Genomic DNA, 45,757 nt, shown 5'->3' with positions numbered 1-45,757 from the left:
TTGTCCGGATTTCAACGTATGGCATTGACACGCCTTGCATACCGCGCTATATTGATATCAATAAAATGAGATCAGCCACCGTCCGAGAAGGGCGGATTTTTTATTGGCTTTTTTCTCTACTTGAGCCATAGCTCTGCTGACACATTCACACTTCGGGAAGCCCCCCAGCATCCCCCGCTGCGCTTTTCTGCCCCGCCCTTGCACCTCTACGGCAAATGCGGCTAGCATAGCGGGCGGTAAGGTCACGCAGTCTGCTGAGGCCCGCCGGAAGGGAGGTGATGACGTGCATTCCGAAACTCTGGACAACGAACCGCCCAGTTTGAACTTGACGCCATCCCACCCCACCGGAGGACGCTCATGCTTCCAGCTGTGCCCAACAACGCGCCACACACGATTTTTGTCTCAACCCACCGTACTTTTACAACCTCTGACCTAAGCTTTGGCGGCAGCCTATGCTGACCTACTACCGCTCTATCGGCGGCAAGCTGACCACTGCCGAGGGCTACAGCGATGGCTGCTGGATCAACGCCACCACGCCCACCCCCGAAGAATTGGCCCGGATTAGCCGCGAAACTGGGCTGGAACTTGATTACCTGTCGTATCCGCTTGACCCGGATGAACGCTCCCGCTTTGAGCGTGAAGACGGCCAACTGCTGATGATCATGCAGACCAGTTACCGCCTACCCGATGAGAGCGATATTCCTTACGACACCGTCCCACTCGGCATTTTGCATACCGATCATTGCCTAGTGACGGTGTGTGCGCTGGAAAATCCGGTGGTCAAGGACGTGATTAGTGGGTTGGTGCGGCGCGTGAGTACAGCCAAGAAAAACCGCCTGACCTTGCAGTTGTTCTTGCGCAATGCCCAGCGGTTTCTGATTGACGTGCGCCAAATTAATAAGCGCGTAGACCTGATCGAAGACAAACTGGAAAACTCGCAGCAAAACCGCGAACTGCTGAACTTGCTGAAACTGGAAAAGAGCCTCGTGTACTTTATGACTGGCCTGAAAGCCAACGAAGCCATGATGGAGCGTGTGAAGCGTGACCGAATCTTTGAAATGTACGAGGAAGATTCAGATTTGCTCGACGACGTGCTGATCGAAAATTTGCAGGCCATTGAAATGGCGAGTATTGCCAGCAACATTTTGACCAGCATGGCCGGAGCCTTTGCCAGCGTCATTTCCAACAATGTGAATCAGGTGGTGAAGGTGCTGACCGTCACGACCATTCTGGTGGCGATTCCGACGCTGGTGACCAGTATTTTCGGCATGAACGTGCCGATTCCTTTTGCCCAGAATCCGTATGGCATGTGGATCGTGCTGGGAATGGCACTGGCGCTGGCCTCCACACTGGCATTTTTATTCCACAAGCTGAAGGTGTTTTAGACCGTCAGGAACACTGTGGCCCGTATGAAACTGCGGGCCACATTCCCTACAATCTTTATTGCGTTGCGCCGTATCCACCCGAACAGGCTGCGCCGCGCTCCGGGGCCGTCGCGCCCTGTTCATACTTGTCCAAAAAGGCTTTCAGTCGGCTGTCGTCGGCCTTGTCTACCTTCACTTGTGCGCCCCACGCGCTCGCCACCACCGGGGAAGGCAAGTTGGGGTAGGGGCTGAGCAGCGTGTACGGCCTGCCGTCGACCAGTTTTTTCAGTTGATCTACCGAGGCGGCGTCTAGGTCAGGGCGGTAGGTGATCCAGACCGCGCCGTGTTCCATGCTGTGCACGGCGTATTCGTTGTAGAGGGGCTGGGCATACACGCTACAGTTTTGCCAGACGGCGTTGTGTGCGCCACCTGCGGGCGGGTTTTCGGCGTAGACCAGCGAGCCGCTGCGGTGATCGCCTGCCGAATAAGTGAAAGTTTTCAGCCCCTCTATTTCCCCGCCTCCACCTCCGCAGGCGGCAAGAGTGAGGGCGAGGGCGGGCAGCAGCAAGGTTAGGCGCGTGCGGTTCATTGGGCTACAGCCTAGCGGGTTCAAAGCACAACGGTGTGAAGGAACAGTCTGAGCGGCTGCTCTTTAACGCTTTGGCCCGGATGTGCCACCCTGAAGCCATGCTGGCCGCCCTGACCCAACCGATTATTTTTGTAGACACCGAAACGGGGGGCCGTGACCCGTCCCGTCACCCGCTGCTGACGGTGGGCTTGGTCACACTGACCCCGGAAGGTGAGATTACGCGGCCCTTGCATTTGCGCGTGCAGCACGAACACTACGACGTAGAGCCGGAAGCGATGGCGGTCAACGGTATAGACCTGACCGCCCACCACGCCGCCGCGCAACCACCCGAAGCCGTCGCAGAGGCCATCCGCGAGTATGCCGCCGAAGTAGGCCGCGTGATCTTGGGCGGCCACAATCTGCAATTCGATATCCGTTTTCTGGCCCCCCTGCTGCCCGATTTAGGCCGGGTCTTTCGGCGCGGGCGGGTGGATACCAAGTTGGTAGCGCAGTTTTTGCTGCACTCCGGGCATTTGCCGCGCAAAGTGGGCACGCCGTTAGATCAATTGGTCAAGCATTTTGGCCTGACTTACGCCGCCCACGACGCACTAGAAGACGCGACGGTAACGGCGCGGGTGTATGTGGAGTTGCTGAAACTGGTGACGGGGAAGGCGGGGTAAAGGTCTAAAGGTCGAGGGTCTAAGGTGCTGGGGCGGTGGCGTCGCTGAACTGCCCCCTCACCCCGCTGCTCTCGCAGCGCCCCTCTCCCACAAGGGGCGAGGGCAAAAGACAAGGGCGAGAATCTCGGTTTAGCTCCCTCACCCTTGAGGGTGGAGGGTGGGGAGGGGGTGAATGAGCACTGCGATTGCCCTTTTGCCCTGCCATAGACCCTTAGACCGCACTCCCACCCCGCGCCACAACCGCCAAAACCTACTCGCCGCCCGCACTCCGCCGCGTGTCCCGCGCCTCTGCGGTGGGCAGTCCGGGTGGCCTTCCCGCCGGGAACCCAGCCCCCAACAGGTCTACCGTGTCGTGGTCTGGCACGATGTCTCCCTTCAGGCCAAGCCCTTCCAGCACGGGAACGAAGACTTCCATCACGCTCAATTCCCCGTGAACCAGCCACACGTGGGGCCTCCCCGCCGTACTCAGGAAGGCCAGCAGATCATCCTGATCGGCGTGGGCGCTGAAGCCGCCGATGGTATGCACTTTGGCCCGCACCGCCACGTCTTCACCCATAATTCGCACCGACTCAGCGCCTTCCACGATCCGCCCGCCAAGGCTGCTGGGCGACTGGTAACTGACGATCACAAGGCTGGTGCTGGGCTTCCAGAGATGGTGCTTGAGGTGATGCTGAATGCGCCCGCCCGTCATCATGCCGTTGCCCGCCAAGATGATGGCGGGGCCGTCGTAGCGGTTGATGCGCTGCGATTCGGCGGCGGTAGGAACGACGTGCAGAGTGCTGGGCCGGAAGGGGTCTTCGCCGTTTTGCAAGGCCTCACGCACCGGCGGAATCAGTTCGTCGCCGTACTCGAAGTATTCGTGGGTGGCCCGCGCCGCCATCGGAGAATCCAGAAACACCGGAATACGCGGCACTTCTCCGGCGTCCATCAGTTCCTTGAGGGTGTACAAAATGGTCTGCGCCCGCTCTATGGCAAAACTGGGAATCAGAATTTTGCCGCCCAGCCGCACACTTTCGCGCAGCGCGTCTCTAAATTCAACAAGTGTATCGGCCCAAATACGGTGCGTCCGGTTGGCGTAGGTGGTTTCTATGACCACCGCATCGGCAGCGGGCGGCGGCGTAAAGTCCAGTTGTAGCCCGCTCTCGCGGTTGCCCAAATCGCCGCTCATGATCAGGCGGGCCTGCGCCGATTCGATGAGCAGGTAAGCGCTGCCCAGAATGTGCCCAGCCCGTTGCGGCGTAATGCGGATATCGGCCACCTGCAACGTCTGCCCAAATTCCAGTTGTGGGCGCAGCAACGCCACCGTGCGGTGAACGTCTTCTTCCTCGTACAGAGGCGGCGGCACTTCGTCTTCCCGGCCCTGCCTGCGGGCGCGGCGCACGTCTTGGCGGTAGCCTTCTACCTGTAGCCGCGCCGAGTCCAGCAGCACCGTTTCGGCCAGTGCGGCGGTGGGCGCAGTGCAGTACACCGGCCCCCGGAACCCCTGTTTGACCAAGATGGGCAGGCGGCCCACATGATCAAGGTGCGCGTGCGTCAGGATCACGGCGGCTAGGTCGCGTGGGTCGAAGGGGAAAGGTTCGCGGTTGCGGGCTTCTAGGTCTTCTCCGCCCTGAAACAGCCCGCAGTCGATCAGCAGTTGCCGCGTGCTGCCGCCCACCGCGTCCAGCGTCAGCAAGTGCATGCTGCCCGTAACTGTGCAGGCCGCCCCTAGACTTTGCATTTTCATAGGGCAAGTCTAGCGGCCCAGTCTGACCGTGCGTTCCGTCACACTTCCAACGGGCCTTTATGCGCCCTTCAGGTTTGGGCGGGTGTGCGGGTGTACGGTCAGGGCATGACTCAACCAGAAGCAACCAAGTCAACTCTCGGTTTTACCCGAATTGCCGTCGGCATTGACTTCTCGCCGTCTTCCGGTCACGCGCTGGAGGTGGCCCGCGCCCGTTTTCCCGGCGCAACTCTCCGCCTGCTGCACGTTACCGACGCCCGCGTGACTGCCACACCTGACCTGATGGGCGGCATGACTCCGGCCATGCCCGATCCCAGCCTGCTGCAAACGCTGGAACACGCCGACATGGGCCGCCTGAACGAACTGGTGATGGACGGCGAAGAAGCGGAGTTGTTGGTTGGAGACCCAGTGACGGGCTTGCTGGACGCCGCGCAGCATTGGGGCGCTGAGTTGTTGGTGGTTGGCACGCACGCCAAAGGCTCGCTAGAACACTTCTTCTTGGGGAGTACGGCAGAAAAGCTGGTGGCGCGGAGTCCTATTCCGGTGTTGACGGTTCGGCTGGGGCAGTGAAGATGAGGGCGGTTTCTGGAGTTTGTCCCACGTTGGATTCCCCCACCCCCCAGCCCCCGCCCCCACAGGGGTCAGGGGAGCTAACGTTGCACTAGGCAGGATTGATCTTGTCGCGTTTCAAGTCGGCTGAATCCCTCTCTAGAAGCGGAATCGCCAGCTCATTCCAAAATGGAATTGGCCCGCGCGTTGCACGCACGACGTCCTCACACGCAGTTCGGCGGGGACGCTGTGGGTGGCGGTGTCGGGGTGTTTGCTCCCTCACCCTTGAGGGGGACTCGCAGAGCTGCGGAGCAGTAGGTTGGGGAGGGGGTGAGTGAGCGAAGCGATTGCCGTTCAAGGTGACTCCTGCGGCGGATTCACCGGCAAAGTCGGCCTCACTGGAACTCCGGGAGGCGTTGCTGCTGGCGTTCCTGTCCCCGGCTCCCCGTCCTGAAACTCGCCCGTAATGGTTCCGCCATCGGCTTTGCGGGCCACGACTTCATTGCGGTCTAGGTCGTACAAGATCACTCCGGCACGCAACGTATCGCCGTTCTGCACACTCTCGGCAGGTTGTTCCGGTGTTCCGATCAGACGGGCCACATTCGCCGCGTCGTCATATTCCACGCGGCCTGCTTTGCTCACGCGCCCGCCTTTGCTGGTCAGCACCACGTTGCCCACCAGTATGGTTTTTTCATCGTCTACATCGACTTCTATGCGTTGGCTGCTGCCGGTTAGGGGGCCGTCATCGTTGGCGCGGGAAAAGGCAATCGGGCCGTCAATCCGGGCTATGCCGTCCGATTCGTCGTACACCAGCTTTTGCCCGGTCAATTCCGTTTTGCCCTGCGTCACCCGCACCGTGCCTTGTTTAGGCTTGGGCGTGGCTTCTACAGCGCACCGGCTCAGGCGGTCTGTTTTGCCTTCGGGCGGATTGTCTAGGAACCGTGCAGTTCCGGCACTGGCTTCAATGCGTCCGTCGCCGCCTTCCTCGCCTTCGGGCACATCCTTTTGGGTCACGAGAGCCAGCGGCACCCGAATAACGTTTTTGTCGATGAAAATCTGGATGCCGCCCGTGCCCGTTTCACTAAAAACCAGCAACGTCGGTGCGTCTTCCGGCTCATCGTCTTGGCGCGAGCAGATGGTAAAAATGCCCGTTGCGTCGGTGGTTCCGGTTCGCACGATTCGGATGCGGCGTTCCTTGCCGTCGTCGCCCTTGCGGATCAGTTCCAGCGTGGCGTTTTCAGCTTCGGCCTCGGCAGGGGGCGCGGCGGGGTCGGGAGTCGGGTTGGGAACAGGGGCAGCGGCAGGTGGGGTTTCGGTAGTCGTGGGGGGCGCGGGCGTCGGCTCGGTGACCTGCGCCTCCACATTCACGCCCCATGTCAGGGCGGCCCCCAGCATCAGGGTCAGGCCTAAGCCCACTGCCGGAAACCGTTTCATGGGCATCAGCTTACGGCCTTACTCGCCGCGCAGCTTGAACTGTTCGGCGGGAATCTTGTAAGTGCTGTTCAGGCCACGCACGCGGGCCAAATCGGTGCGCTGCTCTAGGTAGCCGCTGGCCGGAGCCTTCACGGTCACTTTGCTCTTGCTGTCCACGCTCACGGCGTTGCCCACCACGTAAGCCACATTCTTCTTATCGTCGTAAAACACGGCGTCTCCGGTGGTGGTCAGCGTGCCCTGCACCAGTTTCACGCCGCCGCGCACGTATAGGGTCTTGGCTTTGGTCAGCACGCGCACTTCTTGGCCGGTCATGACCAACGCTTTTTGGGTGCCTTTGGCGGCGCGGGTCAGGCTGGGGCTGCCTGTCAGTTGGGCCAGTTCGCGGTCTTCGTCAAAGATCAGCTTGGCGGCTTTGCCCGTTTGCGTGCCGTTGCTGAGGCCCACATTGCCCGTACTCGTCGATACGTTGTTGTCTACGTCTAGGCTCATCTGGCCTGCCGTAATGCTCACCGTATCGCCGTCTTCCTTGTTGGCAGGCTGAAAAGTGGCGCTGGCATTGCCGCTCAGCACGCCCTGCCCGGTGGATTCGCTGTAGGCCAGTGCCGTGCCCTTGGCGCTCAGGCGGCCCCGCGTGACCTGCACCGTACCCGTAAAGTTGGCGGTGCGCTTGCCCTTGGCTTCAATCAGCGCGGTTCCGGCGGGCGCGGCCAGCACCGCTTGGCTGGCCTGAATTTGCAGGGTACTCACGGTGGCTTTTACAGGGTTGCCACTGAAGGTCAGCGGCCCATTACGAAGGTCGCCACGTGGCCCACCCTGAATGGTAATGATGCGCTTGTTCGTGTCGGCCTGAGCCGCTGCCAGCGTGACTCCCAGCAGGCCCATCAGCAGGATATTGCGGTTTAGTTTGGCGGTCTTGAGGGTGAATTTAGTCATGGTGTAGCTCCTTAAGTGGGTTAGGGGCAAGATGAAAGGCTGGAATTAGAGTGGAACCCGTTTTCCATCCCGGCAAGTTTCAGTCGGGTCTAAACTGGCCGAGTAAGTGGAATTGTCGTTGTCAGAGTCTTCAACCACAAATTGAAAGCTCATACGGATTTTTGCTACACGCCCCGTAACATCCGGAGAGTCGATGACTGCAAGCGGCGCAGTGAAGCCATAGCCCTGCTCAATCTTCACGGGCTGGGCATTCCCAGTCAGGTCTATGTCGGCGCACTCTGCCACCAGCGTGATGCGGGCCTTCTGGGTGGTCATGTTGTCTTGGCTGTCTATGGTTAGGCTGGGGGCGGTCAGGGTGGCGTCCAGCGTCTCGCGCCCGGTATAAATGCCCGCTTTGTTTTTCTCGCGCAGCAGTCGTTTCCCGTCCGACAGCCCGCTGAGGCGCGTTTCGCCCGCTACAGGATCACTACTCACGTTGGCGGCGCGGAACCGCCACACCGCGCCCTCATCCCGCGCCGGATACAGCGACAGAGCCACGCCAGACAACTTGGCCCCCGTTCCGGCCCCAGCTTGGTTCCCGCTGGGCAAGAACGCGAAGATCAGCGCGAACAAGACCAGCGCCGTCAGCGTCCACAACCCGGCTCTTAACACGCAGGCACTCTACCGTCAGACCCTCATGAGAGTGGTGGGGCCAGCCTGACTGAGGGTGAGACTTAGGGGGTACGGATTCAAGTTGGAAGGCGAACCCCCTCGTCGCTGACGCAACGCCCCCCCTTAGAGGGGAGGACAAAAGCTGTTGCGCTCCCCTCAAGGGGGGCTGGCTGCGAACTGGTACAGCTCCGCAGGAGAGCAGACTGGGGGGTTTACACGCGACGTTGAAAGATACCCCCCACAACCCACTACCCTGTGCCCATGATCGACACCCACTGCCACCTCGACTACCTCGACGATCCCGCCTCGGCACGCGGCGAACTGGGCCTGACCGGACTGGTTTGTATCGGTGCGAGTGTGCAGCACGCCCGCAACGCCGTACAGCTGGCCGAAACCCTGCCCGGCGTGTGGGCCACAGTGGGTATTCATCCCGGCGACAGCGCCGAAGACTCGCCCGAAGCGCGGGCTGAACTGGAAGCCTTGGCCCTGCATCCCCGTGTGGTGGGCATAGGCGAAAGCGGGCTGGACGACTACTGGGACGACACGCAGCGGCCCGCGCAGATGGCGGCGTTCGAGTGGCAACTGGACTTGGCGCGGCGTGTGGGCAAGCCGCTGGTGATTCATACCCGCGACAAGGCCGGGGCCGAATCTGCCCATCTGGGCGTGATGGACATGCTGAGCAACTGGCCTGACGTGCCCGTGATTCTGCACTGTTTCAGCGGGCATGCGGGGCTGTTGCACTTTGGGCTGGAACGTGGCCCACACACCTACTTTGGTTTTGCGGGCAATACCACCTACAAAACGGCCCGCGAGATTCAGGCCGCTGCCCAGAGCATTCCGCTGGGCCAACTGCTGCTGGAGACTGACGCGCCGTTTCTGGCCCCAGTCCCCAAGCGTGGCAAGCCCAATCGCCCCGGCTACGTGCGCCACACGCTGGAATTCATAGCCGCTCTGCGTGGCCTAAACCCCGATGAACTGGAGCGTCTGACTGACGCGAACGCCGAGCGGGTGTATGGGATGTATGCCACCCCCTCCGCCGGATAGACTCCGGGCATTCTCCACAGCAGTTTCAATTCAACTCCAGCTCGGCAGAGGGTGTTCAAGATTCAGAGCTTTAGAGCCTTTCCCACTGACTACTCACCACTCACCACTTACCGTCTCCAAAGGAGTCCCCCCATGTTCGACGAATTTCAAGTCCATGACCTGCTGGCCCCCGATGAACGCCTGATCCGCCAGAGTGTGCGGGCCTACTGCGACGCCGAACTGATGCCCCAAATTGCCGAGTGGTGGGACAGTGGCGACCTGCCGGTAAAGGAATTGATGCAGCAGTTTGGCGGCATGGGCCTGCTGGGGCCGACCACACCCGAACAGTACGGCGGCGCGGGCGTCAGCTACAGCGCTTACGGCGCGATGATGTACGAGCTGGAGCGAGTCGACAGCGGCCTGCGGAGTGCCGCCAGCGTGCAGGGCAGCCTCGTCATGTTCCCCATTTTCACCTACGGCAACGATGAACAGCGCCAGAAGTATTTGCCCGGCCTCGCCAGCGGCGAACTGATCGGCTGCTTTGGCCTCACCGAACCCGACGGCGGCAGCGACCCCGGCGCGATGCGAACCCGTGCGCGGCTAGACGGGGGCGAGTACGTGCTGAACGGCTCCAAAATGTGGATCACCAATTCTCCGGCGGCAGACATTGCGGTGGTGTGGGCCAAAGACGACGAGGGTGTAATTCGCGGCTTTATCGTGCCCACCGACGCGCCGGGATTTCATGCCCCCAAAATTACCCGCAAGATGAGCCTGCGGGCCAGCGTGACCGGCGAAATCGTGCTGGAAGACTGCCGTATTCCGGCGGCCAACCTGCTTCCCGGCAGCGGCGGCCTGAAATCGCCCCTGTCCTGCCTGACCTCGGCCCGCTTTGGGATTGCTTGGGGCGCACTGGGCGCACTGGAAGCCGTGCTGCAAACCGCGCTGGACTACACGGGCAGCCGCACTACCTTCGGCAAACCCATTGCCGGACGCCAACTGGTGCAAGACAAACTGGTGCGTATGGCAACGGATCACAGCACTGGACTGCTGCTGGCATGGCGCTTGGGCCAACTGAAAGACGCAGGCCGCATGAACTTTGCACAAGTCAGTATGGCGAAGCGGAACAATGTCCGGGTGGCCCTGAACGGCGCTCGCCTTGCCCGCGAATTGCTGGGCGGCAACGGCATCACCACCGAATATCCGGTGATTCGCCACATGCTGAACCTAGAAACAGTGGACACCTACGAGGGCACGCACGACATTCATACCCTGATCGTGGGGCGGCATCTGACTGGGGTGGGGGCGCTGGAGTAGGGAGGGGGTGTGGGATGTAGGTTGTGGGCGGTAGGAACAGCTTTTCCCACATCCCACCGCCCCATTCACCACCACCCCCGCCGCTTGAAGTAATAAGCCAGCAACCCGCCCACCACCGCGAAACTGGCCCACGCCATCGCGTAGCCGTATTTCCACGGCAGCTCTGGCATATGCTGAAAATTCATGCCCCACACGCCCGCCAAGAAGGTCAGGGGCAAAAAGATCACGCTCACGGCGGTCAGGGTTCTCATGACCTCGTTCATGCGCTGGCTCTGCAAGTTCAGGTGCAGGTCAAGCAGACCCGTCAGGTAGTCTCGTAGGCCGTCCAAGTGGCTGCTGGCGCGGGTAAAGCTGTCTTGGGCATCGCGGTAGCGCACCAGATCGGCGGCGCTGCCGTTGGCGTGGCGGCCCAGCAAGGCGGCGGCTTCGCGGGCATCGGTGGCGAGGCGGCGGGCGTGGCTGATCAAGTGCTTGAGATCGAACACGTCCGACACGGGATTCTGGCGCTGATGCTTGAAGACCCGTTCTTCCAGCGCCTCCACCCGCAGTTCGAGTGAGTCGGCCAGCGTAAAAAACGTGTCGGCGGTGTGGTCAAGCAGCTCATACATGATTTCCTGCGGCGTGTTGATGTGTTCGCGGCCAATCATGTCCCACACGGCAGTCAGGGCGTGCGTGCCGTTGGTACTCAGTGTCAGGATGGCCTGCGGATACATAAAAATGCTCAGGCGCTCGGTGAAGTCGTCGGGGTCTTGGGGCTTGGCGAGGCTACGAATGGTAATAAACGTGTGTTCGGGGTACTGCTCGGCGCGGCTCCAGTGGCCCTTTTCCAGCGTATCTTCCAGCGCCAGTTTGTTGATGGGGAAGGCGTCCCGCAGCAGGGCTAGTTCATCCGGCGTCACGTCCTGCACATCCAGCCAGAGATCCTGTGTTTCTCCGGCCCACTCGAAAGGGCTGCCGTCCAGCCGCTTGGCTTGAATCATGAACGTAGGGTAGTGGAGTGTGGATCGCGCAACGTGGGGAAGACTGTCGGGGAAAGATAACCTTTGGTTGTGGCCCTGTCTTTTCCCACGATCCACATTCCACGTTCTACGATCCCTTACCCTATCCACCAATGAACACATGGGCTTGGGTGGCACTTGGCGGCGCGGTGGGCGCGGTGACCCGCTACGGCGTGGCATTGGCCTTCGCGCCGTTGGCCGCCCGCGCAGGCTTTCCGCTGGGCATTCTGGTCATCAATGTGCTGGGATCGTTCTTGCTGGGCCTCACGGTGGCTCTCGTCGGGCGCGGCGTGTGGCCCGAAGTGGCGCGGCTGGCGTTCGGAACAGGGGTGCTGGGCGCGTTTACCACCTTTAGCACGTTCAGCGTGGATGTAGACGGCTTGTTGGAGCGCGGGGCAGGCGGGGCAGCGGTGGCCTATGCAGTGGCTAGCGTGGTATTGGGCGTGCTGGCGGCAGTGGCGGGGCGGGTGTTGGGGGGCAGGCTGTAGGTTGGGGGGTAGGGAATATTGAGGTGGAAGGTGAACCCCCCCGTTGCTTCGCAACGCCCCCCCTTAGAGGTGGGGACTAAAAGCTGTTGCGCTCCCCTCTGAGGGGGGCTGGCTGCGAAGCAGACTGGGGGGTTCACACATAACGTCAACCTTGACGGCGTCCCAAACTTTCTTCCTTGACCAAAGCCCAGCTTAATCGGCCCCCACGCCTTTCCCACGTTCCACGATCCACTCACCACTTCCTGCCGCTGTACTCTAGCGGCACACATCATGACCGGACGCAAACGCCGCACCAAAGCCGAATCTACCCGCCCGCCCGAGCAGTTTCTCGACTTGGCCGACGTGCTGACCTACGTGGGTCAGGTCATCGCGCGGGGCGTACCGGGGGCGATTTGGGTGCGGGCCGAAATTGCCAGCCTCACGGATCGCCGCCACCTGTACATAGACCTCGTGCAACTGGGCGAGGAGGGCGAGATTGCCAAATGCCGCGCCACCATCTGGGCACGCGAACGCTTTGCGCTGGAAGGCAAATTTCGCCGCGCCACCGGAGGAACTTTCACGGCGGGCCTGAAAGTGCTGCTGTTCTGCACCGCCGAATTTCACCCGCAGTACGGCTTTTCGCTGAATGTACTGGATGTGTCGCCCGAATTTACGCTGGGTGACGCTGCCGTGCGGCTGGACGCCCTGCGGGAACAGTTGGTGCGCGAAGGCGTGTACGGCCTGAACCGCCTGCTGCCCGCGCCCACCGATTTTGGCCGCGTGGCCGTCGTCAGCCCGGAGGGAGCCGCTGGCTTGGGCGACTTCCGGCGCGAAACAGACCCACTGGAGGCCGCTGGCGTCGTGGAGTTCATCTATCTGGAAGCCACATTTCAGGGCCGGGACGCCTCGGGCAGCTTGATGCGGGCCATTGCACAGGCGCGGGCCGCCCACCTAGAGGCCCCGCTGGACGCGCTGGTGGTCATCCGGGGCGGCGGGGCCGTGACCGATCTGGCGTGGCTGAACGACTTGGACGTGACCCGTGCGTTGGCGACTTTTCCGGCTCCTGTTATAACTGGCTTGGGCCATGCCCGCGACGACACCTTGCCCGACGAAGTGGCCCATACCCGCACCGACACGCCCAGCAAGGCCGCCGCCCTGATCGTGGGCGTGGTGGCCGCCGCCGCTGCACAGGCACAGGAAGACGCCCGGAGTATTCGCGCCGCTGCCCGCGACATTCTGGTAGACGCTGCCGCCGCCGCAGAATGGGCGCTAGACCGCACCCGCACCGCCGCCCTGCGCCAAGCCGACGCCGCCCACGCCCACACCGACGCCCTGATGCGCCAAGCGTTGGGCCTCACACCCGCCCGCACGCTGCAACGCGGGTATGCGCTGGTACGCGACGCGGCAGGCCAGCCCATCACCCGCGCCGCCCAGATCGGCCCCAGCAAACGGCTGAGGCTGGAGTTTCAGGATGGGGAACGGGACGTGGTGAGTGGACCGTAGAACGTGGATCGTGGTGATGTGAGCTGGAGTTCTAGGGTTGTTGCAGAGATTAAGAACCAAGAACTCTGATGCCTACGCCCGCTCACTCTTTTCCTACGTTCCAACTTTACTCCCCCTCCGCAATCTCCCGGCCATCGTCGCTAATCCAGTCGCTCCACGATCCGGCGTAGAGGCGGTTGCTTGCGCCTAGCGGCACTCCCGCCAACTCGCGGGCCAGCAGATTAGGCGTGGCACTCACGCCGCTGCCGCAGTAGGTGATGGTGGGCGCACCCTCGGCGTTTAGGCGCTCGGCCTGCTCTGGCCCGCCCCGGAACGTGCCCGCCGGGGTCAGTGCGCCCGTCCAGTCGCGGTTCACGGCTCCGGGAATGTGTCCGGCTTTCTTGTCTATCGGCTCGGTTTCGCCCCGGTAGCGGGCCGGAGCGCGGGAATCTATGAGCAGCGTGGCGGCGTCGCGGGCCTGCACATCCTGCGCGGTGGCCACCAGTTCGGGGCGCACATGGGGTGTGAAGGTGGTAGGCGTGACGCCGAGTTCATCGGTGGTGGCCTCGCCGCCCGCCGCCAAATAGGCGGGCCAGCCGCCGTCCAGCACGTACACTTCAGCGTGCCCCAGCCAGCGCAGCAGCCACCACGCCCGCGCCGCGTAAAAGCCCTGCCCGGTGCTGGGATCGTCGTAGGCCACGACTATGCTGTCGTTTCCAATCCCCGCCGCGCCCAGCCACGCCGCCAAGTCCTGCGGGTCGGGCAGGGGATGACGGCCACCCGCGCCGTCCGGCTGCACCGGGCCGCTCAGGTCGGTTTCTAGGTCGGCATACACCGCGCCCGGAATATGGCCGCCCATGTAGGCAAAGCGCCCCACCAACGGGTCAGACAGGGCATAGCGGCAGTCCAGCACCCGCACATCAGGCAGATGCTCCAGCAACCACGCGGCAGACTTGAGGGGGGAGGGCAGGCCAGAAGCAGTCGCGGCGTCGCTCATGCCCGTTAGCCTACACCGGTGGGGACATAAGACAAAAACAAAAAATCCGCCCTGCTCGGACGGTGATAAGGAAAATATAGCGCGGTATGCAGGGGGTGTCAAGCCCATACGCCGCAGCCTGAAAACACCGTTCTGCACGTACATTCTGGCGGGGTATTTCTACACATCATGCATAAGCTGAAGCGGTCTACCCAAGCCCTTCCTTAGTTCTTTAGACCCTAGACCCTTAGACTCTTGCGCTCAGACGCCTTCCCCACAGCCCACAACTAAAAAAACACCCACCCCCAGCCGAAGCCGGAAGGTGGGCGGCACAGCAAGGCTTACAGGCCGAAGTAGACGCGGTTCTTGACGATGAATTCGGTTTCGCCGCCGGGCACGTCTTCTTCAGGGTAGATGGCGCTGACGGGGCAAGCGGGCACGCACGCGCCGCAGTCGATGCACTCGTCGGGGTGGATCAGGAATTGATCGCCCGCGTCGTAGATGCACTCTACGGGGCAAACTTCGGTGCAGGCGTTATCCTTTACACCAATGCAGGGGCTGACGATGACGTGGGGCATGCCAGACAGTATGCACAGCGCCGGGGAACCTGACAAGGGCAAAGCCCTCAGGAGAGTTGCACCGGACTAGTCAGGTTTTGTCCGTGCGGGCGCAAGAAAAGCCGAGCTTAGAGGTCAGGATTAAGAGGGAAAAGCAGTGGGGGGCGTGGTGTAAGACCAATTCAAAGCATTTGTCATCAAGAGATTTCCTTTATGACCGAGCAACGCGGGTTAATTTGGAAGAGCAACTCTAGAGGGCGGCCCCGAAATGCGCCTCTGCCAGTTGCAGGTCTTCATCTTTGTCGACATCGGTGCCGACTGCGGCGTGCGGCGTAATCAGGGCATGAACTGGGACGCCCAGCAGCGCGGCCACCTTAGCTTCCAGCCGCGCCACCGTCAGTTGTCCGGTCAGCAACCTCAGCAAAATGCCGGGGCCGATTAACCCTGCCAGTTTTAAGGGCGCTTTGCGGGCGGCCAGCACATCACGCAGGCGGGGCAGGAATTGGCCGATCAGGGCCGGATCGAGCATAAACAGGTTGCCACCCGTAAATGTGCCGTCCTTCAGGCGGGCATAGGTGCGCTTGACCCCCGGATAGGCCGCCTCGCAGACCTCACGGCGCACCACCGGATAGACCAAGGCCGCGTCGGTGGGTGCGCCGTCCAGCACGTCGCGCACCTGCTCTGCCGTCAGCAGTGGAATATCTGCCGTGACCACCAATACGCGCTCGCCTGCAGTGGCCGCCAGCGCCTCTACTCCGGCTTCTAGGTTGCCTAAGAGGGTGCCGTGATCGGTAACGCGCAGGGCAATCAGGGCGTCCATGTCGGGCGTGGTGGGGCCGACATACGCGATGCGCCCCACGCGCCCGCTGCCGTGCAGGGCACGCAACACATGCAGCGCCATCGGCTGGCCCGCCACCGGAATCAGCCCCTTCACCTTGACGCCGTGCGCCGCCGCAAAAGGATCGCCGGGATCGCCGCCGCCCAGCACCACGGCACTCCAGCGCACCGCTGCCGCTGTGCCCGCTTTGGCAGGCAGACCACTTGTTGACTGCTCAGGTTGACTCATTGGGCTTAAGGGTAGCAGGGAGCGGGCGAGGGGTCTGAACGGGTGTTTATATGGGGGGGCTTGGTAGGCTTGGTTTGAGGGTGGTTTGTCTAAGGGTCTAAAGGTCTAGGGTCTAAGGGGTTGGGGCGGGTGCATCGCTGAACTGCCCCCTCACCCCGCTGTTTCACAGCGCCCCTCTCCCGCAAGGGGCGAGGGCTACGAGCAAAGGCAGGGAACGTGGGCTTTTAGCTCCTCACCCTTGAGGGGGGAGGTTGGGAGGGGGTGAGTGAGCAACACGATTGCCCTACCCCGGCAAATATAACCGCGCCGTAAACCCCGCTTCAGGCGCACTCTCCAGCGTCAATGTTCCCCCGTGTAGCTCGGCGGCGCGGCGCACAATCGCCAGCCCCAGCCCGTGGCCTTCGCCGCTGCGGGCGGCGTCGGGGCGGTAGAAGGCTTCTCCGAGGCGGGCCAACACGTCTGCGCCCACGCCGGGGCCGTCATCCTGCACGGTCACGGTTGCGCCCCCGGCTTCGGCTTCCACGCGCACGGTAATGGTGGCTCCCGGCGCGTGCCGCACGGCGTTCATGGTCAGGTTCCAGATGGCTTGGCCCAGCAGCACCCGGTCTCCCTGCACCGACACGGGCGCGGGGGCCAGCAAATCCACGTCAGCTTCGGGCGAGAGTTCGCGGGCGCGGTCTACGGCGTCGGCGGCCAAATCGCGCAGAGGCACGGGCGCACGCCCCATCGCCTCGGCGTCACGGGCAAGCAGCAGCAGGTGATTGGTGAGGGTAGCGAGCCGGGTCATATCGGTTCCAACTTCGCGGAGTTCAGCGCGGTAGCGGGCGGCGTCGCGTTCGCGGGCCAGTGTGCCTTCTACTCGCGCCTGCACAGCCGCCAACGGACTGCGGAGGTCATGCGCGGCGGCCCGCAAAAATGCCTGTTCGCGTTCGCGGGCATCGGCCAAGCCTCCAAACGTGCCCTGCAAGGTCAGGGCCAGCCGCGCCAATTCGTCGCCCTGTCCGGCCCCCGGCACTGGCCGCCGCAAATCGCCCCCTGCGCCTATTTCACGCGCCGCACCTTCCAGCGCCCGCACAGGCCTCAGCAGTCGCCCCGCCACGCCCCAGCCCACCGCCAAAGACAGCAGCAGCGCGGCAGGCAACAGCCACGCCAACGCCCGCCCGAAGGCCCGCTGCGCCTCGGTCAGTGCTTGTGCGTCGGTGGCCACCGCCAGCGTGACATTCCCTTGCAGGTCACGCCCCGGCCCCCGCGCCCGCACGCCGCGCACGGCGATCAGTTGGTCGTTCAGGCGGTACAGGTTATCTTTCAGGTTCAGGGCCACGCCTGCCGGAAAGTTGGTCGTCTGGACTTGAGACACCACGCCAAACTGCACCGACACCAGCCGAAGTTCCAGATTCCGGGTCTGCGGATTGCCGTTGACAATTCGCTCCAAGTCGGCCACCGAGACTTCTACGACACCCAAACCCAGCGGCCCAGCGGCGCGGCCCAGTTCTCCTTCTACCCGCTCCTGCACGGCACTGACGGCACTCAGCAGGCGGTCTTGCTGGGAGCGCAAGAGGAACCCGTTGACCGCCACGTACAGCCCGCCCGCCACCAGCGCCACCGCGAGACCCGTTGCCAGCGCCGCCCAGAGTGCCAACCGCGCCCGCAGGGTGAGTGCGGGCCACTTTAAGGACATCTACGCCCCCTCACTTCTCCACCCGGTAGCCGCGCCCCCGCTCGCTGGAAATGGCCTCCTGCGCCAGCTTGCGCCGCACGTAGCGCACGTATACGTCTACGATGCGGGCCTCGCCCTCAAATTCTGGCCCCCACACGCGGTCTAGCAGTTCCTCGCGGGTAAACCAGCGTTCGGGGGCCAGCGCCAACACTTCGATCAGGGCATATTCGCGCCCAGTCACGGCCACTTCTTCGCCGTCCCATGTCACCGTGCGGGCCACCGTATCCACCACGCCGCGCCCCGCCGCAAACGCCAGCCTCGGCGCACCTTGCCCCCGCTCCCGGCGCGACAAGGCCCGCAGGGTTGCCAGCAATTCGGGCATGGCAAACGGCTTGACCAAGTAAGCATCGCCGCCCAAATCCAGCCCTTGCACCCTGTCTCCCAATTCGCCCCGCGCCGTCAGGAACAAGATGGCCGAATCCACCTCGGCCCCGCGCAGTTGCCGCGCTACCTCGAAGCCGTCTATTCCCGGCAGCATCACATCCAAAATCAGCAGGGAATAGTCGCCCAGCATGGCGGCCTCTAGACCCTCCGGCCCGCTCTGCGCCCAAGTGACCACATAACCTGCCTCGCGCAGCGCTTCCCGCGTCGGCTCGGCAATGCGGGGGTCGTCTTCTACGAGCAGCAGTCTCATCGGGTGGGCCTCATACGACACTCAGTGTAGGCGCGGCGGTTAGGGGTGGGTTAAGTGGGTGCAGTTTGCTGGCTTTATGGTCAGAAATACAATTGGAACGTGTAGGGTAAACCATGCGTTCAACATGGCTCCTCGCGGCACTTCTCCTGCCTCTGCTTTCGGCACCAGCCACCGCCGCCACCGTGCCTCTGCGCTCGCTCTTGGTCGGAGGAACGCAAAGCACCGGGTCTCTGACACTCGACAAAAACACGTTCTTGGTCAGCAAGTGCACAGGCGAAACGCGGGATTTGCTGCTTGGCGTCACTCAATTGTCTTTGGCAAAAGCGGGCCGAATAGACCAAGTTGCGGTGCTTGCCCAGCGCGAATACCTGACGCCCAAAGAACGCATGGCCTTCAACGGAGCTGTACTGAACGTGGCTTTTAAGTGCTTCAACCTCCGCACCGAACGCAAGGCCGCCATTCTGACTTGGCTGGATCGGCAAAACGCCTCGGCGCTCCGCAATGTCAGCGCCGAATTTGGCCCCATGATCCTAAATTTTGAGCGGCAACTGGAAGATGACGGCACATTCTGGACTTCAGTTTCTTTGTCTAGAAGCGGTGTTCCCGGCGTTTCACCGTGGATCAACTATTGCACCCCGTGAGACGACTGCACTCTTGCTGGCTTGTGGTTCTTGCGTTCACCACCGCCAGTTCTGCGCCTAGCCTCAGCCTTGCGCCTTCAGATCAGGCTTTGGCCCAACGCCTTATTTCCGCCTATCCAGCCTTCGACTTCCGGATTCAGGGCAATTCACTAGTCTGGAAAGACGGTACAGCGATGCCGTTGCAGCGCGTCGCCGCCCCTTCTTATATGGCGTTGCTCAACAAACCGGGGTTGCTGGATCAGCTTGACACGCCCTATCCCACTTGCCAGCCCCTCGGCACCCCCCAGCGCAATATTGACCCCGGACGCATCCGCCTCGAACCCCTCTTCCTCAAGATGTACGGCGGTTCTGCTGCCGAGGTAAGGAGGGATTTGGAAGCGGTGAACTGGTTTGGTCAAACACTGCAAGTCACGCGGATTAACGGCGCAGCGCAGTCGCTTCGGGCCATTGCCGCTGAACTGAGCAGACAGCCGGAATTGCGGAAATATCTGACGCCCAGTGCAGGAACATTTCTATGGCGCAAAGTGGCCGGAACGCCGCGCCTGAGCGTACATTCTTATGGGGCAGCCATAGACCTGAACACCGTCTTTTCGGACTATTGGCTATGGCGTGGGTACAAAGAAGGTCAGGCGGGAATTGTCTACCGAAATCGGCTGCCGCTTGCCATTGTCACAGCGTTCGAGAAACACGGTTGGGCGTGGGGTGGCCGCTGGTATCACTTCGACACCATGCATTTCGAGTACCGTCCTGAACTGGTTTTGGGCTGTGGGGGTCAACGCTGACTTTTACAGCTACCCGCCCAAGCTTCGCACCAACCCCCACACCACCAATCCCACCCCTACCACCAACGCCACGCCCAGCGCGGGCAGCAGCCAAGGCAGACGGTGTTGCAAGGCGGCACTGCGGGCGCGGGCGTCGTGCAGCACAGGCGCGGGCAGGCTGCGGGCGGCGAGGGCCAGAATCGTCGGCACGATCATCAGATCATCCCCCAGCCCCAGCAGAGGCGTCAGATCTGGCAGCAAATCCAGCGGGCTGACGGCGTAGATGATGGCAATCAGTGCGGCAGCTTTGGCGGGCAGCGGCGTGCGGCGGTCTGCGAGAGAAAACAGCAGCGCGAGGGCGTCACGCCAGATGGGACGAATGCGGGCAATCACGCCCACAGATACGGGGTTTGGTGACCGGAAGTTCCGTCTGCTATTCTACTGGGCAGTCGTGGCCGCCTTCAGGTGTGCCGCGCCGGAGGCCACAGCAATATGACTCGCGCAGGCGAGCCGTCGTGTACCGCGAGGACACGTTCAGGAACGGACACTGCAACCATCATCCAACATCTAGCCCCACACGGGTTGGCCCTGCCGCGTGCAGGGAGCGTTTCCTGCAAAGAAGCCATGTTGCCCCCCGATGTTTGCGACCCGTTCCGGCCTCCAGTCCGGTTCGGGGATGTTTGCGTGGCAGGCCGCCCCGATATGTGTTAAAGTCTTTGCTTGGTGATCTGCGCTGACTGGCGCGGATGGGCAGCACCCCCCCGGCAGCGTTCTGGGGCGGGGACAGCAGGAGGAACGACCAATGTTTGCAATTATTCAAACGGGCGGCAAGCAGTACCGCGTGCAGGAAGGCGACGTCTTGCGCGTTGAGAACCTGAAGGCAGATGCGGGCGACAAGATGGATCTCAAGCCCCTTTTCGTAGGCGGCGACAACGCCCTCTTCGGTGACGCCGTGAGCAATTTTACGGTGCAGGCTGAAGTCATGGCGCACGGACGCGGCGACAAAATCTACGTCCGTAAGTACAAGAGCGGCGTGCAGTACCGCAAGCGCACGGGCCACCGTCAGGGCTTTACGGCCATCAAAATTCTGGGCATCAAAGGGTAAGGTGAACTGAAATGGCACACAAAAAAGGTGTAGGTTCTTCCAAGAACGGACGTGACAGCCAGCCCAAGTACCTCGGCGTCAAGAAATTTGGCGGCGAGCAGGTCTTGGCCGGAAACATCCTCGTGCGTCAGCGCGGTACCAAGTTCAAGGCTGGCCCCAACGTGGGCATGGGCCGCGACCACACGTTGTTTGCACTGGAGCACGGCAAAGTCGTGTTCACCAACAAGGGCGCAACGGGCCGCTTCATCTCCATTGAAGTCGCCGCGCCCGAACTCGCTGCCGACTGAGATCAGGCACGAACACGCACGCCTTGCCGCACAGGTGGCAGGGCGTGCTTTGTTTGGACTGGGGAAAGAACTGTCTAAGGGTCTAGGGTCTAAGAGACTAAGCACACCTATCCTCCTGCCTTTCCTTAGACCCTCAGACTCTTTGACCCTTAGACGATCTTTTTCAGCACCAACAACCAGAGGTACACATGGCATTTCGTGACGTTTTAAATATTGAGGCAGCCGCCGGAAATGGCGGCGACGGGTCTATGAGCTTTCACCGCGCCAAATTTATGGAAAAGGGCGGCCCCGATGGTGGGCACGGCGGGCGCGGCGGCAGCATTATTTTGCGGGCCATTGAGGGCGTAGAAAGCCTAGAGCGGCTGGTGGGCAAGCGCAAATTTAAGGGGGCCAACGGCGCATACGGCGAAGGCCGACTCCGGCAGGGCGCAGACGGCGAAGACATTTACATCGAAGTTCCGGTAGGCACGACGGCGTTTGATGAAGACACCGGGCGCGTGATTGCCGATCTGGTGCGCGTGGGCCAAGAAAAAGTCATCGCACGCGGCGGCTTCGGCGGGCGCGGCAACTCGACGTTTGCCAGCAGCACTCGGCAGGCTCCCCGCTTTGCGGAGTTGGGAACGCCCGGCGAAAAGCGGCGTGTGCGCCTAGAACTGCGCTTGATTGCCGATGTGGGCCTCGTGGGGTATCCCAACGCGGGCAAATCGAGCCTCTTGGCCGCCATGTCGCGGGCCAATCCGGCCATCGCCGCCTATCCGTTTACCACCCTCTCCCCCATTTTGGGCGTCGTAGACCGCGTGGATACCGATGACCGCTTTACGATGGCCGACATTCCCGGCATCATCGAGGGAGCCAGCGAAGGCAAAGGGCTGGGGCTGGAGTTTCTGCGCCACATCAGCCGCACCCGCCTGCTGATCTACGTGCTGGACGTAACCCGCAACCCCATTGAGGAAATGCGGAGCCTGCAATCCGAGCTGCAAAGCTACGATCCGAGTTTGCTGGGCAACGTAGCCCTGATCGCACTGAACAAAGTGGAACTGGTAGAAGAAGACCTTGCCCAGATGGTGGAAGACGACCTGCTGGACTTTGGTCTGCCCATTTTGCGCGTGAGTGCCAAAGAGAAGATCGGCCTGACCGAACTGCGCGACAACGTGTTTGCCATGCTGCCTGACCGCGAACTGTGGGCGCAGCAAAACGCGCTGGAAATTGAGATTGAAGACGTTCGCGAAGAAGCCCTGACGGTGGTCTACCGCGAAGACGAGCCGACCAAACCCGGCGGCGAGTTCGAGCGCGTGTGGGAAGTGCGTGGCGGCGGCTTTGCCGAGAAGATCACCCGCTTTGCCCGTCACCTTGACGACGCCGCCGAGTACCTGTCGAACCTGTTTAAGCGTCAGGGCCTTTACCGGGCACTGAAACGGGCAGGCGCACGCGAAGGCGACACCGTGGAAATCGGCACCTTCCGATTCGAGTACTTCGACGACGATCAGCCCGGAGAGAAAGGAAGCTGAACACGGGGTAGAACGTGGAGAGTGGATCGTGGAACGTAGGGAAAACCTACGGACTGCGGTTCACTTTTTGTTGGGGGATGGAAAAATTAAAAGACGGATCGTGGAGCGTAGGCCATCACCTACACCATGATCCACGTTCCACCCACCACACTCTCCTAGTTCTTCGTGACAATCCGCACCGACAAAATCTCATCGGCTACGGCGTCGGCAATCGGCGTTTCCTGTCCGGTGCTGCTGTCGCTGGTGCGGGTCAGTTTGGGCAATACGTCGTCACCCGTCACGACTTTGCCGAAGATGGTGTGTTTGCCGTTCAGGTTTTCGGTGGGCGCGAACGTAATGAAAAACTGGCTGCCGTTGGTGGCGGGGCCGCTGTTCGCCATCGCCAGCAGTCCGGCGGCGTCGAAGGTGAGCGCGGTGCGGAACTCGTCGGCAAAGCTGTAGCCGGGGCCGCCCGTACCCCACTGTTCTTTTTTGGCGAGGTCTGTACTTTGCGGATCGCCCGACTGCGCCATGAAATCGTTCATGACACGGTGAAAACGAATGCCGTCGAAGTAGTGGTTGCGGGCCAGAAATACGAAGTTATTGACCGTGACGGGCGTCTGGGCCTCATACAAATCGGCCAGCACTTGGCCCCGATTGGTGTCTATCAGGGCAAAGTAGTTTTTGCCGTCTTGCAGGCTCAGGGCGGGTTCGCTCTTGAATTCGCGCACGGGTTTGTCGGTCAGGAACGGCACGAGCGTATAGCCAGTGGGAATCGCGCCAGCTTTGGTCACGGCGGGCGTGGTGGCGGCTGGGGGCGTGGTGGCCGGAGTTTCTGGCGTTTCCGTCGCCGTCTCTTCCGGCGTAGTGGTGGCGGCAGTGTCGTTTTTCGGACACGCGGTCAGGGTCAGGGCAAGGGTCAGCAGCAGGGCGGCCTGTTTCATAAGGTGCAGTCTAGCTGTTGGGCATAGGGTGAAACGGTGATTCAGGGTCATGGCCTCAGCGCCAACCTGACCGTCCGGCAAACCCGGAATCAAAGCAATCGGGCCGGGCGCTAGACTGCGGGGCGTGATCGTAACGATAGACGGCGTAGCCGCCAGTGGAAAATCGAGTGTGTCTTCGGGTGTGGCGCGGGCGCTGGGCATTCCGTATGTCAGCAGCGGCCTCTTGTACCGCGCCGCCACCCTGCTGGGGCTAGAAGCAGGTGTGGATTTGCACGACGCGCAGGTGTTATTGGCTCTGCTACACCAGCACGCGCCCCGGCTAGAGCCGCTGGCAGAAGGAAACCGCGTGTGGGCCGGAGAGCGCGAACTGACCGACGCCCTGCATTCCTCCCGCGTGGATGCGGGCGTGAGTGTGGTAGCTGTGCTGCCCGAGCTGCGGGCGTGGGTAGATGCCCAGTTGCGTGCCCTGCCCGAACCCTTCGTGGCCGAGGGGCGGGACATGGGCACCAATGTGTTTCCTCATGCTGGAGCCAAGTTTTACCTGACCGCCAGCCCCCGAATCCGCGCCGAGCGCCGTGCCCGCGAGCGCCCCGAAGACATTCCGGCCATAGAAGCCGCCCTGATTCGCCGCGATGCCAAAGACAGAATGCAGAGCGCACCCGCGCCCGACGCACAGGTGATCGACACCGGGCCGCTGACGCTGGACGGCGTGATTGGGGTGATTCTGGATGGGGTGGGGAAAGGCTCTTGATTCTTGCCTAAGTTGGGAACATTGAGGTGGAAGGTGAACCCCCCCGTTGCTGACGCAACGCCCCCCCTTAGAGGTGGGGATTAAAAGCTCTTGCGCTCCCCTTAAGGGGGGCTGGCTGCGAAGCAGACTGGGGGGTTCACCCACAATCCCCAGTAAAACAGCCCCCTACCTCAGCGTTTCGATCGGCCCCAACGCCACCACCGTCGGCGGAAACTCGGTGATGTTGTTGATGGGGCACAGGCGCAAGACCTCGCGCACATCGTCGGCGGTGACGCGGGTGTAGCGGTCGACGAGTTCGGACGTGGGGCTGGGGTAGCCGTGAGCCAGATGCTCCATGCCCAGCGTGAATAGGCGGCCATGTGGCGTTTCGGCCCGCAGCAAAGTGCCCACCGCCATTTTGCGGGACGCGCGGCGCACGGCGGTTTCGGTGATCAAGTCGGCGGCTCCGGCCAGCACCGTGCGGAAGCCGTCCAGCACCGCTTGGGCGCGGTCTGGGTCGCAGGAAAACCCGCCCTCGAAGGTGCCGATATCGCGGTATTCAAGGTGGGCCAAATCAGCGCCGTCGGCCAGCCCGGTATCCAGCAATGCCCAGTACAGCGCCCCGTTTTCGCCGCCGATCAGGTCGGCCAATACCACGGCGGCTTCCCGCAGCGGGTGGGTGGTGGGCAGCCCCGGCATGCTGAGGGCCAACTGCACCCGCGTCAGGCTGGGATCGTGTACCACACGCACCGTACCGGGATGAACCGGAGCCGGAAGCTGAGGCGTCGGCAAGGGCGCGGCAACGGGCCAGCCCCCCAATTCGGCCTCGGCCCATGCCAGCACCGATGCAGAGTCAAAGGCTCCCACTACTGCCAACGTGACCTGATTTGCGCCGTAGCGTTCGCGGTGGTTGCGGGCCAGCGCGTCACGGGTGAGGGCGCTGACCGTTTCTACCGTGCCCAACACGGGTTGCCCTAGCGGGTGCGCTCCCCAGTAGTCGGCCCGCAGTTCGTCTATCACGCGCACCGGCGGCTGTTCGGCGTACATGGCGATTTCTTCCAAAATCACGCCGCGCTCGGATTCCAGATCGCTCTGGCGCAGGGCCGGGCGCATCAGTTGGGTCAGGGTATCCAGCAGGGCGGGCGTGTACTCGGGCAGCGCGGCGGCGTGGTACACGGTGGCTTCCTCGCTGGTAAAGGCGTTGGCGTTGCCGCCCAGATCGTCCAGCCGCTCGTTCAGTTGCGCCGCGCTCAGGGCTTCTGAACCCTTAAACATCAGGTGTTCGATGAAGTGCGAAGCTCCCATCTCGGCGGGTGTTTCATCGCGTGCGCCCGTATTGACGAAGTATCCGGCGGCCACCGTTTGCGCGGCGGGGTCGGGTTCCAGCAGCAGGGTCAGGCCGGACGGTAATACGTGGAGTTGAGTAGCGGGAATAGATTCAGACATGGTTGACCTCTGCCGCTGCGGTTTCTTCAACTGCCACTGGCCCCAGCGTGACCGTCGTGGCCTGCCCAGCCGGATCGTAGCCCTCAAGGAAGGCGTTCACATCATCTAAGGTGAGGGCCGCGAGTTGCCCGCGCAGGTCGGCCACGCTGCGAATCCGCCCGAACACGGCCACATCCCGAGTGAGGCTGGTGGCACGTGCCCGTAGGCTCTCGGCCCCGAACACCACGCTGGCAGTCAGGCCCGTTTTGGCCCGCACGAATTCAGCTTCAGTTAACCCCTGCGGCAAGCGGCCCAGTTCGGCCAGCAGCACTTCTAGGGTTTCGGGGGCGCGGGCGGGCGTGCTTCCGGCATAAGTAGACAGGAAGCCTTGCCCGCCCAGCACCACCGGCGACGCGCTGACCGAGTACGCCAGCCCGCGTTCCTCGCGCACGGCATGGAATAGACGGCTGGCACTGCCGCCCGACAGCGCCGTAATCGCCAGTTGCCAGTGCAGCCAGTGCGGGTGCAGCGGCGCAATTCCCGGCGAACTGAGACTGATGTGGGTCTGCTCGCCGTCCTCGAAAGGCAGATGAGAGCGCAGACCGGGCAAGAAGCGGGCGGTTACGAGGTCGTTGCGGCCCGTGCGCCACTCGGCAAAGGTTCTCGCCATGAGTTCGTGTACCGCGTCTGGGTCGGCATCGGCCACCAAGCCCAGCACACTGCCGCTGCCGCCATAACGGGTCAGAAATTCGCGCAGACTGGCAGGCGTAATGGCCGCCAAGCCTTCAGGTGTACCGCTGGCGGGGTGGGCAAAGCCCGCGAATGGAGCCGCCGCCGCGCCGTCAAAGGCCACGCTGCGGGCCTGCACTGCCAACAAATCGGGCGGGCTGTCTTCCAGTCCCTCTAAGTCTTGGCGGGCCAAATCCAGCAACACGGCAAGTTCGGCGTCGGGCAGGTCGGGGCGCAGCAGCACATCGGCCAGCAGGGCAAGCGCACCGGGCAGGTCGGCATTCAGGCCGCTGACGCCGAAGCGGGTGGCTTCCGGCCCTACGCCCCCGCCCCGGCGCACGCCGAGGTCATCGAAGGCGTCTTGCAGGGCGCGGGCAGAGCGGCCCCCAGCGCCCTTAAACAGCCACTCTTCCAGCACGCCCGCCGAACCTTGAAAGCCTGCCGGATCATGTGCGCTGCCCACCGGAATCCGCAAATCGAGGGCAAACCCCGGCCCGGCCCGGCGCTCGTAGGCCACGCGCAGGCCATTGTCCAGCGTCCAGAGCCAGACCTGTGGCCCACTCTTATTCTGTGTTATCCCCGTCTGAATGTCAGGCGCGGCTGCCTTTCCTTCTGCGCCAGTCGTCATCGTAACTAGTCTACCGCCGCCGCGAAACCAAACACAGGGAACAGGCAACTTTAGAAGGACGCTTGCCTCATTTTTACCCGCCATGCTGAGAGCCTATGCGCCGTCTGCTCTCGTTCCTCGTGATTCTGGCTGTGCTGGGCGGGCTGGCCTACTTGCTGTGGCCCATCCTCAAAAATGCCAGCCGCTATTCGGCGCTGCTGTCTGCCCCCGCGCCCGTAGCCCGCAGCCTGCCTAATCCCCTTCCCGGTCAGCGCTTTGTAGATACGTGGGGCGGTGCACGCAGCCAGGGCCGCAAGCACGAAGGTGTCGATATTTTCGCGGCCCGCAACACACCGATCCGGGCCACCACACGCGGCATCGTAGTGAATGTGGGAGAAAACAGCTTGGGCGGGCGCACCGTGATGGTGCTCGGCCCCGGTGGTCAGCGGCACTATTACGCCCATCTGGAACGCTACGCCGACTTGAATGAGGGCGACTGGATTGAAGAAGGTGCAGTGGTGGGCTACGTGGGAGACAGCGGCAACGCCAAAGGCACGCCCCCACACGTGCATTACGGCATCTATGCGGGGGGCGGGGCCATCAATCCTTATCCGCTGCTGCGGCGGGAATGGGAAAAACGCTGAACGAAATCTGTTTTAGTCGGCGGCCTGCTGCCCCATCCACGGCAAATGGTGCTGAGGCGTGTCCACCAACGCCCCAAAGCGCAAATGCCGCTGGCAGATAAACCACATCTCGTCGCGGTCATTCGCCAGCACAAAGTAAGCGTCGCTGGTTTCGCTGGGATTGAACACGCCCAGCACGCGGTACAGGCGGTCTTCAGAAAAGCCACTTTCAAGTGGGCGGGGCATGGGTGCACGGGGGCCAGTCAGTTCCTGAATCCGCACAAACAGGTGGGGGTGAAAGGCGAGCATAGCCCTAGCCTGCCGCTCTCCCCGACACCAAAGCGCGTGAACTGACACATCTTCAAGGGACATTGAAGAAAGGGGCAACGGCGGTTAAACCTGTTGCCCCTCTCGATCATCAAACTCTAAAAATCAGGCGTCGGTGCCTAAGTTGTCCTTCGCCCACTGATAAAACTCGGGTTTGTAGAATTCCAGCCGAATCTTCTTATATTCTTTAGTGGAATACAGGATGGCGTGGTCTATTCCCTCGGCCACTTCGTCGTGAATGGCCTGAATCTTGCCAAACGCCTCTTCTTTGCTGCGCCCATGAACCATCGTGAAAATCGTGTAGGGCCACTCGGCGTAGGTGGGGCGCAAATAGCAGTGAGACACGGCCTTAAACTCGGCCATTCGTCGCCCGGTTTCGGCCACATCGTCTTGTGGCACGGCCCAGACGCCCATCGCGTTGAAGGTGAATCCAGCTTTCTGGTGACGGAACACGGCAGACACGCGGCGCAGGGCTCCGGCGGCCTTCATTTTCTCGGCGTGCGCGGCTACTTCCGCGATGCTCAGGCCCAGTGCGGCGCAGGCGTCGGCGTAGGGTTCCTCGGTCACGGGCAAATCTTTTTGAAATTCGGTGACGAACGCGCGGTCTAAATCAGTCACCGCGTAGCCGATGTTGCGCTGCTCGCTGGTGTACTGCGGCGCGGCTTTGGCGTTCCAGTCTTCCTTCCCGGTCATATCAAATTCCACGCCGATCTTGAACAGGTGCAGCGTGGGCATCAGCCGGGTCAGGCGTGCGCCGCTTTGCTCGTGCAGCTTTTGCACATGCGCTTCCAAATCACTTTCGGGCGGCACGGCAATCGTGTACCACAGGTTGAAGGAATGGTTGCGCTTGTAGTTGTGGCTGACGCCGGGATGCGCGTTCACGATTTCTGCGCCCGCGTCCAGTTGGTCTTCATCGTGGACGGCGGCCACCAAACTGCTTTGGTAGCCCAGTGTGCGCGTATCGAAAATGGCGCTGACTTGGCGCAGCACGCCTTCCGCTTTCACTTCGCGCAGGATGGCTAAGGCTTCGGCTTCGGTCAGGCCCACTTGCTCGGCCACCACCGCATACGGGCGCTGCACGATGGGAATATCGCGCTGGATGCGGTTCAGCAGTTGCTCACGCGGGGTGGGTTGGGTCGGCTCCGGTGTGGTTGAGTCCACAGAGGCAGGCGCGGCGAGAGGAGCAGTCATATGGCTCAAGATACGCCCGCCACAGGCGGCAAAACGTCCCCGAACGAGCGGTAAGGGAACGGCCCCGGCCCAAGCGTGTGCATCTGCTTAAGGCCGTAGAGATTCACCGACAACCCTTCAGTTTTAGGGCGCACAATACACAGCATGGTAACCGCACTCGTGATGGTTCAGGCCGAACGGCAACGCATTCAGGAGACCGCCGAGGCGCTTGCCAGCGTGCCCGGCGTGCGCGAGGTCTATTCGGTGACCGGAGAATGGGACATCGTGGCCGTGCTGCGCCTCGCCCGCTACGAAGACTTAGACAATGTAGTGACAGGCCATTTGCGGAAAGTCGACGGCATTGCCCGCACCCAAACCATGCTGGCCTTCCGCACCTACAGCGAAGATTTGTTGGATCAAGGCTTTGGCGTGGGCTTAGATGAAGGCCGGGCGGAAGAAAACAGCTAATTAAGGCACTTTTTATTGTGCCGAACGCCGTGAACCTGAGTGCGCGAACGCTCTGGGGCATTGTTGTTGCCAGACCGCCAGCTTGCCAAAACCATCTCCAGCCTGCTCTCTCCAAACAGTTCTATAGGCAACGAGGCCGCAAACACAGTTTCTATTTATCTACGAGATAGACAGGTCTGAAACTGTCTTTGCTCCTGCCTCGACTATCCGAAGGACAGAAACAGTACTTCCCCTCACGCCTCTTACAAAACTTGGAAGCACTTCCATGACAACTTTGTGGTGACCAACGTCCCGCCTTCAGGTCTATTGTGGGCATCGCAGAGAAGGATGCGCCAACTCGTCTGCCCAAGCAAACAGCTACTCATGCGCCCTATGCAATTCCGTCTTACTTACCAAGCTGTCACTTAAATTCTATTGTGTGAGCTAGACAAGATCCTTCGATGTCAAGCCAATGAGCGACTGATCTACGTTTTCACCGATCAGAACGAGCTTAAAAATTTCAGTTGGCGACGTTGCTCTTCACTCCTGACAATTTAGTTTCAGAAACGAAAGCTTTTTGTCCTCAAGTCGATGATACCAGCCTAGATTAAATCAAACTCTCATAGAGGGCGTTTTGGTGCGCTCAGTGAGCATTTTATTGATTTATTCCGGATGAACACGTTCTCTGTTCACATCCACACTAAGAAGGGGGGTTTACAACGTCTACTCTAAGCGTCCATACTGAATTCCCGGAGGATTACCCAGATGACTTACAAGAAACTCAGCGAGCAGATTCACGAGCTTAGCAACCCACAGCGTAGTGATTCCTTTGTAAAACTCTTCCGCGATGCTGTACGTCAGGGCAAATTTGATGCCACGTACATGCCCGAACGCTTTACCATGCCCAAGCAGTTTAGCCGCCGGGGTGCAGAAGGCACCTACCAGCGCGACGCCAAAGAGATGTTGTTTGAAATCACGCCCGATTTCGAGGCTTGGTTTGACCAGACCAACCGTGATTTGGCCGCAGCACGCAAAGGTGGCAACATCAAGCCCAGCGTAGAAGCCATTGAATCCGGTTTGGTGGACTTTAAGAAGATGGCCGAAGAAACCCGCAAGAAAATGCAGGCCAGCTATGAAAAGGGTCAAGCCTTAGGCAACAGCCGCGCCAAAGGCAGCAAGGGCGGCAAGCGCAAGTAAGCCTTACGGCAACCTATCAAGACCCCATTATATTCGGGGAGCACATTTGAACTGACGGAGTGGATGCTAATATGGCATCTACTCCGTTTTGGCCGTCAGGTTTGCCGCTTGTCCCTAGACACCTTCCGCCGTGCCCCTTTGCTGCGTCCCTCTCCGCTGCGTGCCCCTTTCCTCTGGTGTCATGGGCGCGTATCCTGCCGAGTAATGATGGCCGTGTCTGACGCTTCCACTCCTTCCTCTTTTGCCCGCCGGGGCCTCCTGATCGTGATGACGGGCGCGTCGGGCGTGGGCAAAGGCACACTGCGCGAACGCTGGCTGGAAGGCCAACAGGTGTTCTATTCCACGTCGTGGACAACCCGCACCGCCCGGCCCGGCGAGCAAGACGGCATAGATTACGTGTTCGTAACGCCCGAAGCCTTTGAAGCCAAAGCCGCCGCACACGGCTTTTTGGAACACGCCGCGTTTGTGGGCAACCGCTACGGAACGCCCATAGAACCCATTGAAGCGGCACTGAGCCGGGGCCAAGACGTAGTGCTGGAAATCGAGGTGGAAGGGGCCATGCAAGTTCAGGCCCGCGCAGGCGAGGAAGCGATTCTGGTATTCATCATGCCGCCGAGCCTGACCGAACTGCGCCGCCGCTTGGAAGGCCGCGCCACCGAAACACCCGAACGCATAGAAAAACGCCTGCTGCGTGCCCGCGAGGAAATTACGCAGGCGCACGCCTTCCGCTACGTGATCGTGAACGATGACCTGAACCGCGCCCTGCACGAGCTTCAGGCCGTACAACGCTATGAAAAAGCACGGCAGATTCCCGAAGACCAGTGGACACCGGAAGACCGCGCCGCGCAAGAGTTGGCTCTCTCTGTGCGGAGCGACAGCCTCAGCGCCAGCGACTTAGAGCGAGTGGTGAATAGTTAAATTGGGAAACAGCTAAAGGAGGTGCCATGCCGCTAGAACTCGTACAGGGCGATATTGCCGCACAAACCACCTGCGCCGTAGTCACTGCCGCCAACAAGGAACTGATGGGCGGGGGCGGCGTAGACGGCGTGATTCACCGCGCTGCCGGGCCAGAACTCTTGCGGGCCATTCGGCCACTGGGCGGCACACCCACCGGAACAGCCGTCATTACCCCGGCTTTTGGGCTAGCGGCGCAAGGCGTCCAATACGTCATCCACGCGGTTGGCCCGATCTGGCGCGGCGGGCAAGCGGGTGAAGCCGAGTTGTTGGCCGGAGCTCACCGCCATAGCCTGCGCCTTGCTCTAGAAAACGGCTGCGGCAGTGTGGCGTTTCCGTCGATCAGTACGGGCGTGTACGGCTATCCGGTAGAAAAAGCCGCGCCGATAGCCCTCGCCGCCATTGCTGAAGTGCTGGCCGCGCGTCCAGATCTGACGGTGCGCGTGGTGTTGTATGACGTGGGCAATCTGCATGTATTTCAGCGGGCGTGGGCGCGGATTGAGGGTAGGCAGGTCTAAGGGTCTAAGGAAGGGCAATCGCTTTGCTCACTCACCCCCTCCCAGCCTCCCCCCTCAAGGGTGAGGAGCCAACAGCCTAAGCCACGACACCGCCACCTCACCCCGTCCCCGCCCCCATCCGTGTGAGGCCGTCGTGCGTGCAACGCGCGGGCCAATTCCATCGTCAAGACGACTGGCAATTCCGGTTCAGAAGAACGAACACGCCGACTTAAAATTCAACAAGATGAATCCTCCCGAGCGGAGCGACAAACTCCCCTGACCCCTGTGGGGGCGGGGGCTGGGGGGTGGGGGAAAGCGTGGCAGCAAGCCAGAAAGTCGGCATAATTTGAAAGCTCTCGGAAGCTCAGCCTCCAATATTCCACTCGCCCACTCTTGTGCAAGCTGAAGCCGAACTGCCCTCCAAAATCCTACGTCCAGCACGCCAAAAATTGACCTTTATCGTTGCGTCAGCTTGGCTATTTTCTATCTGTTTTGTTATGCTAAAAACATAATCTGTGCTAAGATATATGCATGAAGAGCCTCCCCAACACACTGGAATTTGGTACGGTGCGCCTGCCCGCCAGCGCGGACGGGTTGCTGCACGCCCCCACCGCCCTCCTTCAACTCGGCCTCACTGTGCCCGCGACAGACTGGACTAGTTTTGCCGCCCAGCATGACCTCCATAGCCCCGAACGCGATTTCGGCGCTGGCCCGGAAGCCACCTTGCACCCCGACGAATTTGCCCGCCTCGCCTTTGTGCTGACCACCACCGAAGCCAAGCGGTGGCGCAAGCGTGCTCAAACGCTGCTGGCCCGCGCTATGGAGGGCGACGTGCGCCTGAGTGCCCAAATTGCCGAGCGCAACCCTGACCCCGAAGCGCGGCGCTGGCTGGCCTCACGCCTAGAGAGCACCGACGCCCGCCGCACGCTGATGAGCACGGTGGCGCGGCACGGCGGCGAAGGCAACGTGTACGGACAGTTGGGCAGCATCAGCAACCGCAGCGTGCTGGGCACCGACAGCGCCACCATTCGCCGGGAGCGCGGTGTGAAGCAGACCCGCGACGGCCTCAGCAGCGCCGAACTGTTGCGGATGGCGTATGTGGACACGGCCACCGAGCGGGCCATTCAGGATCACGGGGCACACGGCAACACCGCCATTTTGCGCCTGCACGAGCATGTGGCCCGCCGTGAACGCCACCTGTGGGACGCGCCGCTGGCCCCGCAAGCTGGGTGATGGTTGGAACATAGAGTTGGCGTGTAAACCCCCCCGTTGCCGACGCAACGCCCCCCCTTAGAGGGGAGGACTCAAGCTTTTGCGCTCCCCTCAAGGGGGGCTGGCTGGCTGCGCAGCAGACTGGGGGGTTCACCCACCATCGTCAACGCACAACCGAGAGGGCAGGCCGCCGGGCTTGCTCTCTTTTATTTGACTCTACCCATAACACTCCCCAATCCCCCCACCTCTCATACACTCAACCGCTAGAATGCCGCCTGTGCCGTCTTTGTTGCCCCGTTCCGTGTTCCGTGAAGTGCTGGGGTGGTACGGCGCGGGCCTCGCCCTGTTCCTGATTTTGCAGATGACCGACGCCCTGAGTACCACTGTGGGCCGCCTGCTGACCTACAACGCCAGCTTTGGGCAGGCGGCGGGCGCCTTTGCAGGGTATTTGCCCACACTGCTGAACCGCGCCTTGGTGCTGGCGGTGCCGTTTGCCGTGCTGCTGGCCTTTTCACGGATGCAAAAAGACAGTGAAATCAAAGCCATGTTCGCGGCGGGCATCCGGCCCTTGAGCCTCGTGTGGCCGCTGGCCCTGCCTTTTGCGCTGGTGGGCGTGCTGGCTTTTCTCAACGCGGGGTATGTGGTGCCCGCCGGATTAGACCGCTGGGACAACGCTTGGTACAAAATTTACGGGATGGTGCCGCCGCAGCCCACGCAGGAAAAGTACACCTACGCCGAACCCGGTGCGCTGTATTACGCCGGACGAGTCCGCAACGACGCGGGCAGCACGGTGGCGCAACTTCAGGGTGTGATGGTGCAGCGGGGCGACGAAACCATGACCGCACCCAGCGGCACTTGGGATACCGAGGCCAAAACGTGGACATTGATGGGCGCGTGGATTTCTCGGCCCGGCCAAAATCCGCAGGCGCAGACCAAGCCCATTACGGTGCCGCAAGCCGATACATTGGCCCCGCCGCCGCCCGAGGCCAAAAAGGTCAGCACGCCTGCCCTCCGCGCACAGTTGGCACAGGACAATGACCGCCTGACCGCCACCCAGCGCCGAGATATTCAGTTTCAGCTGGCCTCGCGCTTGGCCGACCCCATCACGACCATCGTGTTCGCGCTGGCCGCCGGAGCTTTGGGCCTGCTGATCCGCAACCGCGCCGCCGCGTTTGCCACCGTCTTGGTGTTTATTGTCAGCTTTTACGTGATCTGGACGACTGTTCCGCAGTTGGCCCGCGCCGGAGCCATAGAACCCAACTTGGCGGCGTGGATTCCCAATCTGGTGTTCTTGGCGGTTGCAGGCGTGCTGGCATGGCGGCTCCGGTGATCGGCCTCAAGCGGTTCGAGCGGTATGTACTAGAGGAAATCCTGCCGCCGCTGGTGGGTGCGTTGGTAGTGGTGATCGTGCTGCTGGTGCTGGCCGCGCTGGAAGACGCCATTGCGCCGCTGCTGGCAAAAGGGGCAAACCCGTTGCTGGTGGCCCGGTTGCTGGCCCTGAACGTGCCGGAAGCCGTGGCGCGGGCCTTGCCGATTGCGCTGATGTTCGCCACCCTTCAGGGCTTATCCCGCCTCGCCGCCGATTCGGAAATCAAGGCGGCGTTGTCGGCGGGCATTCCAGCCTCGCGGTTGTTCCGGCCTGTGCTGGCGCTGGCAGCGGGCGTGACCGTGCTGTCGTTCGTGGTGGCCGAAACCCTTGTGCCGCGTGCCAAAGTGCAGGCCCAAACCGTGCAGCGCGAAATCGTGTTCGACAATCCCCGCGTGATCGGGCTGGGGGAACCGGGCAAGGATAGTTTGGTGCTGCGCGACGCCCTGAACCGCGCCATCAGCGTGGGCAGCGTGGCGGCGGGCGGCGAACTGCGCGACCTGCGAATCGTGACCATGCAGATCGGGCAGCCCCCGCGTGAAGTGATTACCGCCCGCACAGGCCGCCTGAAACCCGGCAGCAACATTCTGGAACTGGAAAACGGCCAGCGCATCACCTATCAGGATGCGCGGCCCGTGACCGTGCTGACCTTTGAAAAGGGCACGTTGCCTGTGCAGGACGTTCAGGCCAGTTTCGAGGAAAGCGGCGGGCAGCTTAAGCCTATTTATCTGCCCCTGCCTGACCTCTTGGCCCGCACCCAAACCTACCGCGCCCAAAATATCCGCGCCCCCGCCGAATTTACCGCCCTGCACCGCAAATTTGCCGAACCGCTGGCGGCGTTGGCCCTCGCCTTTTTCGCCGTTAGCCTCGCCGTGTACACCTTCCGCAGCGGCCTGAACGTGGGCCTCGTGTGGGCGCTGCTGCTCAGCTTTGCCTATTACGCCACATGGAGCGTCTTCCGTGTCATGGGCGAAAATGGAGCCGTGCCACCCGTGCTGGCCGCCTATGCACCTGATTTGATTGCGGTATTTGCGGGGCTGGTGTTGCTGCGGATGGCGGGGCGGCGATAAAGGATCGGCTCAGCCCTTATCAATGGTTCGGACAGGTGTTGTCTGAGAGAAACAGGCGGTAGAAAAACGCTGTTTGGGACGCTTGGCCCGCGCCCCCCTCAGCTGCGCAGCTCTTCGAGTCCCAGCCTCCCCCGCAAGGAGGGAGGAGCTAAAACACCGTGTTCTTAGGCAATGATCGGCAACATTTGAAAACTGTCCGAACCATTGGTTACTTCTCCGCCTTCTGCGTTCCCCCCTGAGTCGCCTGCTGTGTAGATTGGATGGCTGTCAGCGCAATCGTATAAACAATGTCGTCCACCAATGCGCCCCGGCTCAGATCATTCACGGGTTTTCTCAGGCCTTGCAGCATTGGCCCTACAGCCACCACTCCGGCGGCGCGTTGCACGGCTTTGTAGGTGGTATTCCCGGTGTTCAGATCGGGGAAGATGAACACTGTGGCGCGGCCTGCCACCGGGCTGTCGGGGGCTTTTTGCTTGCCCACGCTCAGCACGCTGGCAGCGTCGTATTGCAGCGGGCCGTCGATGATGATATCGGGGCGCATTTCTTTCACCAGTCCGGTGGCGGCCTTCACTTTTTCTACGTCCTCGCCGGTGCCGCTTTCGCCGGTGCTGTAGCTCAGCATCGCCACACGGGGCGTGATGCCAAAGGCGCGGGCGCTGTCGGCACTCTGGATGGCAATATCGGCCAACTCCTGCGCGTTGGGATTGGGGTTGATGGCGGCGTCGCCGTACACCAGCACTTGCTCCGGCATCAGCATGAAGAAGATGGAACTGACCAGCGCCGCGCCGGGAGCCGTTTTGATCAGTTGCAGGGCGGGCCGCACCGTGTTGGCGGTGGTATGAATCGCGCCCGACACCAGCCCGTCTACCTCGCCCAGCGCCAGCATCATCGTGCCGATCACCACCGTATCTTCCAGTTGCGCTTCGGCTTGCGGCGCGGTCAGGCCTTTGCTCTTGCGGAGTTCCACCATCGGGGCCACATACTGGGTACGGATCACGTCTGGGTCAAGGATTTCCAGACCATCGGGCAGAGTCAGGCCCAAGCCGTCGGCCACTTGGCGCACCTTGTCGGGCTTGGCGAGCAGCACGCAGCGGGCAATCCCTTTTTCCACGCAGCGCACGGCGGCCCGCACGGTGCGGGGTTCGTCGCCTTCGGGTAACACGATTCGCTTGTGGGCGGCCCGCGCCTTCTGAATCAGTTCGTACCGGAAGGCACTCGGCGGCAAGCGGCGTTCCTCGTCCACGCTGGGGGTGCGGAGGCGTGCGCCCAGCGGCAACGTATCCAGACGGTCTGCGATAAAGTCCAGCATTCTGTCCATGCGGTCTGTATCGTCGTGCGGCACGCGGGCGTCCATGCGCGACAACCGTGAAGCCGTTTCGTAGGAATTGGTGGTGGTTCTCAGCACAGGCAGGGTGCTGGTGAGGGCTGCGCGGCACAGTTTTTCTATGGAATCTTCGGGGCCGCTGCCCGAGGTAAACAGCAGCCCCGCCAACGGAACGCCGCTGAGGTGCGCCAACGCGGCGGCCATGACCACATCTTCCCGGTCTCCGGGCGTGACCACCAGTGCGCCGGGGCCAAACAGGTGCGCCATGCGCGGCACGCTGCGGGCCGTGACCACCGTGCTAGACACGCGGCGCAGGTTGGCTTCACCCTCATTCAACACCGTCGCGCCCAAGTACCGCGCCACATCCAGCGTGCGGGGCGCACCCAGCGCCGGATTTTGGGCCACCACACCCAGCAGCGGCAATTCTCCGCCTGCCAAAATGCGGCTGCGACCCCGGAGTTCGGCCAAGAGTCCACCAAAATCCAGCGCCATCGGGGCAAAGTTCAGGATGTATCCGGCCAGCCCGCGCCCATCGCTGCGGCGGTAGGCCAGCGCCGAAATCTCCAGTTCGTCGGCCAAGGCTGCGGGCGTGACCCCTGCAAGGCTGGACACCAGCACCACTTCGGCCTCTAGGTTGCGGGCCAGGCTGGCATTCAGCGCCCCCGCGTAGGTGTTGCGCTCGGTGAGGGCCAGCCCCTCGGCCACCAGCACGTCCGCGCCGCCTGTCACGCCGCCCGCCGCCTCGCGCGACAGGGCAATCACGCTTTCCATCAGTTCCTCTTCGGCCCCCAAACTCAGTTGTTCTTCGGCAGAAGTGAGCGAAATCGGCTCCGGCGTGCGCGTTCCCATCAGGGCGCGGGCAAAATGCACCGAATCGTCGGTGTCTATTTCGTGGGTTTGGGCAATAGGCTTCAGAAAGGCGACTTTTAAGCCTTGTCGTTCTAGCGCACGCACGAGGCCCAGCGTGGTGCTGCTGAGGCCGACGCCGTTGCGGGTGGGGGCAACAAACAGTGTTTTCATGGGTTCTCCTTCGGAGGGGGATGTCGGGGGTGGGTTGTGGGCTGTGGGGAAAGGAGAACGTGGATCGTAGAACGTGGGAAAAGATCAAGACCACGATCCACGATCTACCCTCTACGCTCCGTGTCCCAGCACCTCTTCCGTCTGCCGCGCGATACTCAATTCCTCGTTCGTATTCACCACCAGCGCCGGAACACCGCCGGCCGTGATGAGGCCAGATTGCCCGCGTACTGCGGCGGCGTTGGCTGCTTCATCCACTTCAAAGCTCAACACGGCCAAGCGGCGCAACGTGGCGGCCCGGATGGTGGCGCTGTTTTCGCCTATGCCGCCTGTGAAGACCAAGCCGTCTAGGCGGCCCAGCGCAACGGCCATGCCCGCCACCGTTTTGGCGAGGCGGTACACGAACACGTCTACGGCGAGGCGTGCGCCCGCATGCCCATTGGCTGCCGCCGCTTCCAGTTCGCGCATATCGGACGCCACATTGGACAAACCCAGCAAGCCCGACTCGCGGTTCAGGGCCGCCGTGATTTCGCTGAGGGTCAGGCCGGATTGCCGTGCCAAATAGTCGTGCAGGCCGGGGTCTACGTCGCCGCTGCGAGTACCCATGACCAAACCCTCTAGCGGCGTGAGGCCCATGCTGGTATCCACGCTGCGCCCACCCTGCACGGCGCACACGCTGGAGCCGTTGCCCAAATGGGCCGTGACCAAGTTCAGCTCGGCCAGTGGGCGGCCCAGCAGCGCGGCGGCCTCGGCAGCCACGAACGCATGGCTGGTACCGTGAAAGCCGTAGCGCCGCACGCCGTGCCGGGTGTACCACGCTTCGGGCACAGCGTAGCGGTAGGCCACATCGGGCATGGTCTGATGAAAAGCCGTATCGAACACCGCGACGTGTGGCACGCCGGGAAAGGCCGCCCGCGCCGCCTCGATGCCCGACAGGTTGGCCGGATTGTGCAGCGGCGCGAGCGGCACACAGGCCCGGATCGCGTCCAGCACATCAGCTGTAATACGGGCCGGGGCGCTGAAGCGTTCGCCGCCGTGTACGACGCGGTGGCCCACAGCGCTGACCTCGGAGCGCACACCCAACGTATCCAATTCGGCCAGCAACACATCAAAGGCTTCGGCATAAGCTCCGCCCCGCAGCGCGTGCGTGGTGCGCTGTCCGTCCCGCTCCAGCCGTACCGAGGCTTCAGGCGCACCCAACCGCTCGGCCAGCCCAGAGAGGCGCACCTCACCCGACGCCGGATTGAGAAGGGCGAACTTGACACTACTTGACCCGCAATTCAGAACGAGCGTCCACATGGCTTCCATTGTGAACGGTGTGGGCGGGGACGGGCGGCCCGCCGCCGATTCGTAGGGGAAAAGGGTTGAAGAGTCTAAAGGTCTAGGGCAATCGCTGCGCTCACTCCCCCCACCCCGCTGCCTTGCAGCGCCCCTCCCCCGCAAGGGTGGAGGGAAACAGATAAGGGCTAGAAACTGGGGCTGTTAGCTCCTCACCCTTGAGGGGGGAGGCTGGGACTCGCAGAGCTGCGAAGCAGAGGGGGTGAATGAGCGCCAGCGATTGCCCTGCCTTAGACCCTCAGACGCCCTTCCTCCTCACCGCATCCGCTCCGCCCGCCGCACGTCCGGTTCTCCTTCCACATGCAGCAGGCGCACAATCGGCGCGTCGGGATAATCGGCATACAAGGCCTCGCCCCACTCGATCACGCTGAGGCGACTACCCGCGATCAGGTCTTCCAAGTCCATCTCGTACAGTTCGGCGGGATGGCGGGTGCGGTAGGCGTCTACGTGCAGCACGCGTCCGGCGAGGGTGGGGTAGGCGTTCATCAGGGCGTAGGTGGGGCTGGTCACAGGTTCGGTAAAGCCCAATGCAGCCACCAACCCCTGCGTCAGCGTGGTTTTGCCCGCGCCTAGTTCGCCTTCTAGGAAGAGGAGGGAACCGGCGGGCAATGCACGAGCCAAAGCTGCGCCGAATTCCCATTGCTGATCCTGTCCATATAAGAGGTGCGTTTCTCCGGGAAGGATCGGAAGCGGTGTGGTCATGCGTGGGCAAGAATTTCTGACTGAACTTCCGGCCTCGCGTCCAATACGCTGTCGGGCACGCCTGCCATCGCCTCCCGCACCACTTCCAATCCGGCACCCGGCACATGCCCCTTTTCGCTGAGGGTGCGCTTCCAGTGCCGCGCTCCAGCCTGACCCGCAAACAGGCCCAAGGTGTGGCGCATAAAGCGGTTCAGCGGTTGGCCCTGTTCCACCTGCGCGGCCACATACGGCAAAAAAGCTTCGATGGCTTCGCGGCGGGTGGGCGGCACAGTGTCCGAACCAAAGCCAGCCGAACCAAACACATCCCGATCAGCGGCGGCCAGCATGTAGGGGTTTTGATAGGCGGCCCGGCCCACCATCGCGCCGTCGGCCCAAGTTAAATGCGCCTGTGCATCGTCCAGCGTCAGCACTCCCCCATTCAAAATAATGGTCAGGTGCGGAAAATCCATTTTGAGTTGCTGCACCAGTTCGTAGCGCAGCGGCGGAATCTCGCGGTTTTCTTTGGGGGACAGGCCACTCAGCCACGCTTTGCGGGCGTGCACGATAAACGTGTCGCAGCCCGCGCCTGCCACCGTAGACACAAACCGCGTCAGGTGATCGTAACTATCCAGATCGTCTATGCCGATGCGGTGCTTGACGGTCACGGGCAGCGAGGTTGCGCCGCGCATGGCCTCTACAGCGCGGGCCACCACGTCGGGCGTGCCCATCAGGCAAGCGCCGAAAGACCCGTTTTGCACTCGGTCACTTGGGCAGCCGCAATTCAGGTTCACTTCGTCGTAGCCGAAGTCTTGCGCGATACGGGCGCATTCGGCCAACGCTGCCGGATCGCTGCCGCCCAGTTGCAGGGCCACCGGATGCTCTGTACCGTCAAAGCCTAAGTGCCGCTCACGGTCTCCGTGCAAAATCGCGCCCGTGGTCACCATTTCGGTATACAGCAGCGTGCGGCGCGTCAGCGTGCGGTGAAACACGCGGCAATGCCGGTCTGTCCAGTCCATCATCGGGGCCACAGACAGCGTATGCGGGGGCAGGGGCGAGGCGGCACTCATCAGCCAACTAGTGTAGCGGCCCAAGCTCACAGCAACAGTGGGGCGGCTTAAGCTCCACGCCCGACCTGTATCACTTCACCCAATTGGGGGCCAGAGCACGCTCAGTGCCGGATACCCCCCATCGGGTGTCCCGGCTGATGATTCACATCTTCTCCACATCAGATAATTTTCCACTCCGTCAACAAATTCATCTCGGTATTTACCCATCTAGGACGGACGTGACGCAGTTTTTCAAGACAGATTCGGGCGTTCCGGGGCGGCGCTCGTGTGGCATGACCAATAGGTTAGAAAAAACTTTATCTAGAACATGAGTAAGAAAATAAGAATATTCTGACCACCTAGGAAAAAATTAACTCATCTGTAAGTGGGTGTCAGCACGATCACCTTCACCCTGACCAATTCCAATAGCAACACGGCCCTCTCTAACCTCAACTTCACCGATACTCTCAGCGGCATGAGCGTCAGCAGCACGGCTATTGGCGGCACTTGCAGCGGCGTGACCAATTCGCCTGCTTTGGCCGTGAATGCCACCGCCCTGAACCTGACCATTCCGACGCTGGCGGCAAGCGCAAGCTGCACGGTCACGGTGCAGGTGAAGGGCACCCGTGTCGGTACGAATCCCAACATCACCACCGGTGTGACCAGCACCGAGACTCCAGTCGCCGGGGCGGCTTCCAACACGGCCAACCTGCTCGTCACCCCGCTGGCTCTCGGCGTCAGCAAAGCCTTCAGCCCTGCCAGCGTGGTTGCCGGAGCCACCACCACCCTGACCATTACCGTAACCAACCCCAACGGTGTAGCTGTGACAGCCTTCGCCCTCAAAGACGATATCCGCACCACTACCACCATCACGGGCCTGACCATTACCAGCGTAACCACCGACACTTGTAAAGGCGCGGCTACACCGACCACCACCAACGGCAGTTATGTGCTGAGCGGCGGCACTTTGCCCACTGGCGGATGCAGCATCGTGATGAACGTTCAGGTTCCCGCTTCAGCGGCGACTGTTGCCGCAACCAACACCATCTACAGTGCAGACGTGAGCGGCACGGTCAACGGAATAACCACCACAGCAACCACCAATGCCACAGCCTCCCTCTCAGTCACGGCTTTGCCTACCCTGACCATCATCAAAATCAGCAGTGGCGGCGTAGGCACCTTTAACTTCATGGGCGACAACGGCTTTGGCTCCGACAGCATCACGACCACAACCGCAGGAGTGGGCGGCACGGGCGCAACCAAAACCCTGACGGCTATTAACACCGCGACCACCGTGACCGAAACAGTGGTAGCCAGTTACACCACCACTGTCAATTGCATCGACAGCAATAGCGGAAGCACAGGCAATACCCTTCCCGTCACCTCCGCTACGAACGCCATTACCATTCCGGCAGTCAACGTTAAAGCAGGCGCGGTCTACACCTGCACCTACACCAAGCAGGCAACGGCAGTAGCCCCCGCCATTACCCTCACCAAACTGGGCCGTAACGTGAAGCCGGGAGCTGTGTTTACCGACAGCAGCCAAATTGACGCCACCCCGCAACATGCCAGCATCAACGTCAATCCCGGCGACACCGTCGAATACTGCATCGTGTACCGCAATGCAGGCGGCAACGCACCCAACTTTGTGCTGAAAGATTATGTGCCAGTAGGGATGCAGATCGTTGCCGACGCTTACAGCACGGGCAGAGGTGTGCGCTGGGCTTCCGGTTCAACTCTGGCGGTGGGCAGTGGGGCAGCGCCCGCTGGCCAAGACCTGACCAATGCCGACAACATCCTGATTGATCCAGCCGCACTCGACAGCACTCCTGTCACCAATCCTGCCGACCCCGCAGATGTCAACGGTGTTCGCCCACTCCACCCCGGCCTCCTGACCTTCAACCTCGGTGTAGCGGGCGTCCCGGCAACAGGCACTGCGGGCAACAACGGCACGGTCTGCTTCCAAGCTAGGGTTCCCTAAGCTCTCCCTCTGTGCTTTGTCCGACTGGCCCCGCCCGCTGTGGCGGGGCCAGTCTTGTTATCCAGCCCTGTTGCCTAGTCATAGTGTCGCGGCCTCCCCACCAACCCGGCGGGTAGAATCGCTCCTGATGTCTTCTCACGCTCGCGGTGTGCTCTTGCTGATTCTGGTCACGGCCTTGTGGGGCAGCACCTTCGCGGTGGTCAAAACATTAGGCGAAGTGCTTGACCCCAGCGTGCTGATCGCGTGGCGCTTCCTGATCGCGACGGTGGCCTTAGCTCCGGCCTTGCTGCTGTATCGTCCGGCGGCGCGGGGGGCAAACACCAACCTTGACCGTTCCAGCCTCGCCAAAGACGGCTTCGTATTGGGCCTGTGGCTGATCGCCGGATACGGCACACAAACGATTGCGCTGCAAACCACCGGGGCAAATCGGGCAGCTTTTTTTACCGCCCTGAGCGTGATTCTGGTTCCAGTGTGGCTCACGTTTGCCCAACGCCGCCCCCTGCCGTTGACGCTGTGGGGCGCGTTGCCGCTGGCGGTATTCGGGCTGGCGTTCCTGTCTTGGGAGGGCGGCGCGTTGGTGGTGGGCGACGCTTGGGCGCTCGGCTGCGCGGTCACTTACGCCGGGTTTATCGTGACGCTGGAACGGCTGGCGCATCGGCACGCTGCCTTGCCGTTTACGGTGGCGCAACTGGTGACCGTAACGGTGGTGGCGTGGCTATGGGCCGCCCTCGCCGCGCCAAACAACCTGTGGCCCCCGCCCCAAGCTTGGCTTCCGCTCCTGTATTTGGGCATTGCGGCCACCGCCACCACCACGCTGTTGCAAACCGTAGGCCAACGCCATGTCAGCGCCGCCGAAGCCAGCCTGATCTATGCGCTGGAACCCGTGACCGCCACGCTGTTCAGTTATCTGCTGATAGACGAGCGGGTGGGTCTACGCGGCGCACTGGGCGGGCTATTGGTGGTGGTGGCAACGGTACTGAGCCAACGGGCGGGCGCTACACCTCACGCCGAAACGCCGACGCCCACCGCGCAGGCCGATACCTGATGCAATTGGCCTTCACCACCGAGCCGATGAGCCTGATCTTACCCGCCGTTCGCCGCGTGCTGGCTGATGCGGGCCGCGTGACATTTACCGTGCCTGACCCCGATCTGGGGCTGGGACTGTATGCAGGCGAGACCACGAGCGAAGGCATTCACCGCCCGTTGAGCGTGTGGACAGATTTGGCCGACTTACTGGGCGCACACTTGCACACGCCCGAAGTCTTGGGCGTGGGCCAGATTCGCTTGACCTTGCAGCGGTACGCGCCCGCCCCTGCTCCCGACGCAGCGGGCTACGGCACAGACGGCGACTGGGCACGGGTGAACAAGCTGGAAGATCCGGTGTTTCTGGCAACGTTTGTAGAAGCCCTGCGCCGCGTGAATCCACCCCCCGGCGGGCGCGTGCTGGCACTGGGCGTCAACGCGGGCCGCGAGTTGGAGGCTCTGGCGCTGGCCTTCTCTGACCGAACCTTCGAGGTGCTGGGCGTAGATGTAGACGAATCAGCCCTTGCTACCGCCCGCACGCGTCACCCAAGTTTCACTTTTAGCGTGCTGGACGTGAATACGCTGCCCCTGCCCGAACTGGGAACCTTCGATCTGGTGCTGGCCCTCAGCCTGCTGCAAAGCCCCGGCATCGTGCCGCATGACCTGCTGCGGGCCATTCGCCGTCATCACCTGACCCCCACAGGCGGCCTGATTCTGGGCTTTCCCAATGCCCGCTACTTGGACGGCCACCTCAGCTACGGCGCACGCATGAAAAACTACGCCCGCCCCGACCTGAGCCTGCTGTGTGCCGACGTGACACAGGCACGTCGCCAGTTGCAAAAGCACGGCTTCAAGGTGTTCGTAACGGGCAAATATGAAGTGCTGGTCACGGCGATTCCGGCGGGAATAGAAACGCCGACTGGGTTGGAGTTCTAAAGAGCCTAAGCAATGGTTCGGACACTTTTCAAATTTCTCAGATCATTGCCCAAAAACACCGTGTTTTCGCTCCTTCACCCTTGCGGGGGAGGCTGGGAGGGGGAGCGTGCAGGGCGTTTTAAGTATATCCTTGCTAAGCTTTGAGGAATGACACCTCCAGCCCGATACCTCTCGCTGAGTTCTGAAGAAGACGCGGCGCTGCGTAGCCTAGAACTGAGCGCCGGGATCAACGTCAAAGTTCGTTTGCGGGCGAGCATTGTCCGTCTGAACGCCAGTGGGATGACCGTACCGCGCCTGGCACAGCATTTCGGGCGGAACCAACACAGCGTTCATACCGATCTGGATCGCTATGAACAGCATGGACTCCCTGGATTGATGGATGGCCGGTCTTCGGGGCCGCCGCGCCGGGTCACCCCGGAGATGGACCACTACCTTCAGGAACGACTGGCCGAGCACCGGCTCTGGAACAGCACCCTGTTAGCCGAAGCGCTCCAAGAGCGCTTCGGCCTCACCGTGAGTCGAGACGCGGTTCGCGTTCGACTGCTCGCCTTGGGCTATTCGTGGAAGCGGGGACGATACGCTCCGGGTCAGGCACCTGACCCGAATGTGATTCATGAGCATCAGGCGTCGATCGAGACTCTAAAAAAGGGGCACTGGACGGCAAATTAACCCTCAAGTTTTTAGACCAAACGGGTC

At 62.0% G+C, this 45,757-nt stretch carries 47 protein-coding genes; 25 read left to right on the top strand and 22 right to left on the bottom strand.

All coding sequences use genetic code 11. The features are described from left to right. Window positions 1–452 precede the first annotated feature (452 nt). On the top strand, window positions 453–1,385 hold the full coding sequence (locus E7T06_RS16385; protein WP_136366846.1) for a magnesium transporter CorA family protein: 933 nt from the start codon (window positions 453–455) through the stop codon (window positions 1,383–1,385). 55 nt (window positions 1,386–1,440) lie between these two features. Here the strand turns inward: E7T06_RS16385 and E7T06_RS16380 are convergent, their stop codons facing one another. Then, a complete protein-coding gene (locus E7T06_RS16380) occupies window positions 1,441–1,953 on the bottom strand; it encodes a DUF3105 domain-containing protein (protein WP_136366845.1) in 513 nt (170 codons plus the stop codon). A gap of 98 nt (window positions 1,954–2,051) precedes the next feature. Between E7T06_RS16380 and E7T06_RS16375 the strand changes: the two genes are divergently transcribed. Then, window positions 2,052–2,612, top strand: coding sequence for a 3'-5' exonuclease (locus E7T06_RS16375; protein WP_136366844.1), 561 nt, complete (start codon window positions 2,052–2,054; stop codon window positions 2,610–2,612). A gap of 250 nt (window positions 2,613–2,862) precedes the next feature. On the opposite strand, the gene E7T06_RS16370 is transcribed toward E7T06_RS16375, so the two are convergent. Beyond that, window positions 2,863–4,338 carry an MBL fold metallo-hydrolase gene (locus tag E7T06_RS16370; RefSeq protein ID WP_136366843.1) on the bottom strand — a complete coding sequence of 492 codons (1,476 nt, stop codon included), beginning with the start codon at window positions 4,336–4,338 and terminating at the stop codon, window positions 2,863–2,865. A 105-nt stretch (window positions 4,339–4,443) separates the two neighbouring features. On the opposite strand from E7T06_RS16370, the gene E7T06_RS16365 reads away from it, so the two are divergent. Continuing rightward, window positions 4,444–4,905: a universal stress protein gene (locus E7T06_RS16365; protein WP_136366842.1), complete on the top strand. Its 462-nt coding sequence runs from the start codon at window positions 4,444–4,446 to the stop codon at window positions 4,903–4,905. Between the two features lie 333 nt (window positions 4,906–5,238). Here E7T06_RS16365 and E7T06_RS16360 read toward each other — a convergent pair whose 3' ends face one another. From E7T06_RS16360 to E7T06_RS16350, 3 genes are all read right to left on the bottom strand, one after another. Further along, window positions 5,239–6,318 (bottom strand): LptA/OstA family protein, encoded by a 1,080-nt coding sequence (locus E7T06_RS16360; protein ID WP_136366841.1) that lies wholly within the window; start codon window positions 6,316–6,318, stop codon window positions 5,239–5,241. Window positions 6,319–6,336: 18 nt separating this feature from the next. Further along, complete coding sequence (locus E7T06_RS16355) at window positions 6,337–7,200, bottom strand: LptA/OstA family protein (RefSeq protein WP_240741117.1); 864 nt, start codon at window positions 7,198–7,200, stop codon at window positions 6,337–6,339. Between the two features lie 96 nt (window positions 7,201–7,296). Continuing rightward, a complete protein-coding gene (locus tag E7T06_RS16350) occupies window positions 7,297–7,902 on the bottom strand; it encodes a hypothetical protein (protein ID WP_136366839.1) in 606 nt (201 codons plus the stop codon). 261 nt (window positions 7,903–8,163) lie between these two features. Between E7T06_RS16350 and E7T06_RS16345 the strand changes: the two genes are divergently transcribed. Then, window positions 8,164–8,946 carry a TatD family hydrolase gene (locus E7T06_RS16345; protein ID WP_136366838.1) on the top strand — a complete coding sequence of 261 codons (783 nt, stop codon included), beginning with the start codon at window positions 8,164–8,166 and terminating at the stop codon, window positions 8,944–8,946. A 132-nt stretch (window positions 8,947–9,078) separates the two neighbouring features. Beyond that, a complete protein-coding gene (locus E7T06_RS16340) occupies window positions 9,079–10,239 on the top strand; it encodes an acyl-CoA dehydrogenase family protein (protein ID WP_136366837.1) in 1,161 nt (386 codons plus the stop codon). Window positions 10,240–10,304: 65 nt separating this feature from the next. On the opposite strand, the gene E7T06_RS16335 is transcribed toward E7T06_RS16340, so the two are convergent. Continuing rightward, window positions 10,305–11,219 (bottom strand): magnesium transporter CorA family protein, encoded by a 915-nt coding sequence (locus E7T06_RS16335; protein WP_136366836.1) that lies wholly within the window; start codon window positions 11,217–11,219, stop codon window positions 10,305–10,307. A 131-nt stretch (window positions 11,220–11,350) separates the two neighbouring features. On the opposite strand from E7T06_RS16335, the gene crcB reads away from it, so the two are divergent. Further along, complete coding sequence (crcB, locus tag E7T06_RS16330; protein WP_136366835.1) at window positions 11,351–11,725, top strand: fluoride efflux transporter CrcB; 375 nt, start codon at window positions 11,351–11,353, stop codon at window positions 11,723–11,725. 270 nt (window positions 11,726–11,995) lie between these two features. Beyond that, the gene (gene xseA / locus E7T06_RS16325) at window positions 11,996–13,207 is read left to right on the top strand and encodes an exodeoxyribonuclease VII large subunit (RefSeq protein ID WP_136366834.1); all 1,212 of its coding nucleotides are present in this window, start codon (window positions 11,996–11,998) and stop codon (window positions 13,205–13,207) included. A 106-nt stretch (window positions 13,208–13,313) separates the two neighbouring features. Here the strand turns inward: xseA and E7T06_RS16320 are convergent, their stop codons facing one another. From E7T06_RS16320 to E7T06_RS16300, 5 genes are all read right to left on the bottom strand, one after another. Next, window positions 13,314–14,183 carry a sulfurtransferase gene (locus tag E7T06_RS16320; protein ID WP_136366833.1) on the bottom strand — a complete coding sequence of 290 codons (870 nt, stop codon included), beginning with the start codon at window positions 14,181–14,183 and terminating at the stop codon, window positions 13,314–13,316. A 320-nt stretch (window positions 14,184–14,503) separates the two neighbouring features. Then, window positions 14,504–14,740, bottom strand: a complete 237-nt coding sequence (locus tag E7T06_RS16315; RefSeq protein WP_064013833.1) for a ferredoxin — start codon at window positions 14,738–14,740, stop codon at window positions 14,504–14,506. Between the two features lie 229 nt (window positions 14,741–14,969). After that, the gene (locus tag E7T06_RS16310) at window positions 14,970–15,785 is read right to left on the bottom strand and encodes a nucleotidyltransferase family protein (RefSeq protein WP_136366832.1); all 816 of its coding nucleotides are present in this window, start codon (window positions 15,783–15,785) and stop codon (window positions 14,970–14,972) included. A gap of 283 nt (window positions 15,786–16,068) precedes the next feature. Continuing rightward, window positions 16,069–17,463: a HAMP domain-containing sensor histidine kinase gene (locus tag E7T06_RS16305; RefSeq protein ID WP_136366831.1), complete on the bottom strand. Its 1,395-nt coding sequence runs from the start codon at window positions 17,461–17,463 to the stop codon at window positions 16,069–16,071. A 10-nt stretch (window positions 17,464–17,473) separates the two neighbouring features. After that, window positions 17,474–18,136 (bottom strand): response regulator transcription factor, encoded by a 663-nt coding sequence (locus E7T06_RS16300; RefSeq protein ID WP_136366830.1) that lies wholly within the window; start codon window positions 18,134–18,136, stop codon window positions 17,474–17,476. A gap of 113 nt (window positions 18,137–18,249) precedes the next feature. Here E7T06_RS16300 and E7T06_RS16295 point away from each other — a divergent pair, with 113 nt between their 5' ends. Together E7T06_RS16295 and E7T06_RS16290 are read left to right on the top strand one after the other, a co-directional pair. Further along, on the top strand, window positions 18,250–18,777 hold the full coding sequence (locus E7T06_RS16295; RefSeq protein WP_136366829.1) for a hypothetical protein: 528 nt from the start codon (window positions 18,250–18,252) through the stop codon (window positions 18,775–18,777). A gap of 23 nt (window positions 18,778–18,800) precedes the next feature. Then, window positions 18,801–19,559, top strand: a complete 759-nt coding sequence (locus E7T06_RS16290) for a M15 family metallopeptidase (protein ID WP_136366828.1) — start codon at window positions 18,801–18,803, stop codon at window positions 19,557–19,559. A 9-nt stretch (window positions 19,560–19,568) separates the two neighbouring features. On the opposite strand, the gene E7T06_RS16285 is transcribed toward E7T06_RS16290, so the two are convergent. Beyond that, window positions 19,569–19,931, bottom strand: a complete 363-nt coding sequence (locus E7T06_RS16285; RefSeq protein ID WP_240741116.1) for a DUF1232 domain-containing protein — start codon at window positions 19,929–19,931, stop codon at window positions 19,569–19,571. A 409-nt stretch (window positions 19,932–20,340) separates the two neighbouring features. On the opposite strand from E7T06_RS16285, the gene rplU reads away from it, so the two are divergent. The 3 genes from rplU (at window position 20,341) to obgE (ending at window position 22,438) form a co-directional block, all read left to right on the top strand. Continuing rightward, window positions 20,341–20,643: a 50S ribosomal protein L21 gene (rplU, locus tag E7T06_RS16280; RefSeq protein ID WP_064013839.1), complete on the top strand. Its 303-nt coding sequence runs from the start codon at window positions 20,341–20,343 to the stop codon at window positions 20,641–20,643. A gap of 11 nt (window positions 20,644–20,654) precedes the next feature. Continuing rightward, a complete protein-coding gene (gene rpmA, locus E7T06_RS16275) occupies window positions 20,655–20,930 on the top strand; it encodes a 50S ribosomal protein L27 (RefSeq protein ID WP_019011398.1) in 276 nt (91 codons plus the stop codon). Between the two features lie 188 nt (window positions 20,931–21,118). Further along, window positions 21,119–22,438: a GTPase ObgE gene (obgE, locus tag E7T06_RS16270; protein WP_136366826.1), complete on the top strand. Its 1,320-nt coding sequence runs from the start codon at window positions 21,119–21,121 to the stop codon at window positions 22,436–22,438. Between the two features lie 155 nt (window positions 22,439–22,593). On the opposite strand, the gene E7T06_RS16265 is transcribed toward obgE, so the two are convergent. Then, window positions 22,594–23,361 carry a peptidylprolyl isomerase gene (locus E7T06_RS16265; protein ID WP_136366825.1) on the bottom strand — a complete coding sequence of 256 codons (768 nt, stop codon included), beginning with the start codon at window positions 23,359–23,361 and terminating at the stop codon, window positions 22,594–22,596. Window positions 23,362–23,485: 124 nt separating this feature from the next. On the opposite strand from E7T06_RS16265, the gene cmk reads away from it, so the two are divergent. Beyond that, on the top strand, window positions 23,486–24,112 hold the full coding sequence (cmk, locus tag E7T06_RS16260) for a (d)CMP kinase (protein ID WP_136366824.1): 627 nt from the start codon (window positions 23,486–23,488) through the stop codon (window positions 24,110–24,112). Window positions 24,113–24,277: 165 nt separating this feature from the next. On the opposite strand, the gene E7T06_RS16255 is transcribed toward cmk, so the two are convergent. Both E7T06_RS16255 and E7T06_RS16250 read right to left on the bottom strand, forming a co-directional pair. Further along, complete coding sequence (locus E7T06_RS16255; RefSeq protein WP_168733592.1) at window positions 24,278–25,537, bottom strand: pitrilysin family protein; 1,260 nt, start codon at window positions 25,535–25,537, stop codon at window positions 24,278–24,280. After that, window positions 25,530–26,873 carry a pitrilysin family protein gene (locus E7T06_RS16250; RefSeq protein ID WP_136366823.1) on the bottom strand — a complete coding sequence of 448 codons (1,344 nt, stop codon included), beginning with the start codon at window positions 26,871–26,873 and terminating at the stop codon, window positions 25,530–25,532. Before E7T06_RS16250 ends, E7T06_RS16255 begins: the two co-directional genes overlap by 8 nt. A 95-nt stretch (window positions 26,874–26,968) precedes the next feature. Here E7T06_RS16250 and E7T06_RS16245 point away from each other — a divergent pair, with 95 nt between their 5' ends. Continuing rightward, a complete protein-coding gene (locus E7T06_RS16245) occupies window positions 26,969–27,496 on the top strand; it encodes a M23 family metallopeptidase (RefSeq protein ID WP_136366822.1) in 528 nt (175 codons plus the stop codon). Window positions 27,497–27,508: 12 nt separating this feature from the next. Here the strand turns inward: E7T06_RS16245 and E7T06_RS16240 are convergent, their stop codons facing one another. The 3 genes from E7T06_RS16240 to E7T06_RS22115 form a co-directional block, all read right to left on the bottom strand. Next, window positions 27,509–27,784: a hypothetical protein gene (locus E7T06_RS16240; RefSeq protein ID WP_136366821.1), complete on the bottom strand. Its 276-nt coding sequence runs from the start codon at window positions 27,782–27,784 to the stop codon at window positions 27,509–27,511. A gap of 123 nt (window positions 27,785–27,907) precedes the next feature. Further along, window positions 27,908–28,993, bottom strand: a complete 1,086-nt coding sequence (locus tag E7T06_RS16235; RefSeq protein ID WP_136366820.1) for an Lrp/AsnC family transcriptional regulator — start codon at window positions 28,991–28,993, stop codon at window positions 27,908–27,910. Between the two features lie 5 nt (window positions 28,994–28,998). Next, window positions 28,999–29,127, bottom strand: a complete 129-nt coding sequence (locus E7T06_RS22115; RefSeq protein ID WP_276605581.1) for a hypothetical protein — start codon at window positions 29,125–29,127, stop codon at window positions 28,999–29,001. Window positions 29,128–29,137: 10 nt separating this feature from the next. Here E7T06_RS22115 and E7T06_RS16230 point away from each other — a divergent pair, with 10 nt between their 5' ends. From E7T06_RS16230 to E7T06_RS16200, 7 genes are all read left to right on the top strand, one after another. Then, window positions 29,138–29,440: an Lrp/AsnC ligand binding domain-containing protein gene (locus tag E7T06_RS16230; protein ID WP_136366819.1), complete on the top strand. Its 303-nt coding sequence runs from the start codon at window positions 29,138–29,140 to the stop codon at window positions 29,438–29,440. Window positions 29,441–30,184: 744 nt separating this feature from the next. After that, on the top strand, window positions 30,185–30,616 hold the full coding sequence (locus E7T06_RS16225; protein WP_019011408.1) for a hypothetical protein: 432 nt from the start codon (window positions 30,185–30,187) through the stop codon (window positions 30,614–30,616). 204 nt (window positions 30,617–30,820) lie between these two features. Continuing rightward, the gene (gene gmk, locus E7T06_RS16220) at window positions 30,821–31,534 is read left to right on the top strand and encodes a guanylate kinase (protein WP_136366818.1); all 714 of its coding nucleotides are present in this window, start codon (window positions 30,821–30,823) and stop codon (window positions 31,532–31,534) included. 26 nt (window positions 31,535–31,560) lie between these two features. Further along, complete coding sequence (locus E7T06_RS16215) at window positions 31,561–32,088, top strand: macro domain-containing protein (protein ID WP_136366817.1); 528 nt, start codon at window positions 31,561–31,563, stop codon at window positions 32,086–32,088. Between the two features lie 510 nt (window positions 32,089–32,598). Next, complete coding sequence (gene ddrC, locus E7T06_RS16210; protein WP_136366816.1) at window positions 32,599–33,300, top strand: DNA damage response protein DdrC; 702 nt, start codon at window positions 32,599–32,601, stop codon at window positions 33,298–33,300. Window positions 33,301–33,547: 247 nt separating this feature from the next. Then, window positions 33,548–34,609 carry an LptF/LptG family permease gene (locus E7T06_RS16205; protein WP_136366815.1) on the top strand — a complete coding sequence of 354 codons (1,062 nt, stop codon included), beginning with the start codon at window positions 33,548–33,550 and terminating at the stop codon, window positions 34,607–34,609. Continuing rightward, on the top strand, window positions 34,594–35,715 hold the full coding sequence (locus E7T06_RS16200) for an LptF/LptG family permease (RefSeq protein WP_136366814.1): 1,122 nt from the start codon (window positions 34,594–34,596) through the stop codon (window positions 35,713–35,715). The genes E7T06_RS16205 and E7T06_RS16200 overlap by 16 nt, the downstream gene beginning before the upstream one ends. 208 nt (window positions 35,716–35,923) lie before the next feature. Here the strand turns inward: E7T06_RS16200 and pta are convergent, their stop codons facing one another. From pta to dusA, 4 genes are all read right to left on the bottom strand, one after another. Continuing rightward, on the bottom strand, window positions 35,924–38,059 hold the full coding sequence (gene pta, locus E7T06_RS16195) for a phosphate acetyltransferase (protein ID WP_136366813.1): 2,136 nt from the start codon (window positions 38,057–38,059) through the stop codon (window positions 35,924–35,926). 111 nt (window positions 38,060–38,170) lie between these two features. Continuing rightward, complete coding sequence (locus tag E7T06_RS16190; RefSeq protein WP_136366812.1) at window positions 38,171–39,355, bottom strand: acetate kinase; 1,185 nt, start codon at window positions 39,353–39,355, stop codon at window positions 38,171–38,173. 294 nt (window positions 39,356–39,649) lie between these two features. Further along, window positions 39,650–40,096 (bottom strand): tRNA (adenosine(37)-N6)-threonylcarbamoyltransferase complex ATPase subunit type 1 TsaE, encoded by a 447-nt coding sequence (gene tsaE / locus E7T06_RS16185; protein WP_136366811.1) that lies wholly within the window; start codon window positions 40,094–40,096, stop codon window positions 39,650–39,652. Then, complete coding sequence (dusA, locus tag E7T06_RS16180) at window positions 40,093–41,142, bottom strand: tRNA dihydrouridine(20/20a) synthase DusA (protein WP_136366810.1); 1,050 nt, start codon at window positions 41,140–41,142, stop codon at window positions 40,093–40,095. The genes tsaE and dusA overlap by 4 nt, the downstream gene beginning before the upstream one ends. A 364-nt stretch (window positions 41,143–41,506) precedes the next feature. Here dusA and E7T06_RS16175 point away from each other — a divergent pair, with 364 nt between their 5' ends. From E7T06_RS16175 to E7T06_RS16160, 4 genes are all read left to right on the top strand, one after another. Then, entirely contained in the window at window positions 41,507–43,102 is a 1,596-nt protein-coding gene (locus tag E7T06_RS16175) for a DUF11 domain-containing protein (RefSeq protein ID WP_136366809.1), read from the top strand. Window positions 43,103–43,229: 127 nt separating this feature from the next. Then, complete coding sequence (locus E7T06_RS16170; protein ID WP_136366808.1) at window positions 43,230–44,147, top strand: DMT family transporter; 918 nt, start codon at window positions 43,230–43,232, stop codon at window positions 44,145–44,147. After that, the gene (locus E7T06_RS16165) at window positions 44,147–45,061 is read left to right on the top strand and encodes a class I SAM-dependent methyltransferase (RefSeq protein WP_136366807.1); all 915 of its coding nucleotides are present in this window, start codon (window positions 44,147–44,149) and stop codon (window positions 45,059–45,061) included. The genes E7T06_RS16170 and E7T06_RS16165 overlap by 1 nt, the downstream gene beginning before the upstream one ends. Before the next feature lie 147 nt (window positions 45,062–45,208). Then, window positions 45,209–45,730: a helix-turn-helix domain-containing protein gene (locus tag E7T06_RS16160; RefSeq protein ID WP_136366806.1), complete on the top strand. Its 522-nt coding sequence runs from the start codon at window positions 45,209–45,211 to the stop codon at window positions 45,728–45,730. Window positions 45,731–45,757: the final 27 nt, after the last annotated feature.

The sequence above is a fragment of the Deinococcus sp. Arct2-2 genome (genome assembly GCF_004801315.1).
GTDB lineage: Bacteria > Deinococcota > Deinococci > Deinococcales > Deinococcaceae > Deinococcus.
The sequence above is the reverse complement of the archived record's forward strand: the minus strand, read 5'-3'. Positions and strand labels throughout refer to the sequence as shown.

Coding starts and splice junctions, on each gene's coding strand:
- E7T06_RS16235 (WP_136366820.1), bottom strand. CDS start 28,993: ATGACTGCTCCTCTCGCCGCGCCTGCCTCTGTGGACTCAACCACACCG.
- E7T06_RS16335 (WP_136366836.1), bottom strand. CDS start 11,219: ATGATTCAAGCCAAGCGGCTGGACGGCAGCCCTTTCGAGTGGGCCGGA.
- E7T06_RS16320 (WP_136366833.1), bottom strand. CDS start 14,183: ATGAGCGACGCCGCGACTGCTTCTGGCCTGCCCTCCCCCCTCAAGTCT.
- E7T06_RS16170 (WP_136366808.1), top strand. CDS start 43,230: ATGTCTTCTCACGCTCGCGGTGTGCTCTTGCTGATTCTGGTCACGGCC.
- E7T06_RS16315 (WP_064013833.1), bottom strand. CDS start 14,740: ATGCCCCACGTCATCGTCAGCCCCTGCATTGGTGTAAAGGATAACGCC.
- E7T06_RS16190 (WP_136366812.1), bottom strand. CDS start 39,355: ATGTGGACGCTCGTTCTGAATTGCGGGTCAAGTAGTGTCAAGTTCGCC.
- E7T06_RS16310 (WP_136366832.1), bottom strand. CDS start 15,785: ATGAGTCAACCTGAGCAGTCAACAAGTGGTCTGCCTGCCAAAGCGGGC.
- E7T06_RS16295 (WP_136366829.1), top strand. CDS start 18,250: ATGCGTTCAACATGGCTCCTCGCGGCACTTCTCCTGCCTCTGCTTTCG.
- obgE (WP_136366826.1), top strand. CDS start 21,119: ATGGCATTTCGTGACGTTTTAAATATTGAGGCAGCCGCCGGAAATGGC.
- E7T06_RS16385 (WP_136366846.1), top strand. CDS start 453: ATGCTGACCTACTACCGCTCTATCGGCGGCAAGCTGACCACTGCCGAG.
- tsaE (WP_136366811.1), bottom strand. CDS start 40,096: ATGACCACACCGCTTCCGATCCTTCCCGGAGAAACGCACCTCTTATAT.
- E7T06_RS16215 (WP_136366817.1), top strand. CDS start 31,561: ATGCCGCTAGAACTCGTACAGGGCGATATTGCCGCACAAACCACCTGC.
- pta (WP_136366813.1), bottom strand. CDS start 38,059: ATGAAAACACTGTTTGTTGCCCCCACCCGCAACGGCGTCGGCCTCAGC.
- crcB (WP_136366835.1), top strand. CDS start 11,351: ATGAACACATGGGCTTGGGTGGCACTTGGCGGCGCGGTGGGCGCGGTG.
- E7T06_RS16340 (WP_136366837.1), top strand. CDS start 9,079: ATGTTCGACGAATTTCAAGTCCATGACCTGCTGGCCCCCGATGAACGC.
- dusA (WP_136366810.1), bottom strand. CDS start 41,142: ATGAGTGCCGCCTCGCCCCTGCCCCCGCATACGCTGTCTGTGGCCCCG.
- E7T06_RS16380 (WP_136366845.1), bottom strand. CDS start 1,953: ATGAACCGCACGCGCCTAACCTTGCTGCTGCCCGCCCTCGCCCTCACT.
- E7T06_RS16255 (WP_168733592.1), bottom strand. CDS start 25,537: ATGTCTGAATCTATTCCCGCTACTCAACTCCACGTATTACCGTCCGGC.
- E7T06_RS16245 (WP_136366822.1), top strand. CDS start 26,969: ATGCGCCGTCTGCTCTCGTTCCTCGTGATTCTGGCTGTGCTGGGCGGG.
- E7T06_RS16225 (WP_019011408.1), top strand. CDS start 30,185: ATGACTTACAAGAAACTCAGCGAGCAGATTCACGAGCTTAGCAACCCA.
- E7T06_RS16160 (WP_136366806.1), top strand. CDS start 45,209: ATGACACCTCCAGCCCGATACCTCTCGCTGAGTTCTGAAGAAGACGCG.
- E7T06_RS16200 (WP_136366814.1), top strand. CDS start 34,594: ATGGCGGCTCCGGTGATCGGCCTCAAGCGGTTCGAGCGGTATGTACTA.
- E7T06_RS16355 (WP_240741117.1), bottom strand. CDS start 7,200: ATGGGCCTGCTGGGAGTCACGCTGGCAGCGGCTCAGGCCGACACGAAC.
- E7T06_RS16230 (WP_136366819.1), top strand. CDS start 29,138: ATGGTAACCGCACTCGTGATGGTTCAGGCCGAACGGCAACGCATTCAG.
- E7T06_RS16165 (WP_136366807.1), top strand. CDS start 44,147: ATGCAATTGGCCTTCACCACCGAGCCGATGAGCCTGATCTTACCCGCC.
- E7T06_RS16265 (WP_136366825.1), bottom strand. CDS start 23,361: ATGAAACAGGCCGCCCTGCTGCTGACCCTTGCCCTGACCCTGACCGCG.
- gmk (WP_136366818.1), top strand. CDS start 30,821: ATGATGGCCGTGTCTGACGCTTCCACTCCTTCCTCTTTTGCCCGCCGG.
- E7T06_RS16250 (WP_136366823.1), bottom strand. CDS start 26,873: ATGACGACTGGCGCAGAAGGAAAGGCAGCCGCGCCTGACATTCAGACG.
- rpmA (WP_019011398.1), top strand. CDS start 20,655: ATGGCACACAAAAAAGGTGTAGGTTCTTCCAAGAACGGACGTGACAGC.
- E7T06_RS16205 (WP_136366815.1), top strand. CDS start 33,548: ATGCCGCCTGTGCCGTCTTTGTTGCCCCGTTCCGTGTTCCGTGAAGTG.
- E7T06_RS16305 (WP_136366831.1), bottom strand. CDS start 17,463: ATGTCCTTAAAGTGGCCCGCACTCACCCTGCGGGCGCGGTTGGCACTC.
- E7T06_RS16240 (WP_136366821.1), bottom strand. CDS start 27,784: ATGCTCGCCTTTCACCCCCACCTGTTTGTGCGGATTCAGGAACTGACT.
- E7T06_RS16370 (WP_136366843.1), bottom strand. CDS start 4,338: ATGAAAATGCAAAGTCTAGGGGCGGCCTGCACAGTTACGGGCAGCATG.
- E7T06_RS16375 (WP_136366844.1), top strand. CDS start 2,052: ATGCTGGCCGCCCTGACCCAACCGATTATTTTTGTAGACACCGAAACG.
- rplU (WP_064013839.1), top strand. CDS start 20,341: ATGTTTGCAATTATTCAAACGGGCGGCAAGCAGTACCGCGTGCAGGAA.
- E7T06_RS16300 (WP_136366830.1), bottom strand. CDS start 18,136: ATGAGACTGCTGCTCGTAGAAGACGACCCCCGCATTGCCGAGCCGACG.
- ddrC (WP_136366816.1), top strand. CDS start 32,599: ATGAAGAGCCTCCCCAACACACTGGAATTTGGTACGGTGCGCCTGCCC.
- E7T06_RS16365 (WP_136366842.1), top strand. CDS start 4,444: ATGACTCAACCAGAAGCAACCAAGTCAACTCTCGGTTTTACCCGAATT.
- E7T06_RS16345 (WP_136366838.1), top strand. CDS start 8,164: ATGATCGACACCCACTGCCACCTCGACTACCTCGACGATCCCGCCTCG.
- E7T06_RS16360 (WP_136366841.1), bottom strand. CDS start 6,318: ATGAAACGGTTTCCGGCAGTGGGCTTAGGCCTGACCCTGATGCTGGGG.
- xseA (WP_136366834.1), top strand. CDS start 11,996: ATGACCGGACGCAAACGCCGCACCAAAGCCGAATCTACCCGCCCGCCC.